The organism is Telluria sp. ZT3P39, from assembly GCF_059685935.1.
The window spans coordinates 1-54,828 of record NZ_JCASIH010000026.1 but is presented as its reverse complement, the minus strand read 5'-3'; the positions used below and the strand labels follow the sequence as shown (position 1 = coordinate 54,828).

The 54,828-nt window shown below is 65.0% G+C and carries 50 protein-coding genes, 3 tRNA genes and 1 rRNA gene; 27 read left to right on the top strand and 27 right to left on the bottom strand.

All coding sequences use genetic code 11. The annotated features are described in order from the left end of the window. The first annotated feature begins 341 nt into the window (after positions 1 to 341). From AC56LR_RS18750 to AC56LR_RS18735, 4 genes are all read left to right on the top strand, one after another. Entirely contained in the window at positions 342 to 1,274 is a 933-nt protein-coding gene (locus tag AC56LR_RS18750; protein WP_497132551.1) for a MerR family transcriptional regulator, read from the top strand. 244 nt (positions 1,275 to 1,518) lie between these two features. Beyond that, complete coding sequence (locus AC56LR_RS18745; protein ID WP_497132549.1) at positions 1,519 to 3,480, top strand: PKD domain-containing protein; 1,962 nt, start codon at positions 1,519 to 1,521, stop codon at positions 3,478 to 3,480. A gap of 91 nt (positions 3,481 to 3,571) precedes the next feature. Beyond that, on the top strand, positions 3,572 to 5,221 hold the full coding sequence (locus AC56LR_RS18740; protein WP_497132547.1) for a M28 family metallopeptidase: 1,650 nt from the start codon (positions 3,572 to 3,574) through the stop codon (positions 5,219 to 5,221). An 81-nt stretch (positions 5,222 to 5,302) separates the two neighbouring features. Continuing rightward, complete coding sequence (locus AC56LR_RS18735; protein WP_497132545.1) at positions 5,303 to 8,230, top strand: bifunctional diguanylate cyclase/phosphodiesterase; 2,928 nt, start codon at positions 5,303 to 5,305, stop codon at positions 8,228 to 8,230. Here AC56LR_RS18735 and AC56LR_RS18730 read toward each other — a convergent pair. The 3 genes from AC56LR_RS18730 to AC56LR_RS18720 all read right to left on the bottom strand — a co-directional run bounded on the left by AC56LR_RS18730 (position 8,227) and on the right by AC56LR_RS18720 (position 11,665). Beyond that, the gene (locus AC56LR_RS18730) at positions 8,227 to 8,916 is read right to left on the bottom strand and encodes a type 1 glutamine amidotransferase domain-containing protein (protein WP_497132543.1); all 690 of its coding nucleotides are present in this window, start codon (positions 8,914 to 8,916) and stop codon (positions 8,227 to 8,229) included. The two genes, AC56LR_RS18735 and AC56LR_RS18730, sit on opposite strands and share 4 nt — an antisense overlap. Before the next feature lie 136 nt (positions 8,917 to 9,052). Next, the gene (locus AC56LR_RS18725; RefSeq protein ID WP_497132541.1) at positions 9,053 to 10,039 is read right to left on the bottom strand and encodes an OmpA family protein; all 987 of its coding nucleotides are present in this window, start codon (positions 10,037 to 10,039) and stop codon (positions 9,053 to 9,055) included. Between the two features lie 225 nt (positions 10,040 to 10,264). After that, positions 10,265 to 11,665, bottom strand: a complete 1,401-nt coding sequence (locus tag AC56LR_RS18720; protein ID WP_497132539.1) for an FAD-binding oxidoreductase — start codon at positions 11,663 to 11,665, stop codon at positions 10,265 to 10,267. A gap of 291 nt (positions 11,666 to 11,956) precedes the next feature. Between AC56LR_RS18720 and AC56LR_RS18715 the strand changes: the two genes are divergently transcribed. The 3 genes from AC56LR_RS18715 (at position 11,957) to AC56LR_RS18705 (ending at position 14,668) form a co-directional block, all read left to right on the top strand. Further along, positions 11,957 to 13,072 carry a toxic anion resistance protein gene (locus AC56LR_RS18715; RefSeq protein WP_497132537.1) on the top strand — a complete coding sequence of 372 codons (1,116 nt, stop codon included), beginning with the start codon at positions 11,957 to 11,959 and terminating at the stop codon, positions 13,070 to 13,072. A 71-nt stretch (positions 13,073 to 13,143) separates the two neighbouring features. Next, positions 13,144 to 13,731 (top strand): TerD family protein, encoded by a 588-nt coding sequence (locus AC56LR_RS18710; RefSeq protein ID WP_497132534.1) that lies wholly within the window; start codon positions 13,144 to 13,146, stop codon positions 13,729 to 13,731. A 58-nt stretch (positions 13,732 to 13,789) separates the two neighbouring features. Beyond that, a complete protein-coding gene (locus tag AC56LR_RS18705) occupies positions 13,790 to 14,668 on the top strand; it encodes a hypothetical protein (protein ID WP_497132532.1) in 879 nt (292 codons plus the stop codon). A gap of 137 nt (positions 14,669 to 14,805) precedes the next feature. Here AC56LR_RS18705 and AC56LR_RS18700 read toward each other — a convergent pair whose 3' ends face one another. Beyond that, positions 14,806 to 15,264 (bottom strand): hypothetical protein, encoded by a 459-nt coding sequence (locus AC56LR_RS18700; protein WP_497132530.1) that lies wholly within the window; start codon positions 15,262 to 15,264, stop codon positions 14,806 to 14,808. Between the two features lies 1 nt (position 15,265). Between AC56LR_RS18700 and AC56LR_RS18695 the strand changes: the two genes are divergently transcribed. Together AC56LR_RS18695 and AC56LR_RS18690 are read left to right on the top strand one after the other, a co-directional pair. Next, a complete protein-coding gene (locus tag AC56LR_RS18695; protein WP_497132528.1) occupies positions 15,266 to 15,667 on the top strand; it encodes a hypothetical protein in 402 nt (133 codons plus the stop codon). 176 nt (positions 15,668 to 15,843) lie between these two features. Beyond that, the gene (locus tag AC56LR_RS18690; RefSeq protein ID WP_497132527.1) at positions 15,844 to 16,812 is read left to right on the top strand and encodes a substrate-binding periplasmic protein; all 969 of its coding nucleotides are present in this window, start codon (positions 15,844 to 15,846) and stop codon (positions 16,810 to 16,812) included. 61 nt (positions 16,813 to 16,873) lie between these two features. Here the strand turns inward: AC56LR_RS18690 and AC56LR_RS18685 are convergent, their stop codons facing one another. From AC56LR_RS18685 to AC56LR_RS18670, 4 genes are all read right to left on the bottom strand, one after another. Continuing rightward, entirely contained in the window at positions 16,874 to 17,032 is a 159-nt protein-coding gene (locus AC56LR_RS18685) for a DUF2256 domain-containing protein (protein WP_497132553.1), read from the bottom strand. A gap of 82 nt (positions 17,033 to 17,114) precedes the next feature. Next, positions 17,115 to 17,209, bottom strand: a tRNA-Cys gene (locus tag AC56LR_RS18680). Next, positions 17,169 to 17,684 (bottom strand): peptide-methionine (S)-S-oxide reductase MsrA, encoded by a 516-nt coding sequence (msrA, locus tag AC56LR_RS18675; RefSeq protein WP_497132525.1) that lies wholly within the window; start codon positions 17,682 to 17,684, stop codon positions 17,169 to 17,171. The genes AC56LR_RS18680 and msrA overlap by 41 nt, the downstream gene beginning before the upstream one ends. Before the next feature lie 33 nt (positions 17,685 to 17,717). Next, positions 17,718 to 18,593 (bottom strand): alpha/beta fold hydrolase, encoded by an 876-nt coding sequence (locus tag AC56LR_RS18670; RefSeq protein WP_497132523.1) that lies wholly within the window; start codon positions 18,591 to 18,593, stop codon positions 17,718 to 17,720. Positions 18,594 to 18,911: 318 nt separating this feature from the next. Between AC56LR_RS18670 and AC56LR_RS18665 the strand changes: the two genes are divergently transcribed. Further along, positions 18,912 to 20,027, top strand: coding sequence for a J domain-containing protein (locus tag AC56LR_RS18665; protein WP_497132521.1), 1,116 nt, complete (start codon positions 18,912 to 18,914; stop codon positions 20,025 to 20,027). Between the two features lie 111 nt (positions 20,028 to 20,138). Here the strand turns inward: AC56LR_RS18665 and AC56LR_RS18660 are convergent. The 4 genes from AC56LR_RS18660 to AC56LR_RS18645 all read right to left on the bottom strand — a co-directional run bounded on the left by AC56LR_RS18660 (position 20,139) and on the right by AC56LR_RS18645 (position 23,252). Next, a tRNA-Phe gene (locus tag AC56LR_RS18660) sits at positions 20,139 to 20,214 on the bottom strand. Between the two features lie 80 nt (positions 20,215 to 20,294). Further along, positions 20,295 to 20,843, bottom strand: a complete 549-nt coding sequence (locus tag AC56LR_RS18655) for a lipocalin family protein (RefSeq protein ID WP_497132519.1) — start codon at positions 20,841 to 20,843, stop codon at positions 20,295 to 20,297. Positions 20,844 to 20,915: 72 nt separating this feature from the next. Then, positions 20,916 to 21,401 (bottom strand): acyl-CoA thioesterase, encoded by a 486-nt coding sequence (locus AC56LR_RS18650; RefSeq protein ID WP_497132517.1) that lies wholly within the window; start codon positions 21,399 to 21,401, stop codon positions 20,916 to 20,918. Between the two features lie 105 nt (positions 21,402 to 21,506). Further along, positions 21,507 to 23,252, bottom strand: coding sequence for a methyl-accepting chemotaxis protein (locus AC56LR_RS18645; protein ID WP_497132516.1), 1,746 nt, complete (start codon positions 23,250 to 23,252; stop codon positions 21,507 to 21,509). Positions 23,253 to 23,409: 157 nt separating this feature from the next. Here AC56LR_RS18645 and epsC point away from each other — a divergent pair, with 157 nt between their 5' ends. Beyond that, positions 23,410 to 24,327, top strand: coding sequence for a serine O-acetyltransferase EpsC (gene epsC, locus AC56LR_RS18640; protein ID WP_497132514.1), 918 nt, complete (start codon positions 23,410 to 23,412; stop codon positions 24,325 to 24,327). 46 nt (positions 24,328 to 24,373) lie between these two features. Then, positions 24,374 to 25,069: an alpha/beta fold hydrolase gene (locus AC56LR_RS18635; RefSeq protein ID WP_497132512.1), complete on the top strand. Its 696-nt coding sequence runs from the start codon at positions 24,374 to 24,376 to the stop codon at positions 25,067 to 25,069. Here the strand turns inward: AC56LR_RS18635 and AC56LR_RS18630 are convergent. The 4 genes from AC56LR_RS18630 to AC56LR_RS18615 all read right to left on the bottom strand — a co-directional run bounded on the left by AC56LR_RS18630 (position 25,066) and on the right by AC56LR_RS18615 (position 29,427). Next, positions 25,066 to 25,977 carry an apurinic/apyrimidinic endonuclease family protein gene (locus tag AC56LR_RS18630; protein WP_497132510.1) on the bottom strand — a complete coding sequence of 304 codons (912 nt, stop codon included), beginning with the start codon at positions 25,975 to 25,977 and terminating at the stop codon, positions 25,066 to 25,068. The genes AC56LR_RS18635 and AC56LR_RS18630 overlap by 4 nt on opposite strands. A 92-nt stretch (positions 25,978 to 26,069) precedes the next feature. After that, entirely contained in the window at positions 26,070 to 26,981 is a 912-nt protein-coding gene (locus AC56LR_RS18625; RefSeq protein ID WP_497132509.1) for a CAP domain-containing protein, read from the bottom strand. Between the two features lie 177 nt (positions 26,982 to 27,158). Further along, positions 27,159 to 28,196: a hypothetical protein gene (locus AC56LR_RS18620; RefSeq protein WP_497132508.1), complete on the bottom strand. Its 1,038-nt coding sequence runs from the start codon at positions 28,194 to 28,196 to the stop codon at positions 27,159 to 27,161. An 892-nt stretch (positions 28,197 to 29,088) separates the two neighbouring features. Beyond that, a complete protein-coding gene (locus AC56LR_RS18615; protein ID WP_497132507.1) occupies positions 29,089 to 29,427 on the bottom strand; it encodes a zinc ribbon domain-containing protein YjdM in 339 nt (112 codons plus the stop codon). A 221-nt stretch (positions 29,428 to 29,648) separates the two neighbouring features. Between AC56LR_RS18615 and AC56LR_RS18610 the strand changes: the two genes are divergently transcribed. Further along, positions 29,649 to 30,980 (top strand): GGDEF domain-containing protein, encoded by a 1,332-nt coding sequence (locus AC56LR_RS18610; protein ID WP_497132506.1) that lies wholly within the window; start codon positions 29,649 to 29,651, stop codon positions 30,978 to 30,980. 81 nt (positions 30,981 to 31,061) lie between these two features. Here the strand turns inward: AC56LR_RS18610 and AC56LR_RS18605 are convergent, their stop codons facing one another. Beyond that, complete coding sequence (locus AC56LR_RS18605) at positions 31,062 to 31,568, bottom strand: host attachment protein (RefSeq protein WP_497132504.1); 507 nt, start codon at positions 31,566 to 31,568, stop codon at positions 31,062 to 31,064. 241 nt (positions 31,569 to 31,809) lie between these two features. Between AC56LR_RS18605 and AC56LR_RS18600 the strand changes: the two genes are divergently transcribed. Next, positions 31,810 to 32,685, top strand: coding sequence for a class I SAM-dependent methyltransferase (locus tag AC56LR_RS18600; RefSeq protein ID WP_497132503.1), 876 nt, complete (start codon positions 31,810 to 31,812; stop codon positions 32,683 to 32,685). A gap of 64 nt (positions 32,686 to 32,749) precedes the next feature. On the opposite strand, the gene AC56LR_RS18595 is transcribed toward AC56LR_RS18600, so the two are convergent. Continuing rightward, positions 32,750 to 33,202, bottom strand: a complete 453-nt coding sequence (locus AC56LR_RS18595) for a nuclear transport factor 2 family protein (RefSeq protein ID WP_497132501.1) — start codon at positions 33,200 to 33,202, stop codon at positions 32,750 to 32,752. 152 nt (positions 33,203 to 33,354) lie between these two features. On the opposite strand from AC56LR_RS18595, the gene AC56LR_RS18590 reads away from it, so the two are divergent. Next, the gene (locus AC56LR_RS18590) at positions 33,355 to 34,497 is read left to right on the top strand and encodes a branched-chain amino acid ABC transporter substrate-binding protein (protein WP_497132499.1); all 1,143 of its coding nucleotides are present in this window, start codon (positions 33,355 to 33,357) and stop codon (positions 34,495 to 34,497) included. A 78-nt stretch (positions 34,498 to 34,575) separates the two neighbouring features. Beyond that, positions 34,576 to 37,866 (top strand): DEAD/DEAH box helicase, encoded by a 3,291-nt coding sequence (locus tag AC56LR_RS18585; protein ID WP_497132497.1) that lies wholly within the window; start codon positions 34,576 to 34,578, stop codon positions 37,864 to 37,866. Positions 37,867 to 37,902: 36 nt separating this feature from the next. On the opposite strand, the gene AC56LR_RS18580 is transcribed toward AC56LR_RS18585, so the two are convergent. Continuing rightward, positions 37,903 to 38,358: a fasciclin domain-containing protein gene (locus AC56LR_RS18580; protein ID WP_497132495.1), complete on the bottom strand. Its 456-nt coding sequence runs from the start codon at positions 38,356 to 38,358 to the stop codon at positions 37,903 to 37,905. A 203-nt stretch (positions 38,359 to 38,561) separates the two neighbouring features. On the opposite strand from AC56LR_RS18580, the gene AC56LR_RS18575 reads away from it, so the two are divergent. After that, positions 38,562 to 39,107, top strand: a complete 546-nt coding sequence (locus AC56LR_RS18575; RefSeq protein WP_497132493.1) for a hypothetical protein — start codon at positions 38,562 to 38,564, stop codon at positions 39,105 to 39,107. A 280-nt stretch (positions 39,108 to 39,387) separates the two neighbouring features. On the opposite strand, the gene AC56LR_RS18570 is transcribed toward AC56LR_RS18575, so the two are convergent. After that, positions 39,388 to 39,463, bottom strand: a tRNA-Phe gene (locus tag AC56LR_RS18570). Positions 39,464 to 39,584: 121 nt separating this feature from the next. Between AC56LR_RS18570 and AC56LR_RS18565 the strand changes: the two genes are divergently transcribed. The 6 genes from AC56LR_RS18565 (at position 39,585) to AC56LR_RS18540 (ending at position 45,900) form a co-directional block, all read left to right on the top strand. Further along, entirely contained in the window at positions 39,585 to 40,802 is a 1,218-nt protein-coding gene (locus tag AC56LR_RS18565; protein WP_497132491.1) for an FAD-dependent monooxygenase, read from the top strand. Between the two features lie 28 nt (positions 40,803 to 40,830). After that, positions 40,831 to 41,553, top strand: coding sequence for a DsbC family protein (locus AC56LR_RS18560; RefSeq protein WP_497132489.1), 723 nt, complete (start codon positions 40,831 to 40,833; stop codon positions 41,551 to 41,553). A 15-nt stretch (positions 41,554 to 41,568) separates the two neighbouring features. Continuing rightward, positions 41,569 to 42,027 (top strand): (2Fe-2S)-binding protein, encoded by a 459-nt coding sequence (locus AC56LR_RS18555; protein WP_497132487.1) that lies wholly within the window; start codon positions 41,569 to 41,571, stop codon positions 42,025 to 42,027. 1 nt (position 42,028) lies between these two features. Continuing rightward, a complete protein-coding gene (locus tag AC56LR_RS18550; RefSeq protein ID WP_497132485.1) occupies positions 42,029 to 42,601 on the top strand; it encodes a nucleotidyltransferase family protein in 573 nt (190 codons plus the stop codon). 92 nt (positions 42,602 to 42,693) lie between these two features. Then, the gene (locus AC56LR_RS18545; protein WP_497132483.1) at positions 42,694 to 44,514 is read left to right on the top strand and encodes a M61 family metallopeptidase; all 1,821 of its coding nucleotides are present in this window, start codon (positions 42,694 to 42,696) and stop codon (positions 44,512 to 44,514) included. Positions 44,515 to 44,583: 69 nt separating this feature from the next. Continuing rightward, a complete protein-coding gene (locus AC56LR_RS18540; RefSeq protein WP_497132482.1) occupies positions 44,584 to 45,900 on the top strand; it encodes an amidohydrolase in 1,317 nt (438 codons plus the stop codon). A 9-nt stretch (positions 45,901 to 45,909) separates the two neighbouring features. Here AC56LR_RS18540 and trpC read toward each other — a convergent pair whose 3' ends face one another. The 6 genes from trpC to rpe form a co-directional block, all read right to left on the bottom strand. Continuing rightward, on the bottom strand, positions 45,910 to 46,710 hold the full coding sequence (gene trpC, locus AC56LR_RS18535) for an indole-3-glycerol phosphate synthase TrpC (RefSeq protein WP_497132480.1): 801 nt from the start codon (positions 46,708 to 46,710) through the stop codon (positions 45,910 to 45,912). After that, a complete protein-coding gene (gene trpD, locus AC56LR_RS18530; RefSeq protein ID WP_497132479.1) occupies positions 46,710 to 47,747 on the bottom strand; it encodes an anthranilate phosphoribosyltransferase in 1,038 nt (345 codons plus the stop codon). Before trpD ends, trpC begins: the two co-directional genes overlap by 1 nt. A gap of 48 nt (positions 47,748 to 47,795) precedes the next feature. Next, positions 47,796 to 48,359 carry an anthranilate synthase component II gene (locus tag AC56LR_RS18525; RefSeq protein WP_497132477.1) on the bottom strand — a complete coding sequence of 188 codons (564 nt, stop codon included), beginning with the start codon at positions 48,357 to 48,359 and terminating at the stop codon, positions 47,796 to 47,798. Between the two features lies 1 nt (position 48,360). Continuing rightward, positions 48,361 to 49,857 (bottom strand): anthranilate synthase component I, encoded by a 1,497-nt coding sequence (gene trpE / locus AC56LR_RS18520; RefSeq protein ID WP_497132475.1) that lies wholly within the window; start codon positions 49,855 to 49,857, stop codon positions 48,361 to 48,363. Positions 49,858 to 50,050: 193 nt separating this feature from the next. After that, a complete protein-coding gene (locus tag AC56LR_RS18515) occupies positions 50,051 to 50,749 on the bottom strand; it encodes a phosphoglycolate phosphatase (RefSeq protein WP_497132473.1) in 699 nt (232 codons plus the stop codon). A gap of 1 nt (position 50,750) precedes the next feature. Further along, positions 50,751 to 51,422: a ribulose-phosphate 3-epimerase gene (rpe, locus tag AC56LR_RS18510; RefSeq protein WP_171086617.1), complete on the bottom strand. Its 672-nt coding sequence runs from the start codon at positions 51,420 to 51,422 to the stop codon at positions 50,751 to 50,753. A gap of 178 nt (positions 51,423 to 51,600) precedes the next feature. Here rpe and apaG point away from each other — a divergent pair, with 178 nt between their 5' ends. Beyond that, the gene (gene apaG / locus AC56LR_RS18505; RefSeq protein WP_497132471.1) at positions 51,601 to 51,975 is read left to right on the top strand and encodes a Co2+/Mg2+ efflux facilitator ApaG/CorD; all 375 of its coding nucleotides are present in this window, start codon (positions 51,601 to 51,603) and stop codon (positions 51,973 to 51,975) included. Here apaG and AC56LR_RS18500 read toward each other — a convergent pair whose 3' ends face one another. After that, positions 51,976 to 52,224 carry a hypothetical protein gene (locus AC56LR_RS18500; RefSeq protein WP_497132555.1) on the bottom strand — a complete coding sequence of 83 codons (249 nt, stop codon included), beginning with the start codon at positions 52,222 to 52,224 and terminating at the stop codon, positions 51,976 to 51,978. Between AC56LR_RS18500 and mltA the strand changes: the two genes are divergently transcribed. The 3 genes from mltA to AC56LR_RS18485 all read left to right on the top strand — a co-directional run. Further along, positions 52,124 to 53,341: a murein transglycosylase A gene (gene mltA, locus AC56LR_RS18495; protein WP_497132469.1), complete on the top strand. Its 1,218-nt coding sequence runs from the start codon at positions 52,124 to 52,126 to the stop codon at positions 53,339 to 53,341. The genes AC56LR_RS18500 and mltA overlap by 101 nt on opposite strands. An 80-nt stretch (positions 53,342 to 53,421) precedes the next feature. Further along, positions 53,422 to 54,201 (top strand): enoyl-CoA hydratase, encoded by a 780-nt coding sequence (locus tag AC56LR_RS18490; RefSeq protein WP_497132467.1) that lies wholly within the window; start codon positions 53,422 to 53,424, stop codon positions 54,199 to 54,201. Between the two features lie 520 nt (positions 54,202 to 54,721). Next, positions 54,722 to 54,828: ribosomal RNA gene (locus AC56LR_RS18485) — 16S ribosomal RNA — on the top strand; the annotation flags it as partial.

Genomic DNA, 54,828 nt, shown 5'->3' with positions numbered 1-54,828 from the left:
CTACGAAAGAGAGGGCTAACACAGCCATGCATGCACCGCTTTTTTGACAGGGAAGCTAGCAGCAACCCGGCCCGCCTACAAGGAAAATATGTGGGGAAGGGTCAGGACCTGACCCCGGGTTTGAGGTTTGCGCGTCTACCGCATCCGCGACGCCACCTTCGGGTGGCTTTTTCTTTGCCTGGATGCAGCGCACGAATCATGTTTGTACTCATATTCGGCATATTTTTGCGCTACACTGCGTAATGTCTCGGGTTTGTCGCGGGACATATATTTAATTTGCGGGTTCAACGGCGGGTCAGATGATCAATAAAACGGATGAGAAGCAAGATGGACTACGGCAAGTGACGTACCGTAGCGGCGTGGCGGCGCGGCTAGCCGGCCTGCCGGTGGAAACCTTGCGGGTATGGGAACGGCGCTATGCGCTGTCGGATACCCAGCGCTCGCCGCACGGGCAACGGCTATATACGGCCGAGCAGGTGCGCCGTCTTGGCCTGCTCAAGCAGCTGGTCGACCTGGGCCACCCGATCGGCGTGCTGACCGAGCTGCCGGTGGAGCGGCTCGAGGAAATGATCGCGCCGGATGCCTCGCGGGCGGCCGGTGTCAGTGGGCCGATGCGCACCCTGGTGGTTGGCGACAGCCTGGTGCGCCGCATCGCGGCCAGCGGCCGTGACGGCCGTGCGCTCCAGGTGCAGCGCCACTGCGCCCGGCTCGAGGGCGTGGCGGCGGTGGCGGACGGCGTGGGCGTGGACGTGCTGCTGATCGAAGCGTCCGAGCTGAACGACGAGACGGTCCCGCAGATCGCGGCGGCGCGCGACCTCACGCGGGCGGCGGCAGTGGTGGTGCTGTACCGCTTCTGCGGCAGCGCCACGATCCGCGCGCTGCGCGAGCAGGGCTGCCTGGTGGCGCGCGTGCCGGCCGAGATCGGCGAGCTGGTGCTGCTGTGCCGCTCGGCGCTGGCCGGGCAGGGCTTGCCGGCGCCCGAGCAGCCTGGTGAGCAGATCGCGCCGCGCCGCTTCGACGACGAGATGCTGGCGACCATCATCGCCGCCGGCAACCGCATGTCCTGCGAATGCCCACGCCACCTGTCGGACATCCTGATGATGGTTGGCAGCTTCGAGCGCTACAGCGCCCAGTGCGCATCGCGCAACCAGGAAGACGCGCGCCTGCACCACGAGCTGGGCCTGGCCGCGGGCCGGGCGCGCATGGTGCTGGAGGGCGCGATGGAAAGGCTGGCGCTGGCTGAAGGCTTGCCGCTGCCGGGCAAGGCCGCGTAAGCCAGCCGGTAGGAACGGAAGGAAATGATGGGCCTGGCTGATGCCAGGCCTTTTCTTTTGGGCCTGTGCAATGGCTTGGTGGGAAGAAGGAAGAAACGCGTTTGATTTAAGCCACGCGCGCCTGCTTTGGCGCGCATATCTGCTTCCGTACGGCGCCGATGCGGCGCATGATCGTTGGTCGGCCCGTCGTCGTCTGCGCTGTGGCGCCGAGGCCGCTTCTTCAATCTTGACCGGTAGAGAAATCATGCGACGTCTTCATCGAACCCCGTTCCCGGGCAAGCCTGCCGCATGGCTGCCCAGCCTGTTCCTGATCCTCGTGCTGGCGCTGGCCGGCGCGGCACACGCCCGGCAGGCGGCCGCCGGCACCGAGCGCAAGCCCGTGGCCTTGCCCACGGCCTACCGTGTCGTCAACCTGGGCGCCGATCCGCTCAGCGCATTACCGAAGATTAACGCCATGGGCCAGGTGTCGTTTTCGCTGAACCCGGGCGCCGGCTCGCGCGGCTATTTCTATAACGGCTATGCCGTGCAGGATATCGGCACGCTGGGCGGCGCCGATACCCTTGCGGTCGACCTCAACAATGCCGGGCAGATCACTGGCGGCTCCACGCTGGCGTCCGGCAACGAGCATGCCTTCATCTGGACCGCCGGCGGCGGCATGCGCGACATCGGCGTGCTGCCGGGAGCAGGCAATGCGCGCGCTGCGGCGATCAACCGGCATGGGGTGGTCACCGGCACTTCCGAAGCGGTACCGTCCTTCCCGCCGCGCGCCTTCCGCTGGAGCGCGGCGGGCGGCATGGAAGACCTCGGGGCCTTCACGCCCGACTCCGGCAGCTTTTCCTCCGGCACGGCGCTGAACGATGCCGGCCTCATCACCGGCAACTCGACCACCGCCAGCCTTGACGGGCACGCCTTTGCCTGGACGCGTGGCGCAGGGCTGCTCGATATCGATACCCTGGGCGGCCTCGATTCGATCGGCGTGGCGGTCGGCGCGGCAGGGGAGGTGGCCGGCAACGTCATCCTCGACACCAGCTTCCTCTACCACGCCTTCCTGTGGACGCCGGGCGGCACGATGAAAGACCTCGGCACGGCCGGCGGCACCGAATCCTTCGTGAGCGCGATGAACCCTGGCCTGGCGATCGCCGGCATCATCAACCTGCCCGACGGCACCCAGCGCGCGATGTCCTGGACCCGCCCCGAGGGCATGCGCAGCCTCGGCACGCTGGGCGGCGCCACCTCGTTTGCGCTGGGTATCAATGGCATGGGCCAGGTCGTCGGCCTGGCCGAAAGCGGGGCCGGCGAGGCGCGCGCCTTCGCCTGGAGCGCACACGAAGGCATGGTCGACCTGAACAAGCGCCTGCGCAAGGCCCCGCCCGGGCTGGTACTGGACAACGCCATCGCCATCAACGACAGCGGCGCGATCGTGGCCAGCTCCAATGCCGGGCTGGTGCTGCTCAAGCCGGTCATGGCCAACAAGAGCGAGCATGCAGGCGGTCCCGTAGTCGGTCCGATCGTCGTGCCGGGCGTCGCCAGGGCCGGTGTGGCCCTGCAGGCGACGCTGAGCTTCGTGGACGAAGACCGGGCCGGCACGCGCAGCGTCAGCTGGTCCTGGGGCGACGGCAGCGGCGCGCAGGCGGGCAGGCTGGCCGGGGCCGACGGCACGGGCAGCGCCAGCGCCGGCCACAGCTTCGCGGCGCCGGGCATCTACCGGGTCACCGCCACCGTCACGGACGGCAGGGGACGCAGCACCACCGTGAGCCGTCGCATCGCGGTGGCCGGGCCGGCGGGCAGCATGGTGGCCGGAACCGGCGCCATCATGTCGCCGCCGGGAGCGCTCAAGCGGCGCCCCTCCCACGCGGGGCCCGTGAACTTCAGCCTGCTCGCGCCGTCCACCAATGCGGCAGGCCTGCCGGGCCGGCTGCAGTTCGACCTGCCGGGCTGGAATTTCCGCAGCGACAGCATCCGGCTGCTGGGCCGCCAGGGAACGCAGCAGGTGTTCGAGGGCAGCGGGGTGGTCGGAGGCAAGGGCGGCTACCGGTTCAGGCTGGCGACGGACCCCGGCGCCGCGGGTGGGGCCGGGCGCTTCGGGCTCAGGATCTGGCATGTCGATCCGGCCAGCAAGGCGGAGGTGGTCGATTACGACAACGGCCGTGCTCCTGCCAATGCAAGGGGCAGCCGGCTGGGCACGGGCAGCATCGTGCTGGAATAGCGGCGCGGGAAGCGATGTCGAGCGGCATGAATCCTGGCGCGGCCTGTGATAATGTGGCCTTCCTGCTATGTTCACACGATGGAGATCCAGATTGAAAAACCTTAACTTCGTGCTGTTGGGCCTGGTGGGCGCGTGCGCCCAGGCCGCTGAAACACCGGTATTCGACCCGCAACGGCTGTCGCGGGACGTCAAGGTCCTGTCCTCGGACGAGTTCGAAGGCCGCGGCCCGAACACCGCCGGCGAGACCAGGACCGTCAATTACCTGGTCGAACAATTCAAGGCGGCCGGCCTGCAACCGGGCGGCGACCTGCTTGCGGGCAAGCGCAGCTGGACCCAGGACGTGCCGCTCGGCCGTTTCGAGATCAAGGGCCCGGTCCAGCTGACCCTCGTCGACGCCAAGGGCAGCCGCAAGCTGGTCCAGGGCGAGGACATGGCCGTACGCGCATCGATGAGCGGCGCGAAACAGGTCGATTTCAAGAAGGCGCCCCTGGTCTTCGTCGGCTACGGCGTCACCGCCCCCGAGCGCAAGTGGGACGACTTCAAGGGCATGGACCTGAAGGGCAAGCTGGCCGTGGTGCTGATCAACGACCCGGACTTCGAGACCGGCCAGGGCGAGTTCGGCGGCAAGGCGATGACCTATTACGGCCGCTGGACCTACAAGTTCGAGGAAATGGCACGCCGCGGCGCGCTCGGCACGATCATCGTGCACGAGTCGGCGCCGGCATCCTACGGCTGGCCGACGGTGAAAAATTCGAACACTAACGTGATGTACGACATCGTGCGCAAGGAGCCGCGCAAGGCGCATGCCCCGATGGAAGCCTGGATCCAGCGCGACCTGGCCGCCAACATGTTCAAGGCGGCGGGCCTGGATTTCGACGCCGCCAAGAAGCAGGCGCAGGCACGCACGTTCAAGCCGGTGGAGCTCAAGGGCGTCACCCTGTCGGCCAGTTATGCGGTCGATGCGCAGGTGATCAAGTCGAAGAACGTGGTGGCAATTCGCGAAGGAAGCAAGCTGCCGAAGCAATACGTGATGTATAGCGGCCACTGGGATCACCTGGGCGTCGGCCAGCCCGACGCGAAGGGCGACAGGATCTACAACGGCGCCGTCGACAACGCGACCGGCATCGCCGCCTTGCTGGAACTGGCGCGTGCCTATGGCAAGGCGCCGGCGCCGCAGCGCAGCGTCGTGTTCCTGGCCGTGACGGCCGAAGAGAAGGGCCTGCTCGGGTCGGAATACTACGCATCGAACCCGGTCTACCCGCTGGCGACGACGGTCGGCCTCATCAACATGGATGCGCTGAATCCGCGCGGTCCTTCGCGCGACTTCAACATCTCGGGCAACGCCAAGCTGGACCTGCTCGACCAGCTGGTCGCCAAGGCCAAGGCATCGAACATCGCCTATTCGCCGGATCCGAAGCCGGAAGCGGGCTACTTCTTCCGCTCCGACCACTTCCCGTTTGCAAAACGCGGTGTGCCGGCGATTTCCTTCGGTTCCGGCAAGAACTGGATCGACGGTGGAGACAAGGCCGGCCAGGCCGCCGAGGACGACTATACGGCCAAGGCCTATCACCAGCCTGCCGATGAATTCGACCCGAGCTGGACCTTCACCGGCATGGCGCGCGACCTCGGCCTCCTGTATTCGCTGGGCCTGGACCTGGCCAATACCAAGACCTGGCCGAACTGGTCGGTCGATTCGGAGTTCCGCGCGGCGCGCGACAAGTCGGCAGCCGAGCGCAACTAACCCGGGGCACCGGAGCGGAACCAACGGCCGTGCCGCGTGTCTCACTTGTCGTTGTCCGCATTCTGTAAGGGGTTGGAGAGCATGAGCCCGGGTGTGCATGACGACACCATTTCCGCCGAACTGGAGAAATCCTGCTCCCAGGAGGCCATCCACCTCCTGGGCACAGTCCAGTCCTACGGTTTCCTCATGGTTGTGGACATCGCCAGCCGCTGCATCGTCCAGGTCTCCGCAGGAATCGTCCGCCATTGGCCGGGCTTGCACGACGCTGCAGCGCTTCTCTCCAGGCCGCTGGCCGATGTCGTCGTCGCGGCGGACGCATCCGATCCCTTCGATCTCGACACCCTGCCGCTGGCGCATCCGGTAGCCTTGCCCTGGCGGCCCCGCTTCGAGCAGGCCGGCGCCGCGCAGGCCCATCCTGCCGCCCTGGAATGGGAATGCCTGGGGCACCGGTCCGGCGCGGTGGCGCTGATCGAATGGCTGCCCATGAATGCCTGCCCGGACGAAGCAGGGCGGCAACATCAGATATTCGCCGATTTCGCCGACATCATTGCCCGCCTGCGGCGCGCCGAAGGGCTCGATGCATTCTTTCGGGTATGCGTGAAAGTGGTCCAGGAAGTCAGCGCCTTCGACCGCGTCATGCTCTACCGCTTCATGGCCGATGGCTGCGGCGAAGTCGTGGCCGAGCATACGTCCAGCGATTACCAGCAAAAATTCCTGGGATTGCGTTTTCCCGCTTCCGATATTCCCAGCCAGGCGCGCACCCTCTACCTGAGCAACAAACTGCGCCTGCTGGCCGATGTTGAAGCGTCGATGGACGTGCTGGTGCCCGAACTGCTTCCCAACGGCGACGCGCTCGACCAGAGCCACAGCATGCTGCGTGGTTTGTCCCCGGTGCACCTGTCCTACCTGCGCAACATGGGCGTGCGTGCCACGATGACCTTGTCCATCGTCTGCGACGGCAAACTGTGGGGATTGATCGCATGCCATCACCACCATCCCAGGACGCCTCCGCACCAGATCCGGGAAGGCATGCGCCAGATCGCCGAACTGCTGGCGGAGATCGCCAACATGCGGATCGAGGCCTTGTCCCACCTCGAAGCAGTACGCCACCGCCTGACCCTGGACCGTTTGCTGAACCAGTTTCACCAGGCCTTGATCCAGGATGGGGATATTCCGGTCGTCCTGGAGCTGTGGCTGCCCAAGCTCTTGCAGGCTTTTAAGGCCAGCAATTTTGGCGTGCAGATCGGCACGCTCGCCTGCATCGGCGGAGCAGGCAGGCGCCAGGGCTCGACCCACCAGATCCTCGACGAAATCGGGGCCCGGCTCGATCTCCAGAGCAGCAGCCCGGAGGTCCGCATGTGGGACAACCTGCTCACGTCCAGCCGGAATGCCTTGATGTTCCTGCCGGAAGCAGCAGGCCTGTTGCTGGCGCAGCGGCGCGAGGAAGACACCATTTTCTGCTTCATGACGCGCGGGGAAGTGGTGCAGGAAGTGCGATGGGGCGGCGAGCCCGTCAAGGATGTGCTTGCCATGCCGAATGGCCGGATTCGCCTGGAGCCGCGCCGTTCGTTCGCCGAGTGGCAGCAATCCGTCCGCGGGCATTCGGATCCCTGGGAGCAGGTCGATGCCGACGCGCTGCAGAACCTGCTGCGCATCCTGAGCGAGGTCAACAAGCTGCAAATGAACCGCAAGATGCAGGAAACCCTGCACTGGCGCGCCCATCACGACCATCTCACCGGCTTGTACAACCGCCGGGCCATGGAGGACGAGGTCTCGCGGCGCCTCGAGGACGGCCAGTACAACACGGCCCTGATGCTGCTCGACCTGGACCACTTTAAAAAAATCAACGACACCTATGGCCACGAAACCGGGGACCAGGTGCTGCAGCAATTGAGCCTGCGGCTGAAGGCGGTGATGCGGGAATTCGACCTGCTGGCGCGTCTGGGCGGGGACGAATTCATGCTGCTGCTGCAGATCCCGCACCCGAATGCCGCCACCGCCCTGACCTTTGCCGAGCGCCTGCACCAGGCCATGGCCTCCCCGTTCGACATCAATGGACAACAATTTCGCCTGGGAATTTCGGTCGGTATCGCGATCCCGCCCGGCCATGGACGGTCGGTCAGCGAATTGCTGCGGCACGCCGACCTGGCCCTGTACCAGGCCAAATCCGAGGGCCGCAGCCGCAGCGTGGTGTTCGAGCTGGCGATGGCGGCGGACCAACTCGAGCACTACCTGCTCGAGCGCGACCTCGACGAGGCGGTCGAGCGCAACCAGCTATCCCTGGTGTTCCAGCCCAAGGTGGACCTCATCACCCGCAAGGTCGTCGGCCTGGAAGCGCTGGTGCGATGGAACCACCCGACTCGCGGGCAAAACAGCCCTGCCGCCTTCATCCCCATCGCCGAGCACAGCGACCAGATCATCCGGATCGACCGCTGGGTCATGCGCAGCGCGATCGCGGAACAGGCCCGGTGGCGTAGCCAGGGCCAGTTGACGCTGCCGATTTCGATCAACCTGTCGATCGCGGATATCCTCTCGCCCAACCTGGTCGGGTACCTGACCGGCCTGCTGGAGGAATACAAGGTGCCGCCCTCGGCCCTGGAAATCGAGGTGACCGAATCGTGCTTCATGCGCCAGCTCAACGAGACCCAGGACGTCCTGCGCTCGCTCAACGAGAACGGCATGATCACTGCGCTGGATGATTTCGGCACAGGCTTTTCTTCCTTGAGCTACCTGCGCCAGTTGCCGCTGCAGTGCCTGAAGATCGATCAATCCTTTACCCGCACCATGCTGCAGGATCCAAACGCCGAGAAGCTGACCCAGGCCATCGTTGCCATGGGGATTGCGCTGAAGATGACCATCGTGGCCGAAGGAGTCGAAACCAGGGAGCAGATGAACTGGCTGCTCGCCCATGGCTGCCACGTTGGCCAGGGATATTTCTTCAGCCCGCCAGTACCACCCGCCGACGTGCAGCAGGTCGTCGAGCGCATCGAAGTGTGCCTGTCCGGTTAAACGACAAGGCTATTCAGCAGCTTGAGCAGTGCCTTGGCCGCGGCTTCCGACGAAGCCGGGTTCTGCCCGGTCACCAGCAGGCCGTCGGTGACGGCATAGGCTTGCCAGTCTCCCAGCTTGCTGTAGATGCCGCCGTTTTGCTTGAGCATGTCTTCCACCAGGAAGGGCACGATGCGGGTCAGGCCGACCGCTTCTTCTTCGGTATTGGTGAAGCCGGTGACCTTCTTTCCCTCCACCAGCGGCTTGCCGTCCGGGCCCTTGGCGTGGCGCAGGACACCTGGCGCATGGCATACGGCCGCCACCGGTTTTCCCGCCGCGATCATCTGTTCGATCAGTGCAATGGACGAGCGGTCTTCCGCCAGGTCCCACAGCGGGCCGTGGCCTCCTGGATAGTATACGGCATCGAAATCGTTGGCCGACACCTCGGCCAACTTGCCGGTAGAGGCCAGCACTGCCTGCGCTTGTGGATCCGCCTTGAAGCGCCTGGTCGCTTCCGTCTGCGCATCCGGTTCGTCGCTTTTCGGATCGAGAGGTGGTTGGCCGCCCAGGGGCGACACGACCGTGAGGGTGGCGCCGGCTTCCTGCAGCGCATAGTAGGGGGCGGCGAATTCTTCCAGCCAGAAGCCGGTTTTCTTGCCGGTGTCGCCGAGTTGCGCGTGCGAGGTCAAAACCATCAGGATGTTCATGGTGCTCCTTATGCGTGATTGATGAAGGCGTGAACGGCAGGCAAGCCGCCTGCGGGTACGTGATGAAGCGCGTACCGGGCAGGCAGCCTGGCACGCGCGGCGAAGGGCCGCGCGATGATGGAAATGCGCCAGGGGCTTAGCGCATCATGACTTCCACCCGGCGCGATGCCGCATTGGTCGGCGCCGTGCCGGTCGTCTCGGCCGGCTTTTCGAGCACGGTGCGTTCCTTCGCGATGCCGGCGGCGACAAGCTTCTGCTGCACCGCTTCGGCGCGGGCTTTCGCCAGTTTGGCATTGGCAGCCGCGTTACCCGTCGGGTCGCTGAAACCCGAAATGACCGCCGTCTTGTCGGGGTTGGCGTTCATGTAGGCGATGACTGCCGCGGACTTGTCCTGGAACTCGTTCGATATCTCGGTTTTCGCCGTATCGAAATACACCTTCAGCATCGGCATGCCGTTGGCCTCGGCGGCGACGACGGCAGCGCCTTCCGGCTCGACCACCACGACATCCGGGACAGGGGCCGGCGCTTGCGCGGTGGCCGCGGGAGGCGTGACGACCACCGGCGCCGGCGCCGCATCGACCGGTTCGCTGCGTTTTTGCGTGCTGCAGTAACCGAGCGTGAGCAGGGCGATCAACGCCACCGCAGCCCAGGGCAGCCAGTTCCTGACGGGCGCCTGCACGGCCCCCGCCTGGGACGCCGCTATGGGAGCTGCCGACGCCCATGCACCACGGTTGCCGATGAAGGTCTCGGCCTCGGCCGGCAGGGCGGCCGGCATCACGCCGCCCCTGGCCACGCGCGACACGATGGCCGGGATCGCGTAGCCGAGCGCCGCGCTCACCTTGGTCCGGTCGATGCCGAACCGCGACGCCATGTCCGACACCAGGTTGGTGTCGCCGACTGCGCGCTCGAGCTCGGGAACGGAGACTGGCGCGGCGGCGTTCGGCGACGTGCTCCATGTATCCACCGTCGGCCCCATGCCGCCGTCGCGCAGGCGCTGGATGAATCCGGCGAAACCGCCGTGCTTGGGATCGCTGATTTTCGCAAGCAGCATTTGTACGAACGACCGGGCATGCGTTCCCAGTCCAAATTTCTGCTCCAGCGTAGGGATGATGTCGTCAAACATGGCGCTTCCTTCCAGACAGTTGAAAAATAGTCGGAGTTGCTATCGCCATGAACCGCGGACCGATGAGCATCGATCAGTTCAGGCCATGAACCTTCGTTCGCAGGCGGGAGGATGCGGGTCGCAGGTACGCGAGCAAGATTCTCCTTATCTGAAGAGTAGCCTACACCGATCGTGCGATCTGCTGCACACCTTTGCAATCGACGCCGTTTCGCAGCTCCAGCCCCGTCAGGCGGTGGCGCCGCTGGCGGGGCGGATGTTCTGGTTGGCGCGGAACAGGTTGTCGGGATCGTATTGCTGCTTGATCTGTGCCAGCCGCTCGTAGTTCGCGCCGTAGGCGTCGGGCGTGCGCTCGCTTTCATCCTGGGGCATGAAATTGACGTACACGCCCCCGCTCGCGAACGGCGCGGCATCCTTGAAGAAATCGCGGGCCCAGGCAATGCAGCGCGTGTCGTCGGCCGCGTCGTCCCAGCGTGTGTGCACGTTCATCACATACAAGGCGTCGCGGTGTGGATAGGCCGTCGCTTGCGGCGCCGGCACGCTCGCTTGCGCGCCCAGCAATCCGAGGAAGATCTCACACTGCGGTGTGGGCAAATTGGCGGCATAGCGCAGGACCACCTCGATGGCCTGGTCGCTCAGCCGGGCGAAATTATGCGATTTCCAGTAGTTGCGCGCACCCGGCGTGAGCAAGGGGTCGAAGATCTGCTGCCAGGCCGCATATGGCATGGGGCCGGCATGCATGCCCAGAGGTTCGCCCCACTGGCTGATGCGTTCGATGGCCGCATTCGCGGCCGCGGCCGGCCCTGGCGAGAACACCGGCAGCACCAGCACCTCCTGCCCATGCACCTGCGGCGCCAGGAAGGGCAGGGGAGGCGCCTTGCGCAGCACGGCCCAGACCGTCAGGTCGGCAGGCATGGCATCGACGGCATCGCGGTAGTGCGTCAAGACCGCCCGGGCCTGGTCGAACGGGAACACGATCAGCCCGGCGGTAATCTCGGGACCGACCGGGTGCAGCTGGAATTCGAAGCGGGTGACCACGCCGAAATTGCCGCCGCCTCCACGGATGGCCCAGAACAGGTCGGGGTGGTCCGCCGCGCTCACCTGCAGGCGCTGCGCGTCGGCCGTGACCATCTCGGCCGACAGCAGGTTGTCGGCCGCCAGGCCCAGCGTGCGGCTGAGCCAGCCGAAACCCCCGCCCAGCGTCAGCCCCGCCACGCCGGTGGTGGAATTGATGCCCAGGGGCGTGGCCAGCCCGTAGGCCTGCGCTTCGTGGTCGAAGTCGTGCAAGGTGGCCCCGCCTTCGACCCAGGCGCGGCGGCCTTGTGGATCGACCTGGACCGATTTCATGCCCGACAAGTCGATGACAAGCCCGTCGTCGCACAGCGCGCTGCCGGCGATGTTGTGGCCGCCGCCGCGTACGGCAAGGGGCAGCTGGTGGTCGCGCGCATAGGCCACGGCGGCGCGCACGTCCGCCGTGCCGGCACAGCGCACGATGATGGCCGGGCGCCGGTCGATCATCGCGTTCCAGACGGTGCGGGCCGCGTCATAGCCCGGATCCTGCGCTTGCAGGATCGTTCCTCGGATGACGCTTTTCAGCGTATCGAATTGCCCATTCGCCAGCGTATTCATCGCACACCTCCAGTATGGTTGGTGGAGAGCCTCTCTTCATCATAGGGAGGCGAGGCCCACATGCAAGCAGAGAGGGTGCGGACGGATCATGCGCGGGGTGCGGGAGCGCCGGCGGGCCGGGGCTTGCCGGCCAGGGCCTTGCTCCTGGCGGCACTGCAGGTTCACATGAAATGCGGTGTGTGGATTGGTTATACTGAACGAACGGCCGATGGCGCGCAAGAGCGATACTCGCGCAGCCGGATTGTCCAGTGGTAAGCTATTCATGTTGTCACTTCAACCTGAAGGAAAGTTATGAAACCGCTGTTCTCCTCCGACGAAGAAGCGAACGCAGCACCCGCGGCGCCTGCGCCCGTCCTGGCGCCCCTGCTCACTCCTGCCGGCATGACTGATGCACTGCCTGCATTGCGTCCAGAGGCGAACGCAGCTCCACTGGTCCGTGTCGATATCTCCGGCATCGACGACAAGGCCATCGAGGCCCTGGGCGGCAATACGGGCGCCGGTGTGGCCAAGGTGTCGGCCAAGCTGCTCGGCACCGTGCGCGCGTCGGATGCGGACGTGTTCGGCACGCAGCTGAACGAACTGATCGCCACTTCCAAGGGCCTGGACCCGGCCAAGCTGCGCTCCGGCGGCTTGCTGTCGCGGGTCACGAACATGTTCGGCTCGGTCAAGGAGAAAATGCTGTCGCAGTACCAGGTGGTCGAGTCGCGCATGGACACCCTGGTGTCGGAAATGACGCGCCATGCCAACGTGCACCGGGGCCGCATCCAGGATTTCGACGAGATGTATAAAGGCCTGGAAATGTACTACCAGGGCCTCGATGCCGACGTGAAGAAGGGCGAAGCCTGGGCCGGGCAACTGAGGCAGGCGGTGGCGCAGCAGGCCGCGCCGGCCAACGCCTTCGAGGCGCAGCAGGCCACCGAGCTCAAGCGCCGTCTCGAGCGCCTGGAAAAGCGCATCGACGATTTGCGCCGCGCCATGCTGATGGCCACGCAAATGGTGCCGCAGATCCGCCTGTCGCAAGACAACGCCCGCGCCCTGACGGATACCTTCACGGACATCGTCAACGTGTCGATCCCGGCCTGGCGCAACGTGTTCTCGCTGTATTTGCTGCAACTCGAGGCCAAGCAGAGCGCGGCGGTTGCCAACGCGGCCTACGACGCCACCGACGCGGCTTTCCGCGCCCAGGCCGACATGCTGCTGGAGAATACCGAAACGGTGGCCCGCGCCAAGCAGCGTTCCCTGGTCAGCCTGGAAACCGCCCAGCACGTCCAGACCCAGCTGATTACTGCTTTCGACAAGCTCGAACAGATCTCGAACGAAGGCCAGCAGCGCCGCAGGGACGAGCTGCCGAAACTGCAGCAACTCGAGCGCGAGCTGATCGAACGCTTTTCGCCAGGCGGGGCCTGAGCAGGGACAGCGCCCGTTGCTGCGGGCGCGCATTCCAGCGAAAATAGTATTTTCACCATGAAGGAAACACCATGTCGACGACGCTCGAAACTGGCCACCGCATCAATCTCGAAAAATCTGCCCCGGGCTTGAAGCGTGTTCGTATCGGACTCGGATGGAAGGTCAACGCGGCCGAAGGCCAGGCCTTCGACCTCGACTCGTCGGTATTCCTGTGCAAGAAAGACGCGAGCGACCACCCGGTCATGCTCAGCAACGCCCACTTCGTCTACTACAACCACACCAGCTCGCCGGATGGCGCGGTGGTGCACTCGGGCGACAACCGCACGGGCGACAAGGACGGCGACGATGAGGTCATCACCGTCGACCTGGGCAAGGTCGACGCGGCCGTCATGGAAATGCCGATCGTGGTCACCATCCACGAGGCCGAGGCGCGCAAGCAGACTTTCGGCCGCGTCACCGACGCCTACGTCAAGGTGTACAACGACGAGACCGGCGAAGTGCTGGCCGAATACGACCTCGACGAAGACTATTCGGACAAGACCGCGCTGCAGTTCGGCTCGCTGTACCGCAAGGATGGCGAATGGCGCTTCCATGCCGTCGGCGCCGGCTTCAAGCTGAACCTGGCGACTTTCATCCGCAAGCTCGGCGGCACCGTCTGAGGACGGCCGGGCGCCCCTGCCTTCCAGTCGAAGCGCTGCCCACGATGGCAAGGTGCCGATGACCCACCAGACGCCCAAGGCCTTCGATTTCGGTGAGGAGCCGGAGCCTTCCCCGGCGCCGGCCAAGCTGGATACCGTGCCGCGCTCCTTCGACTTCGGCGAGGAGCCTGCTGCGCCTGCTCCCATCAGCCCGCCGAGGGCGCTGTCCTTCGACGAGCTGCCCGCGGCGCCGACGCCTTCCGGCGCCATGCCGAAGGCCGTGGCCAAGGCCCTGTTCGACAGCGAAGACCATCCCGCGGTGCGCGATGCCCTGGCGCTTGGCTGGGCCGACTACCCTGGCTTGTTCGAGCACGCGGAGCAGCGCATGGCGGCCCTGTTCCGCCGCATCCTGCCGGTGCGTTTGAAGCTGGTCACGGAGTGGGCGGAGGGGCCGCTGATGGAGCAGGCCGCGCAGCTCCAGCCCATCACGGAACTGGTGCTGACATTCGCGCAGATGGCCGTGCCCGCGCAGCTGGAGGCCGCGCTGGCAAGCACGAGGGCCACGCCCGGTGTGTTCGGCAAGCTGTTCCGCCGCCCGATGACGCCCGCTCAGTACAAGCCTGCCTTGACTGCGTCCCGCGAGCAGCTGGTGCAGCTCCTGGCCGACAGCGAGGTCGCCACGCGCAACCTGGAGGAGTCGGCCCACAACCTTGCCCTGCACGGGGCCGTGCTGGCCGTGGTGGCCAAGCTCGCCGGCGGCGCGGTCGATGCGGCGCTGGAAGATGCGCTCACACAGCGCCGCACCCTGATCCAGCTGGCGGTGCGCCAGGCGGAACTGTCGATCCTGCAGATGGGACAGGTGCGCCAGCAGGCCGCCGACCTGATCGGGCAGGTGTCCTCGTTCCTGACGGTCACCCTGCCTGCGCTGGAGATGGCGCAGGCGCAGGGCGGTAACTAGGTTCCTCTTGATTGGCCCGGAAACAAAAACGCCAACCTGCATGGGTTGGCGTGTTGGTCGGTCAATCAACCGTGGGCATTGTGTGGACGAGATCGACCATCTTGGCGGATCGAATGTAAGGAAGGTATGCACTATTTTTAGGCAAACTTCCGGCTCGTGGTGTAATCTGAAGATTGAAACAGGCCTCGTAAGCCATCAACATTTCGGGAGGCGCTATGCCCTGCGTTGATCATGACTACAAGAATTGTCCCGCCTACATGGAATTGAAATTCGGCGAGCAATGCAAACAAGCTGGATGCCAGCGCAAGAAGGCACCCTTCCAGACTTCCTCCGCCTTGTTCCAGCATGAGCATGATGATCTGGAGAGCGTCGTCATTCCGGGCAAGACCGGTGGCAGGCAGGGGACGATCTAGACGCCGCGTCATCCGGATCCTTGAGCGGCCCTGACAGGAGAGTGCTGTTAGAATTTGCGACAGCCTTCCGGCGTCCATTTGCAGGAGTACACACATCCTCGGTTTTTTAGTCAGGGCGGCGCTACGTGCGCCAAAGCTAACGCTCGCTGCTGCGTTATTACTGCTGGCAGCCTTGGCCAGCACGATGACCTACACCGGTTTCCTTGTCGTCGGCGTCCTGGCGGATTATCTCGGCACGGGCCGGGTCATCGCAGGACTGCTGCTTGGCGGTCTTTTTGCAAGATTTCCCTGGATAAGCAAAGGTAAGCTGCGCATTGTTGGCCTGTTACCTCGACCTGCCCGTAGACCACTGATCGTGAGCATACTCGCGCTCTGCTTGTTGCACTTCCTGTCGCAAAGCGACTATGTGCCAGCGGTGTTCACTGGTTTCGTGACGGCCTTTGTTCTCTTTTACCCTTGGTTGAGGCGCGTGGTATTCGATCGAATGCTGGCGTCGGTGTATAGATTCACTGGACGCACCCCTTCCGGACGCATCGACGAGACGGTGATCGATGCTGAATTCAGGGAAAGAAAGAATGAGGGTTGACACGACGACTTCGGGTTCCAGCCACTCCCAACAAGAAATACCACCAAGCCGGGTGATGGTTGCTTTTTAGCAACACATCAGCGGACGCCGCCGTATCCCTGGGTGAGCCCGTGCTAGCATGCAGTTTGTCAATACCGGTGTCAGACCCCTGGCACGCCCGCCTATTTTCGCCGAACATGCCCCGACTTGCCTCAATGCTGCTGTCGAGCGTCCTTTGCCTGTGCACGCTGCCCGGCGGCGCCGCGACCTACACCTACTTGCGTCCGGAATGGGCCGATACCGGGCGCGATCCGTATGGCGTCGCGCTGCTGAAACTGGCGTTCGCAAAAGCCGGGGTCTGCCATACCCTGATTTATAGCGGGCAAAGCATGAAACAGGCGCGGGCGGTGTCCGAACTCGAGCGCGATTCCGGCAAGCTCGACATCATGATCACGATGACCTCGCCCGAGCGCGAAGCTGCCCTGCTGGGCGTGCCGGTGCCGCTCACCAAGGGCATGCTCGGCTGGCGCATCGCGCTGGTGCGCAAGGAGCGATTGCACCAGTTCGCCGCCGTACGTGAAGCCGGGCAGTTGAAGAAGTTCGTGGCGGGGCAGGGACACGACTGGCCGGACACGGCGATCCTGCGCGCCAACGGCTTGCCGGTCGAGGTCTCATCGACCTACGCGGGCATGTTCAAGATGCTCGAGGCGGGGCGGATCGACTACTACCCGCGCGCCGTCCAGCAGGTATTCGCCGAACATAAAGAGCATCCTGCCCTGGCGCTCGAACCGCATATCGTGCTGCGCTACCCGACCGATGCCTATTTTTTCGTCAACCGCCGCAATACGCGCCTGGCCGCGGACGTGCGGCGCGGCCTGGAGCGCGCCGTGGCCGACGGTTCCTTCGACCAGCTTTTCTATAGTTATTTCGCCGCGCAGATCGCCGCCGCCGGCCTGGCGGGACGCCGTATCATCGATCTGCCGAATGTCGCACGCGCTCCCTCCTTGCCGGTCGAACGCAGCAAGCTGTGGTTCTCGCTGGCGGACTTGCGCAAGCCGGCCTTCATCGAAGCCGCGAGCGGACGCGCCCGGCCACCTGTCGCCGCACATGCCTGCCCGGCTGCCCAGGGGCCGGCCATCCAGGCCGGGACGCGCCGGCGCGATTGAGGGCACGTGTTTCCAGAAACGACAATGCCAACCCGAGGGTTGGCATCTTTCCGGCGTTCTATCAACCGCCTGCCACGTCCTTTGCCGGCCGGGCGCTGCGCCGGCAGCGTTCGGAGCAATACCTGACCTGGCCCCAGTCCCGTTCCCATTTCTTGCGCCAGCTGAAGGGAAGGGCGCATTGGGCGCAGGCCTTCACCGGCAGCTCGGATTTCTTACGCATTTTCATGGGGACGATTGTAGCGCCGGCGGCCTTGCACTGGCTGTTCACCCGAAGGTGGCGTTTTGCATTACGGCCGAATTCCTGGTGGCCCCGGGGCGGAATCGAACCACCGGCACAAGGATGTGCAATCCTCGGCTTACGCAGATTCCGGCCGGACTGGGAGTTTCCAGCCCGGCCGGATGAAATGACAGGTGTACCCGCTTGGATTGCGTTGCAGATAGTCCTGGTGTTCCGGCTCAGCCTCCCAGAATGGCCCCGCCGCGGCGATCTCGGTGACGGCCTTGCCGGGCCAGAGGCCGGAGGCGTCGACGTCGGCGATGGTCTGCTCGGCCATGCGCTTCTGTGCGTCGTCGCGATAATAGATGCCGGAACGATAGCTCATCCCCCGATCATTGCCTTGACGGTTCGCCGTGGTCGGATCGTGGATCTGGAAGAAAAATTCGAGGATCTGTCGATAGCTGATCTGGCCCGGATCGAACATCACTTCGAGCGCTTCCGCATGGGTGCCATGGTTGCGGTAGGTGGCGTTGGGCACATCGCCGCCGGTGTAGCCGACGCGCGTCGACAGCACGCCGGGAACACGTCGCAGCAGTTCCTCCATGCCCCAGAAGCAGCCGCCGGCCAGGATGGCGGTTTCAGTTTGCATTGTCATTGATTTCCTTTGCTCGAATGGAGGCTGTCACGGTCAGCCGGTGAATTGTGGCTGCTGCAGGCTGGAGGATTGTTCAGGAAGGTCGCCATGGCGCTCGTGTGAAAGCCCGACTGCAGCATTGGCGCGCGCACCGGCAAGTGTACTCAGGATCAGCCGTGCGGTCTCCGCCGGCGCATCCCAGTGCGGAAAATGGCCACAGCGATCGAACCAGTGCAGTCGAGCATCCGGGAACAAGTCCAGCGCGCGCTTGGCTTGACGCGGAAAGCAGACCCGGTCACGCCGTCCCCAGCCGATGACGAGCGGATGGGCGATGCTGTTGCGCGGAGCCCCTTGTTGCTCCTCACCGTAGGCGAGCTGGGCCAGCAGTTCGTCAAAAGCCGGCGAGGCCACATAGCTGCACAACTCATCGCTCACGGTGTTTGCCGCCAGCTTTGTCGGCCGGGCAGAAAATTGTGCCAGCAACAAAGCGCGACCCAGCGGGTGGGCGCAGACAGCCGGCAATACCGGGCGCAGCAGCCGCAGCAGCCGGATCGACAGGTAGATCGAGCTGAAGAACGCGTGACGCTCCCATCCCTGCCAGAAACCGCCGGGATTGAGCGCCACCACGCCGCCGACGACCCCACCGCGTCGCGCCAGCTCCAGCACCAGCCGCGCACCCATCGAGCTGCCGACCGCATCTATGCCACTCAAGCCGTGGGCATGGAGGAAGGCGGCGGTCTCATTGGCCAGGGTGTGGATCGAGGTTTCGCCGGCCAGCCTTGGCGTTTGGCCAAAGCCAGGCAGGTCCACCGCGATGACTTCGCGCCGCGTCGCGAGATCGGCCAGAATCGGCTTCCAGCTCTGCCAATGGCCGCCAAGGCCATGAATGAGTAGCAAAGGCTTGCCGGTGCCGCAACGAATGTGATGCATTGTCGATCCTCCCATCGCACGGGCGTGCGTATGCTGCAAGCGTACCGCAGCGGGCGCAACGACTGCGTCCGTTAGGATCGAAGGAGGAAGGCCCGGAATGAACCAGACATCAGGACTTCACAAACGACAACGCCAACCGGTAGGGGTTGGCGTTCGCGAAGACTAATCATGGTGGCCCGGGGCGGAATCGAACCACCGACACAAGGATTTTCAATCTGCTCTTCCGGGCTAGGCTGCCGGTCAACCGAGCCTGTTATGCTATCGCGTCCGCCTTGTCCGCGCCTGAACCTGCCTTCACAACGCAACTTTTACCTCCGTATGAAATCAAATCCGCAGCACGCCCTTCGTTTGACTCATCCCGCCACGGGTCCCGTTTCGCGGGCGCGAAAACAGTTCAATACGCTCATCAAAAAACTGGAAGCGGCACGTTCCCTGCTGGCCGCGTGGAAGGAGACGCTCCCCATCGTCGTGAGCAAGGCCGACCGCGAATATCGGCCCCTCATGGAAACCCACTGTGAGCGCCTCAAACAATTTGTGTTGCTGCTGGACGAAATGCACGGCCACAAATTACTGGGCAAGCGCGAGCGCGACAAGCTCAGCAAGTTTGTTTCGTCTACGGTGCTCGACCTGTTATCCGAGGCCGATGACGAGGTTCTCAAGGATATCTACAACCGCCATGGCGGGGCTGATTTCGATGCTCAGGAAGAGGAAAGCAAGGATGAGATCAGGCAGATGATGGAAGCGTTGCTGGGTGCCGAGTTCAATGGTGATATCGACGTACGCTCTCCTGAGGCGATGCTCAAGGCATTCCAGGCCCAGCTGGATGAGCAGGGCAGTGAAGCCGACCCGAATCAGCATCAGGGCGGGCCACGCCCAAAGCGTGCGGCCGATCTGGCGCGTGAGCGCCGCCAAGCTGCCGAAGCGCAGCGGATGCAGCTTTCCATGCGCGACATTTTCCGCAAGCTAGCAAGCCAGTTGCACCCTGATCGCGAAACCAATGATGCGGAACGACAGCGTAAAACAGCGCTAATGCAGCGGGTAAATATAGCCTATGCCGCCAATGACATGCTCGGACTGCTGGAACTTCAGCTCGAAGTCGAGCAGATCGATCAGGCAAGTCTGGCCAATCTGAGCGACGAACGAATCAAGCAATACAACAAGGTGCTAACAGAGCAGCTGACCGAACTCGAGAATGAGATTGCAGGCCTGGAACAGGTGGCATCGATTGAAATGGGGGCGGATATCTTCGACGAGGTGACGCCGGCCGCCATGATGCGCACACTCGACAGCGACATCGCCGATCTGCGCATCACGATCGCGATGATTGACGAGGATTTACAGTCCTTGCGTGACGTGAAAATGCTGAAGGCCTGGCTGAAGGCCCTACCGAAATCGACATCGAAACCGCAGCGGGATGACGATCTGTTCTGGTAGGCCTGTCGTTTCACTGAAGAGAAGCTTGGGCACGGACTCCATCACAAGCGCCAGCGCAAGCCGCCAACAAAAACGCCAACCTGCGGGGGTTGGCGTTTTCGCTTTGAATCTTGGTGGCCCGGGGCGGAATCGAACCACCGACACAAGGATTTTCAATCCTCTGCTCTACCAACTGAGCTACCAGGCCAAGGGCTCGCATTCTAGCATACCCGCAAACGCGGCGGTAGCAGCCCCGCCAAAATGGGCGCGTCAAGAGCGAAGAAGGTGTCAATCCGCCTGCTTCGTCGACTCCAGCCACTTCATGTCCAGCCCCTGGGCTGCCAGCCTTCCCAGCAGCGCATCGTAGGCGGCCGGGTCGACCTTGGGTGTGCGCGACAGGATCCACAGGTATTCACGCTTGGGCTCGCTGACCGCGGCGAGCTGGTAGTTCGCGTCCAGGTCGATCACCCAGTAGTCGCCCCAGACCATCGGCAGGAACGAGAGAATGGCCGGTGCGAAGCGCACTTCCAGCTTCGGCGAAGTGGGGCCGCCGGGCTGGCGGGCGACGCCGGTCGCCACATTGTCCTTGCCGTCCGCGAGGCGGCAGCGGTTGACCACATCGACCCGCCCGTCGGCGCGTGCGCTATACGTCGCGCTCGTGAAACCGATGCATTTTTTCTGGAACGCGTTCGGGAATTTGGCGATTTCGTACCAGGTTCCCATGTAGCGCTGGACGTCGAGCGAGCCTATGGTGGCGAGCGGCCTGGCATCCGCGCCGGCAGCCTGGGCCTGGAGGGCGAACAGCAATGCCAGCGGTGCGAGAAGGGCAGCTTTCATATCGTTTCCTGGAATGGTTGAGCGCCTATGGTAGCCGCCCATGCCGTACCTGGCCGCACGCCATGCAAGGGACTAGGTGCGCGCGGCGGCGCGCGCGGCGTGCTGGCGTTCGAGCTCCAGGCGCGCTTCCTTGCGGCCACTGGCTTCCTCGAAGCGGCGCTCTTCCTCCGGCGTCGAGGGCGTCAGCTGCGGCACCGCCACCGGCTTGCGGTCGTCGCCGACGGCCACCATCGTGAAGAAGCAGCTGTTCACATGGCGCACCGCCTGCGAACGGATGTCTTCGGCGATCACCTTGATGCCGATCTCCATCGAGCTGCGGCCGGCGTAGTTCACCGAGGCCAGGAAGGTCACCAGCTCGCCGACGTGGATCGGCTGGCGGAAGCTCACCTGGTCGACGCTCATCGTCACCACGTAGCGGCCGGCGTAGCGGCTGGCGCAGGCATAGGCCACCTGGTCGAGCAGCTTGAGGATGGTGCCGCCGTGGACGTTACCGGAAAAATTCGCCGTGTCCGGCGTCATCAGGACCGTCATCGACAGCTGGTGGGAAGGCAGGTTCATGCGCGACTCGCTTCAAGGCAAAGTCCTATGTTGCTTCAGAACTGCGCGGCAGGCAATGCCGGTGAACGGGAAGGGCAGGGCCGCCCGGCGCGGCCCCTTGTGAGATCAGAACTCTTCCCATGCCTCTTCGGCACTGGACGTGCCGGCGGCAGCGGCCGAGGCACGGCGCCCGGCGGTGTTGACGCGTTTGGCTGGCGCAGCGGGCATGTCGGGTTTCGCAGCCCGGGCCGCCTTGGGCTTGGCATCTACCTTGGCAGGGACGGGCGCCTTCAGGCGCGCCGCACCCCGTACCGGCTTGTCCGCCAGCCGGAACACCGAGACCAGCTGGGCCAGGCCCGCGGCCTGCTCCTTCATGGATTCGGTGGCGGCGGCCGATTCTTCCACCAGGGTGGCGTTCTGCTGGGTGACGCTGTCCATGTCCGCCACCGCGCCGTGCACCTGCTGGATCCCGCTGGCCTGTTCGTGGCTCGAGTGGACGATCTCGCCCATGATCGCGGTCACGCGCCCGATGCTCTCGACGATGCCGGTCATGGTGGTGCCGGCGCGGCCGGCCAGGTCGGCGCCGCTCGAGACGCGCCGGGTCGAGTCGTCGATCAGTTCCTTGATTTCCTTGGCCGCGGCCGCCGAGCGCTGCGCCAGCGAGCGCACTTCGCCGGCCACCACGGCAAAGCCGCGCCCCTGCTCGCCGGCGCGGGCCGCCTCCACCGCGGCGTTGAGCGCCAGGATATTGGTCTGGAAGGCGATGCCGTCGATGACGCCGATAATGTCGACGATGCGCGCCGAGGATTCGTTGATCGCGCCCATGGTGTCGACCAGTTGCCCCACCATGTCGCCGCCTTGCTGCGCCACTTTCGAGGCCGCCAGCGCCAGCCCGTTGGCTTCTTCGGCATTCGCGGCGCTGTGCTGGACCGCATGCGCCAGCTCGTTCATCGACGAGGCGGTCTGTTCCAGCGCGGCGGCCTGGCTCTCGGTACGGCGCGACAGGTCTTGCGCCTCGCTGGCCATCGCGTCCACCGACGAGGCGATGGTGACCGTGCCTTCGCGCACCTTGCCGACGATGTCGGCCAGGCTGTCGCGCATGCGCTGCAGGGCGTGCAGCAGGCTGCTGTCATCCCCCTGGCGCAGCGCGACCCGCACGTTCAGGTTGCCGGCGGCGATTTCGTTGGCAATGCGCGCCGCCTCAGCCGGCTCGCCGCCCAGGCGGCGGAACAGGGACCGCGAGAACAGGGCGGAGGCGCCCAGGCTGCCCGCCAGGCTCAAGCCGCACAGCAGCACCAGCATGCTGGTGCTGTCGCCGGCGCTGGCCAGCACGTCGCGGGTCGCGGTATCGATGCTGCGGTGCTGCAGGGCCTGCAGCTCGGTCACCTTGTCCAGGTATTGCCGGGTACTGGGCAGGAACTCGCGCTCGTACACCGTCATCGCCTGCTCGGCGCTGCCGCCGGACTTGAGCTGCATCACGCGGTCGCGGCTGGCAATGTAACGGCTCCTGGCCTCGACGGCGGCATCGAACAAGGCCTTTTCCGCCGGGGTGGCGAGCAGCGCGCCCACCTTCTCCTGCAAGCCGTTGGTGCGCTGGCTCGATTCGGTGCTCTCCTGCGCAAAGACCCTGGCCAGCTCCGGGTCGGTGGAACGCGCCACCGCCGAGGTGCGCTTGGCCGACACCGACAGGTTGAGCAGCCACTGCGAGATCAGGCGCTCCTTCACCAGCGGGCGCTGGGTCAGCGCTTCGGTTTCCTGCGCCAGCACCTGCAGGCGCCAGATCGCGACGGCAGTGGACAGGAAGGAGATGACGATCACGAAGGCGAATGCGATGCGCAGTTGGGCACGGACATGGGACGCTGCTTTGAACACGGTGGCTCCTGGGTCAAAACTATTAACGTAGAGCAAAATGCGGACAGGGGACCAGCGACTGGATCAAACCGAGGGTGAATGCCTTATGACGATTTACATATATCCAAGTGTGATCTGAATCGTTCCCCTGTCCCGGCGGATCGGTTAGGCTCGGCACATGAACAGCGATCTCCCTCTCTCCAGCGGCTCCGTGCAATGGCACCTGGGCCCGATCATCGACGCACTGCGCACCTCGCGCGAGTCGACCCACAACATCCGCCACCAGGGGCGCGTGCGCGAGCTGCCCTCGCGCGAAGTCCTGACGCAGGTGGTGAACGGCGTCTCGGCGGCGCTGTTCCCGACCCATTACGGGCGGCCCGACCTGAATGACGAGAGCATCGATTATTTTGTCGGCGACACGCTCAACGTAACGCTCGACCGGCTGGTCGAGCAGGTGCGGCGGGCGCTGCGTTTCTCGCCCCAGTTCGACGACGACGACGAGGCGCTGCTGGCAAACCGGGCGCGCGCCATCACGCACGAATTCGCGGCCAGCCTGCCGGCGATCCGCGCGCTGCTGGTGTCGGACGTACAGGCTGCCCTGGCCGGCGACCCGGCCGCCAGCTCGGTGGCCGAAATCATGCTGTGCTATCCGGGCACCATCGCGATCCTGTACCACCGCCTGGCGCACTGCCTCTACCTTCTCGGCGTGCCTTTCCTGGCGCGCCTGATCGCGGACATCGGGCATTCGCTGACCGGCATCGACATCCATCCGGCGGCCACCATCGGCGGCAGCTTCTTCATCGACCATGGCACCGGCGTCGTCATCGGCGAGACCGCGATCCTCGGCGAGCGCGTGCGCCTGTACCAGGCGGTGACGCTGGGCGCCAAGCGCTTCCCGGTCGACGCCAGTGGCGCGCTGGTCAAGGGCGCGCCGCGCCACCCGATCGTGGAAGACGACGTCGTCATCTATGCCGGCGCCACCATCCTGGGGCGCATCACGGTGGGCGCCGGCTCGACCATCGGCGGCAACGTCTGGCTGACCCAGAGCGTCCCGCCGGGCAGCAACGTCTCGCAGGCCCAGTCGCGCAATACCTGACAGTTCGCGCGGCCGCCCGCTACGCGCGCTTTGCTATCATGGCGCGATGTCACTCCTCCTCGTTCCCGGCTACATGCTCGACGAGACGCTCTGGGACGACGTCGCCAGGGGGCTCGACAAGTTCGGGCCGCTGGTGCACGCCGACCTGCGTCACGATGCCACCATCGAAGCCATGGCCAGCCGCGCGCTCGCCAGTGCGCCCTGCAATTTCATCCTGATCGGCTTTTCGATGGGCGGCTATGTCGCCCGCGAGATCGTCCGCATGGCGCCCCACCGCGTGCAGGCGCTGGTGCTCATCGCCACGTCGACCCGTCCGGATTCGCCGGCGCTGCGCCAAAGCCGCGGCAGGGTCGGCGCCGCAGCCCAATCGGTGTCGTTCTCGGGACTGAGCCGCACGGCGATCGCCACCTCGCTGCACCAGAAGGAGCGCGACAACGAGGCGCTGATCGAACGTGTGCGCGCGATGGGTGCGCGCCTGGGCGGCGAGGTGTTCCGCCGCCAGTCGGCCCTGGAGCGCGCGGGCGACCGCGACCGCCTGCACGAGATCGGCTGTCCGACCCTGGTCATCGCGGCGGGGCAGGACCGGCTGCGGTCGCGCGAAGAATCCGAAGAACTGCACACCGGGATACCGGGCGCAGACTACGTGGTGATCGAAGAGAGCGGGCACATGCTGCCGCTGGAGGCGCCGGACGCGCTCCTGGGGGCGGTGCTGCCGTGGCTGGAGCGGGTCGCGCCCGCCTAGAGTGGCGCAGCGGTCACGACGCCTGGCTTGGTTACCGACCAGGAGCGCAGGCCGCGGATCGCTTCTTCCTTGAGCTTGGCCTCGACCTCGATATACGGCGCGCTGAGGTAGGACGAGGGCATGACCGCGATCAGGTCGGAATGCTGGCGGTCATTGAAGCCTTCGCGGCCGTTCGAGATGTGAACCAGCTGGTGAGCCGGATTGGCCCAGGTTTCGCGCGCCTTGAGCAGCATGGCGCCGACGCTGGGATCTTCATAGCTGGACAGCTTGTCGTGCACGATGTGGTGGTGGGCGTCGAATACCATCGGCACGCCGCTTCTCATGCAGATGGCGTGGATCTCCCCGGCGCCGTAGGCGTACTCGTCGTTTTCCAGGCCGAGGCGGCAGCGGATGCCGTCGGGCAGGGTGGCGATGCGTTCCACCAGCGCGTCGGCCCGGTTGCCCTTGCCGCCATGCACCTCGAGCAGGGCCCACGGCGAGCGCGGCTGTCCGAGCAAGTCCATGATCTCGGCGTGCATCTGCAGGATCTTGATGCTGTTCGCTACCACGCCTTCCGAATCCGAACTGAGCACGACGAACTGGTCCGGGTGCATCACCAGGCGGATGCCGAGATCAAGCGCGCGCCGGCCCGAACGTCCGAGGGTGGCGGCAAACGGCGCCAGCACCTCGCGCCCGATGTCTTCATCGGCGAAGGGAAAGATCGAGGAGGGAATGCGGTAGAGCCCGATGTCTTCGGCCAGGCAATATGCCATGGCCTTGTCGAAGGTCTGGATATTGTCGCGGTAGATGTCTTCCAGGATGCGGCGCTGGCCCTCGTCGGATTGCTCGAGCAGGCGCTTGCGCGTCACGGTGCGGTAGCGGACGTCTTTCGAGGCGGTGATGCAGACGAGGCCTAAATGAGGTGGCATGGTAGCTGGAGTCGACTGGTTGAGCGGCGTGTGCGTCTATCTTAAGCGACCAACCCCGGCGGCACGAATGGCGTCCCGGATTCGTCCCGGCATTAACCCCGGCGGCCGAATACCTGCGTCCAGTAGATGATGCCGGCGCGGTGTCCGTTGGCCAGGGCGTAGGCTGCGCCCATCCCGGTGAAAGCCGGGTTCATGATGTTGGCACAATGGCCGGGGCTGTCCAGCCAGCCGGCAACGGCTTCCTCGGGCGTGCGCTGGCCGAACGCGATGTTCTCGCCCACTCGCTGCCACTGGTAGCCGGCGCGCCGGGCACGCTCGGCGGCGGTGCTGCCATCCTTGGCCTTGTGGCTGAAATAGCGGCGCGCCGCCATGTCCAGACTATGCGCCAGGGCGGCCTGGCCCAGCTCCGGGTCCCAGCTCAGCGGCGGCGCCGGCGGATAGGCCTGGGTGCCGCAGGTGCGCCCGCTGGCGCGCGCCATATTGACCCCGGCCAGGATCACCTGGCCGGCATCGCGCCAGTCCGGATAGACGGTGGAGGGCAGCGGCGGCGACGGGCGGGCGAGCACGACCGTCCACACATTGCCGTCGCGGTAGCTGCCGACCGCGGAGAAGCGCGGGCTGAGCAGCGTCTTGCAGTATTTTTCCTGAATCACCGTCATCGCATCGATCGCACTCAGCGGGCCGGTGACGCTGATCGTTTCGGCATGGTCGGCGTCATAGCCGGCACGTTCCAGGGCCGTCTCGATGAAGGTGGCCGGCCCGATGCGCACGCGCGCCAGCGCCGGGTGCGCCGTGAGCGCCTCCACCGGGTTCGCGGCGCGGCCGTCGCAGCTGCCCGGCGCGGCGCGGTAGGCATTGACCAGGGCGGTCAAGCTGGTTGCGCCGTCGCCGGGTGGCAGGGCGGCGACGGCCTGGGCGGGCCAGGACGCCGCGAGTGCGACCACGAGCGCGCCGTGCCGAAAGGGGAAGGAAGCAGAAGCCAGGGTCGGGATGGTTGGGTACAAGATGGTTCCTCGTCGCGCCAAAGCTGAATTGACAGGAAATAAACTCGGGCAAGAATGCAAAAACGCCGACTTGGGAAGTCAGCGTTTTCATGGCCGGGCAGGTGCAGAACACCGCGCGGCAAATCCCACTATAGCAGCAGCACCGGCGCCGCGAAAGCGCCGGTCTGTAACAAGGCGCTACAGGCGCGCCAACGGCGGCCCGCCCGGTTCACCCAGCCAGGTCGTCTCGAAACGCTTCTGCGCCGCAGCCAGCGCGGGCGCGTCGCCGCGTTTCCGGTAGACCTCGATCAGGCCGCGCAAGGCCCAGCCATTGCTCGGGATGCGGGCCAGCGAATCGCGGAACACTTGCTCGGCGGCGTCGAGCTGGCCGGTGCGCAGCAGCGCCGCGCCCAGCGACTGGCGCACCGGGTAGTACCAGTGGGGCGGCTCCATATACGGCAGCTGGTCTTGTACGGCAATGGCTTCGCGGTAGGCGGCGATGGCCTCCGGCCGCTTGCCGCCCGCATCGGCCAGCCGGCCGCGCGCGACGGCGCGGGCCGTCTGCACGACTTCGCGCGCGGGGATGCCCCAGTCGGCGATGGGCTTGAAGTCGGCGGTTTTTTCGATCCGGTCCAGGGCCGCGACTTCGCGCTGGCTTTCGACCAGCATGCCCTTGCGCGCGAAGCCGACGGCGCGCGCGTAATGCCACATGGCCTTGACCAGCACGAAATCGGGGCCCGGGTCGGGCAGGGCCACCAGCACCTCGGGCGAGCTGAACTGCACGTGCGAGAAATAGGGCGCCGCTTTCACCGGCTGCAGGCTGGCGAATTCCTTGAGCACGTCGGCGGGGATCGCCTTGTCCAGCTTGCCGGCGGCCTCGAGCGCCGTGCGGCCATCGCCGCCCATCAGGGCCGACACCATCACGAAGTGGATGTTGTGGGGATAGTAGGCGCCGCGGTAGACCGGGTCGCTGGGGGAGCGGCCGAAATATTGCTCGTCGACGGCGATGGCGTCGAGGTTGGACTGCAGCGCGTCGCGGTACATGCCCAGCCGGTAATAGATATGCGAGGGCATGTGGACGATATGGCCCGCGCCGGGAATCTGCCGGGCCAGCACCCTGGCCGCCGGCAGCGCCCGTTCCGGATGGGTGGAGGCTTCCATGGCATGGATGTAATAGTGGGCCGCACCCGGATGGGTCGGATTGCGCTCGAGTACCCGCTCCAGTGCGGCAAGCATCGGCGCTGCGGTTTTTCGGCTGGGCGCCACCTGGCTGCCAGTAATCCCAGGGCGACAGGTCCATGAGCGATTCCGCGAACAGCACCTGGATGGTGTCGTGGGTCGGGAAGGCGCGCGCGGCGTCCGCCATGGCGTCGGCATAGGCCTGGTCGAGCGGGGCGCGGTCTGGCGGCGGCTCTGCCAGGTATCGCCTGGCCACGGCGCGGATCACGGCCTGCTCGTGCGGCGTGGTCTTGCCGGCCAGCGAAACGGCCTTGGCTGCCGCCGCTGCGGCCGGCGCCGCGGCAGTGGGGAACATGGGCGCATTGATGTTCGGCCCCAGCACCAGCGCCTCGCCCCAGTAGCACATGGCGCAGCCGGGATCAAAAGTTTGCGCCGCGCGGAAGGCGCGCGCGGCCTCGGCGTGGTTGAAGGCGAAGGTCAGGCGCATGCCCTGATTGAAATAGGCCTGCGCTTTTGGGTTGCTGGTGGTGATCGGGACGTGCAGGGCGCCGAGGTTGTCGTACAGCGGCGGCATGGCGCTGTCGCTTGCGGCCGGCTTTTGCTGTCCCGGCTTGAACGGCGCCGTCTCGGCCTGGGCCAGCACCAGGCGCTCGAGCAGGGGCGGGCTCCCGCCGCGCGCCGGCGTGCAGTTCGCGCCGCCGGCGAAGAGGGGATCGAAGGCGGGTTGCGCTGTTGCTTTGGGTGCGACTTGCGCCGACGAGACCGCGGCCACCGTAGCCGCGGCGGCCAGCGCCAGGGCGCCGATCGCCGTAAAGAACCGTACTGTTTTCATCGCTCTCCTCCCACATGCTGCTGCATGCCAGGCATCCGGATTGGAGTCGATGCAGGGAAGGGAAGTTCGGCAGGGCAGGCGAGCTGGCGCGCCCTTCGGATACTGCCTTGAGCTGGATCAGACTTTCCTGACAAATTCCGTTTTCAGGCTCATGGCGCCGAAGCCTTCGATCTTGCAGTCGATGTCGTGGTCGCTGTCGACCAGCCGGATGTTCTTGACCTTGGTGCCTTGCTTGATGACGCCGCCAGAGCCCTTCGGCTTGAGGTCCTTGATGACGGTCACGGTGTCGCCGTCCTGCAAGATGGTGCCGGAGGCATCGCGGTAGACCCGCGCGCTCTCCGCCGGGGCGCCTGCGACCGGCCATTCATGGGCGCATTCGGGGCAGACGTACTGGCCCGAGCCGTCCTCGTAGGTATAGGTGGACTGGCATTGCGGGCAGGGAGGCAGGGCGCTCATGGTGATCGTGGACTGGAGGGAAACGGGGATTGTCGCACCCCGCTCCCGCCCCAGCAAGGACGGGGTCTCCCGGACGGCCCTGGTGCGCGGCAGGACCGGCAGCACCGGGCCCGGGTTTTTCGCAACAGGCCCTCCAGAATTGCACATGGAACAGCAATTCTTGTGTATGGTTGATGTTGCAGACCGGTATTTACCGCAACCATGACGCTGACGAGAACATGATGAGCGACGTGCCACTCTATAAGAACAAGGTACTGTTCCTGTCTCAAAACTTTTTCATCAAGGACAACCAGTCCGAGCTCCTGCTGTGCGCGCATAAATATGATTTCGATATTCTCTTCTTCAGCGAAGTCAGCGATTTCGTCGCGGCCGTGGAGCAGGACGGGTGCAACAGCCTGTACGTGATCGACCTGGACGCCCTGCACAACATGCAGGCGGACATGCAGGACAGCCGCAAGACCCTGATGCTGGGCGAACTGCTGCAGCGCCTGCCGTGCGAGCACAGCTATGTCTACCTGCAGAGTGCGCGCCAGGGCAGCCGCTTCCTGCTCCAGCAGCGCCTGGTGGACAGCAATTGCCTGGCCTATGCGGAAAAACCCATCGCCAACGACGTGCTGGTCGACAAGCTGTTCAACCTGTTCGTCCAGCAAAAACGCGGCGACCTGGTGCGGCTGATCTACCTCGGCGAGCTGGCAGGGCTGGACCCGGCGGCCTTGCTGGACCAGCGCATCGAGCTGACCCAGCACCTCGACGCCCAGACCCTGCACTTGCGCGTCAAGGAGCTGCAGCCCGACATCGTCTTCATTACCGACGCCGAATACGCGCGCACCGAGTCGCTGGTGCGGGTGCTCAAGAAGAACATGGAAGCCGACCCGGTGCGCGAAATCGCGCTGCTGCAGCGCCAGCCGGACCCGGCCCTGACCCGGCGCGCCCTGGCCAGCGGCTTCGATGCGATCGTGCCGGTGATGGATGCCGATTTGCTGGCGGCCCAGCTGGTCAACCGGGCCAGCAAGATCCGCATCGGCCGCGACCTGATCGGCAAGGACCGCGCCACCGGCCTGCTCAACAAGGTCGGCCTGCAGAAGAAAGCCCAGGACCTGATCCGGCGCGCCGGGCTGGAAGATTGCCCGCTGGCCTTCGGCGTCATCGACATCGACAAGTTCAAGACCATCAACGATACCTGGGGACATTATTTCGGCGATATCGTGATCAAGCGCCTCTCCCTGACGCTGGCCGCGCAGGTGGGCGAATCGGACCTGCTCAGCCGTTTCGGCGGCGAGGAATTCGTGGTCGTGTTCTGGGATTGCACGCTCGAGCAGGGGCAGGTCAGGTTGGACGCGATGCGCCAGGCTTTCTGCGCCATCCCGTTCGAAGTCGGCGCCGGCGACATCCGCCATTTTTCGTTCAGCGGCGGGGTCGCGGCCTATCCGGAGTACAAGAGCGAGAACGAACTGTTCCTGCGCGCGGACGCGATGCTGTACGAGGCCAAAGAGGGCGGACGCAACCAGGTCTGCGCGGAGCCGTCGCGCCAGCGGCGCAGCGTGGCGCATTGAGGCGAGGAGGCCGAAATTTTGCCGGGAGTAAAAAAAACGCCAACCGGACCGGTTGGCGCTCGGTGACGATGCGATACAGGCTTACTCGGCCTTCGCCGCCTGTGCGTGCAATTGCTCGCGCAGCTGCTGCGCGTTGGAATGGGTATAGTCCTTGTTGAACTCGGACTTGATCAGCCCCTTCACTTGCGGATCCAGGTGCTGGCGCAGGGTTCCCAGGAACTCAGGCGAAGCGGCGATGATCAGCTGCTGGTAGCGCCCGTCCTGATGGCCCTTCAGCAAATACTCCGAGACGTCCCTCGCGAACAGTTCGGCCTGGTGCTGGGCAGGCGTTTGCGCCGGCTGGTACAGCTTGTTCGGCGCCCCGGCCTTGGCATTGTGGGCCATGCCGGCGCCCTCGTTGCCGCCGATGCTGTGGCGGCTGCCCGATGCGGCCATGGGGCTGAGCTTATCGGTTTCGGTGTCTTCGGTGCGCAGTTGCGCTCCCGAGCTGACCATGTCTTCGATTTCCTGCAACGGCTTGGCCGAATCGGACTCGGAGAAGAATCGTGCACGGCCTGCATTGGCCGAGAGAATCCAGGTTGTTGTCATGCTTCCCCCTGTCAGTATGTGAATGGTTGGTGTGATCGTCCCCCATTGGCCCCTTGACAGGGGCCAGGATCTTGTCGATCAGGCTAGGCCCGAGTATAGCCCCGCTTCCAGAACCCCGGCGCACCGACGCCGCGCTAACGTGCGCATGCATCGGCAGGGCGCCGCCGAACCGGCGAACTTTTCCGCTTTCCAGGGGTCTAATTCTGGTTTCAACTGCCGGGACTTTCCGAGGAGACCTGTCATGAGCCAAGCCACCCCCTCCACCCCGGCGCCGGAGCAGGCGCCCAATCTTTCCACGCCCGACTTCGCAGCCATCAAGCAGCGCCAGCAGGCTACCTGGGCCAGCGGCGACTTCGCCATCATCGGCGTCACGCTGCAGATCGTCGGCGAGTCGCTCGCCGAGGCGGTCGACATCCGCGCCGGCGAGCGCGTGATCGACATCGCCGCGGGCAACGGCAATGCGACCCTGGCCGCGGCGCGCCGCTTCGCCCACGTGACCTCGACCGACTACGTTCCCGCGCTGCTGGAAAAAGGCCGCGCCCGGGCCGCCGCCGAGGGCCTGGCGGTCGATTTCCACGAGGCCGACGCGGAAGCGCTGCCTTTCCACGACGGCAGTTTCGACGTCGCGCTCTCGACCTTCGGCATCATGTTTGCGCCCGACCACGCGCGTGCGGCCAGCGAGATGATGCGGGTGGTGCGCCCGGGCGGGCGCATCGGCATCGCCAACTGGACCCCGGACGGCTTCATCGGCAACCTGTTCAAGACGGTCGGCAAGTTCGTGCCGCCGCCTGCCGGCTTGCCCCCACCGCCGCGCTGGGGCCTTGAGGACTACCTGCGCCAGCTGTTCGGCAACAATGCGGCCAGCATCCGCGCCGAGCGCAAGATGTTCAACATGCGCTATGGTTCCACCGCCCACTGGCTGCAGGTGTTCCGCGATTACTACGGGCCGGTGCACAAGGCCTTCAATGCGCTCGACCCGGCCGGGCAACAGGCGCTGCAGGGCGAAATCCTCGCCTTGCTCGAGCGCTTCAATGTCTCGGGCGACGATTCGCTGGTGGTGCCGGCCGAATACCTCGAAGCGGTGATCGTCAAGCGTCCGCCCGACGTGCTGCACTAGCATGAAAGGACAAGGCCGGGCAGGGCAAACTGTCCCGTCCGGCCCTGCAGGCAGCTTGCGCGTTTCAATGAGGAAGCTGCGTCCCCTGCTCGCTGGATACCGGCTGGCCGCCCATGTCGGCGCCGAATGCCCTTTCCGCCGTCGTGTTGTCATAGATGGTTTCGAAGCTTGCCACCTTGCCGTCACGTAGCGTGATGACGTGGGTCCACGGTATGTCGTAGCTGCGCCCGGTCGCCTTGACCAGCCAGCTTGCCTCCCCGATGACGACCACCTTGTCGCCCTCGGCGATGCAATCCCTGACCTCGAAGCGGGTGGCCTGCGAGGTCTCGCCCAGCGTCTGGAAGAATTGCGCGATGCCGGCCCTGCCGTGGTAGTTGCCGGAGAAGGGCACGATGTCCGAATCGGGGCCGATCCACTCGGCGTCGTCGCGATAGCGCTCCAGCAGGGCGGGAATGTCCCCTTTCTTGAACAGCTCGTATGCTTCCATGACGAGGCGCTTGTTTTCCTGGATAGTCATGACATCTCCTCGATGAGTCGGCGGCAAGCACCAGGCCGGTGGTCGTGGCGCTGCACGCCGATGTCTTCAGCCTAGTGCCGGGCGCGTGGAAATCAAGCGGAGTCCGGCGGCGGAAGTACAATCGAACGCATCCATTCGAGAAAAGGCTGCCCATGCGTTCGTTCGTCGTGATTCCCGCCATCGTCCTCGCGCTCGCCGCCTCCAGCGCGCATGCCCAAACCGAAGTGAAAATCGGCACCGCCTCGCCGCTCTCCGGTCCCGGCGCCCATCAGGGCAAGGACATCGAATACGGCGCCCGCATGGCCATCGACGAGCTCAACGCGAAAGGCGTGGCGATCGGCGGGCGCAAGCTCAAGTGGGTGCTGCAGGCCGAAGACGATGCCGCCGATCCGAAAACCGGCACGGCAGTGGCGCAGAAGCTGGTCGATGCCCACGTCGCGGGCGTGGTCGGACACCTCAACTCGGGCACCACCGTGCCGGCGTCCAAGATCTACGCCAGCGCCGGCATCCCGCAGATTTCGCCGGCCGCCACGACGCCGCTGTACACCCGGCAGGGCTACAAGACCGCCTTCCGGGTCGTGGCCAACGACAACCTGATCGGCCGCACGCTGGCGGCCTATTCCATCAATACGCTCAAGGCGAAAAAGATCGCCGTGATCGACGACCGCACCGCCTTCGGCCAGGGCCTGGCCGACCAGTTCGCGAAGGAAGTGCGGCGCCTCGGCACCGCTACCGTCGTCAGCCGCCAGTTCACCAACGACAAGGCCACCGATTTCAACGCCATCCTGACCCAGATCCGCGCCCACAAGCCGGACGTGATCTTCTATGGCGGCATGGACGCCGTGGCCGGACCCATGCTCAAGCAGATGAAGACCCTGGGCCTGCAGGCCAGGTTCGTCGCGGGCGACGGCGTGTGTTCGGAAAAGCTGCCGCTGCTGGCGGGCGATGCGCTCGGCGACGACAAGGTGTTCTGCGTGGTGGCGGGCGGCGTCACCGGCGCGCAGGAAGCCGGCTACACCGCCTTCACCGAACGCTTCCGCGAGCGCTTCAAGCTGCCGGTGGAGACCTACGCACCGTATGCCTACGACGCGGTGATGGTATTCGCCGCCGCCATGCAGAAGGCGCAATCGATCGATCCGGCAAAGTTCCTGCCGGTGCTGGCCGGTATCAGGCACGAGGGCGTGACCGGCACCATCGCTTTCGATCCGAAGGGCGACCTGCGCGATGCCGCGATGACGCTGTACACCTACCGCAAGGGCAAGAAGGCCAGGTTGCAGGTGGTGCGCGGGAAGTAAGGTCTAGCTGGCGCCGCAGGTGCGCGTGGAAGCTGGGCGATAATCCGGTATCGAGGCAAAGAGGTTTATTTCCATCCCATGCATTTCACTTTCGAAGACATCCAGCGCCAGTTCGATCCTGCTTTCTTCGCGCGCGGCCTGGCATATGCCCGGGAAGGCGCAGTCCTGTCTGTCTGGCGGGACGGCGCGTCGATCGAAGGCGTCGTCACTGGAAGCGCCGGAAGGGTCTATGAGCAAGTGATCAGAGCCAGGACCGATCGCGGTGGCGTCAAGTTCGCCGGCGACTGCACCTGCCCTATGAACCATAACTGCAAGCATGTCGTGGCGGTACTGCTGGCCAGCCTGGAACAGCCTGACGAGGACCCCGAATCGGACTTGCCTGCAGCCGCCGAGCACTGGCTCCAGCAGCTCGAGCTGCTGCAGTTCGCCATGCAGCCTGCCGCAGCGCCGCCATCCAGCCCGGAATTTCGCATCGCCTATGTGCTGGTGCCTGACCAGCGCGACGGCTCGCTGCGCCTGCAACTGTGCAAGGCGCGGCTGCGCAAGGATGGCAGCATCGGCGGGGCAACCATCATTCAGGAGATGTACAGTTTGCTCGCGTCGCCTCCGGGGTATGTCGAGCGCCGCGACGAAGAGCCGATCCGCCTGATCAATGCTCTGCAAGCAGGTAGCAAGTATGTCGAAACATGCCGGCCGGCCGGTAGCATCGGCTGGCGCCTGCTGACGCAATTGCGCGCGGAAGGCCGGCTGCTGTGGGCCGAATCGCTTGCCGGCCTGAAGCAAGGAAATGTCTTTCCAGTTGCCGCGGGACCTGTACGGTCTGTATCGCTCGCATGGCGGGCTGACGCCGGCAATGCCGAATCGGTGAGGCTGGCCTGGTGCTTCGAGGATGCCGCGCCGGTGGGCCATGTGCTGGCAACCGAGCCGATGTGCTACCTGGACCAGGGCGTGCTGGGCGAACTGGCGCTGCCCGAACCGCTCGCCGCGATGGCGCCGCGCACCTTGCTCCATCTGGTGGAACAGGCACCCCGGCTGGAACCGGAAGAGCGCACCACCATGGCATTGCGCCTGGCCGAGGCTGGCCTGGACCGCTTCATGCCTGCGCCACGACAATTGCAGACGCGGCATCGGCATGACATCGTACCGACGCCGCAGTTGCTGCTGGACTGCGCAGCGGTTACGGTCCGCGGCGAGCTGCACTGGCATGACTACGCGCTGCTGAATTTCGACTATGACGGCATCGGGACCGAGGAGGTCGACGAGCCGGTGCTGCGCAGGATAGTGGACAATACCGTGGAACTGATCGAGCGCGACGCTGGCGCCGAGCGTGCGGCGGCCGATCTTCTTGCAGGGCTCGGGTTTGTCGCGCCGCCGTCCGGCTCTCCGGTGGAGGGATGGCCGGACGCCTTGCAGTTGCCGACACCGGCTGACTGGGTGAGGTTTGCGCGCGATGAGTTGCCGCGTCTGCACGCCGCCGGCTGGGAGATCGAGCTGAACGGCAATTACCGCTACGACTTTGCCGAAGTGCAGGACTGGTATGCCGAGCTGAACGAGGAAGGGGAGGGGGCGAACGCCTGGTTCGCACTCGAACTCGGCATCCTCGTCGACAACCGGCGACATTCGCTGCTGCCTTTGTTGCTGGAAATGATACGCAAGGCGCCCCAGCATTTCAATGCCGCCGCCCTTGCCCTGCGCGACGACAGGGACGACTTCATCGTGGACCTGCCCGATACGACGCGCGTTGCCTTGCCATGGAGCCGCGTCAAGCCGATTCTTGCTACCGTGATGGAGCTCTATTCCGGCCAACGGATGGGCGGCGCAATGCGGCTGCCCGTCACCGACGCCGCACGCCTGGCCGAACTGGAGGAAGCGGCGCAGCTGCGCTGGATGGGCGGCGAGCGCTTGCGCGAACTGGGCAGGAAGCTGGCAGGGTTCGATGGCATCCGGGATGTCCCGGCGCCGGCCGGCCTGCAGGCGACGCTGCGGACTTACCAGCAGGCTGGACTGGCATGGATGCAGTTCCTGCGCGAATACGCATTTGGCGGCATCCTGGCCGACGACATGGGACTGGGCAAGACGATCCAGACCCTGGCGCATATCCTGGTCGAAAAAGAGGCCGGCCGGCTCGACGCGCCCGCGCTGGTCGTCGCGCCGACCAGCCTGATGGGGAACTGGCAAGCCGAGGCTGCCCGCTTCGCCCCTGGCTTGCGTGTCCTGGTGTTGCATGGAAAAGAGCGGGCAGCGCTATTCGACGGAATTGCCGGCGCCGATCTGGTGCTGACGACTTACGCCTTGCTCGGCCGCGACGAGGCGGCGCTGCGAAAGCATCGCTACCACCTGCTGATCCTCGATGAAGCGCAGTACATCAAGAATAGTCGCTCCAGGGCGGCCCAGGTGGCCTGCCTGCTCGAGACCAGGCACCGCTTGTGCCTGACGGGCACGCCGGTACAAAACCACCTCGGCGAGTTGTGGTCGCAATTCCATTTCCTCATGCCGGGATTGTTGGGCGAGGAAAAGGCATTCAACACCGGCTTCCGCAAGCCGATCGAGCAGCACGGCGATAGCGTGCGCAGGGACTTGCTGGCGCGGCGGGTGAAGCCGTTCATGCTCAGGCGTACCAAGGACAAGGTGGCGACCGAATTGCCGCCCAAGACGGAAGTCGTGCTTCCGGTCGAATTCGGCGCCGTCCAGCGCGACCTGTATGAGACCGTGCGCTTGGCGATGGACCGCAAGGTGCGCGACGAGATCGACCGCAAGGGGCTGGCGCGCAGCCAGATCGTGATCCTCGACGCCTTGCTCAAGCTGCGCCAGGTATGTTGCGATCCGCGTCTCCTGCGTCCGGCCAGCGAAGCGAGCTCGGCGAAGCTGGTCGCCTTGCTGGACCTGCTGGAAACCTTGCTGAGCGAAGGGCGCAAGGTGCTGGTGTTTTCGCAATTCACCAGCATGCTGGCACTGATCGAGAAGGAACTGCGCGACCGTAGCGTCGATTTCGCCTTGCTGACGGGTGATACGGTCGACCGCGCCGGGCAGGTGGCGGCGTTCCAGCAGGGCCAGGTTGGGGTATTCCTGATCAGCCTGAAGGCCGGCGGAGTAGGGCTCAACCTGACCGCGGCCGACACCGTCATTCATTACGATCCATGGTGGAATCCCGCCAGCGAAAACCAGGCCACCGACCGCGCCTGGCGCCTTGGCCAGGACAAACCGGTGTTCGTCTACAAGCTGATCGCACGGGGTACGCTCGAGGAAAAAATCCAGGACATGCAGCGCCGCAAGGGTGAATTGGCTAATGCCTTGCTCGATGCCGAAGGCGGGCTGGCGCCCGCGATCGGACCGGACGACCTGGATGCTATTTTCTCTGCAAGCTCCTAGTAAGGCATCCCGGTCGCCTCGCCTTGTGCCCGCTGCTTATTTCGGCATGATCACCGAGTCGATCACGTGGATGACGCCGTTGTCGGCTTCCACATCGGTCTTGACGACCTTGGCCTTGTCGACCATGACGTTCTTGCCTTTCATGCTCACCATCAGGCTGCTGCCCTCGACCGTCGCGACCGCGCCCGGCTTGACGCTGGCGGCCATCACCTTGCCCGGCACCACATGGTAGGTCAGGATCTTGGCCAGTGCCGCCTTGTCCTTCAGCAGCGCATCGAGCTTGGCTTTCGGGATCTTGGCGAAGGCTTCGTCTGTCGGTGCGAACACGGTGAACGGGCCCGGGCCCTTGAGCGTGTCGACCAGGCCCGCCGCCTGGACAGCCGCGACCAGGGTGTTGAAGCTGCCTGCCGATTTCGCGGTGTCGACGATGTCGGCAGCGTTTGCGGCGGAGAGGGAAAACGCCATCACGGCGCCGAGTACCAGTTTCTTCATCTTGAGCTCCTTGGGGGTGGGTTTGTATCGCTGTTGTATTAGAATTTATTCCAGCACATGAAGAAAGTCGAGTCACGAACCGTATTGTGCGCGCAATAAGCGGTTCAAAAGAGCGTCAACGGGATGTGTTGAACCGGTATCCGGATGCGAATGGATGCCTTGGGCATGCTACCCTTGCTGCTCATCCATTCTGTTCCAGCGCCATGAAACCTGTTCTTGCCCCGCTTTTTGCCGCGCTCGTGCTTGCCGGCTGCGCCACCGTGCCCGTCGACCCGCGTGATGCCTTCATGGCGACGCTGCAGGGCATGTGCGGCCAACGCTTCGAAGGCGGCCTGGCCTATGCCATCGACCCGAACAGCGAATTCCGCGGCCAGAAGATCTCGACCGAAGTCCTGTGCACGCCGGCCGGCGTGCGCATGCCGGTGCTGGTCGGCGAGGACCGTTCGCGCACCTGGATCGTCACCCGTCCGGCGGCGGGACTGGAACTGCGGCACGATCACCGCCACGCGGACGGCAGCCCCGATGCGGTCACCATGTACGGCGGCATGGCGAAAGAGGGCGGTACGGCGCGCGCGCAATCCTTCCTCGCCGATGCCCACACCGCCAGGATGGTTCCCGGCGCCGAGACCAATATCTGGACCCTCAGCCTCAGCGAGGACGGGAAGGTACTGAGCTATCGCCTGGAACGGCATGCGCAGCCGCGTGCGGAATTCGTCATGACGCGGGTGGCGGGACCGGGCATGCAGTGATCCGCTGCGATGGCGGCACGCTTGCGCAAATGAAAAACGCCACCCGAGGGTGGCGTTTGCCATGCTGAAATAGTGATGGCCCCGGGCTCCCGGCAGCTCAATCCATCGCGATCCGTGCGACCGCCGCAGCTGGCCGTGCCAGTTCCTGCCCCTCGCCGAGCCGGAAGATGCTGGCCACTTCCGCCAGGCCCATGGCGGGTTCGACATCCCAGGCGAGTTTACGGCTCCCGGAAACGACAACGCCCACTTGCATGAGTGGGCGTTGCGTGAAACGAATTCTTGGTGGCCCGGGGCGGAATCGAACCACCGACACAAGGATTTTCAATCCTCTGCTCTACCAACTGAGCTACCAGGCCAAGAGAGGCATGATTATAGCCAGCGTTTTTCATCTGCGCAAGCCCCTGAGTTCACGGAACCATTGCCGCGCACTCCGAAGCGCCCGGGGCGCGCTGTTGACATCTCGCTATAATGTCTCGTATGACTACGACCACCGCCCAGCACCGCAGCGACGTCTGCATCGTCGGCAATGGCGCCATCGCCAAGACCGCCGCCCTTGGTTTCGCCCAGTCGGGATACAGCGTCACCCTCCTGGTGCCGCCAGCCCGCCCGGCGCCGGAAAAACCGGCCGTCTCGAGCGCCGACAAGCCGTGGGACGCGCGTGTCTATGCCCTGAACCACACGGCGCATGACCTGCTGGCCTCGCTCAAGGTCTGGGGCGCCCTCGACCTGGCGCGGGTGCAGGCGGTCGATGCGATGGACATCCACGGTGACGGCAAGCAGGGCGGCAACCTCGGCTTCGACGCCTTCGGCGCCCATGTCGGCACGCTGGCCTGGATCGTCGAGGACAGCAACCTGAACGCGGCGCTCGATGCGGCGCTCAAGTTCTCCGCCAACGTCCAGCGGGTATCCGGTTGCGCCAGCAGGCTTACCTGCAGCGAATCGGGCGCGGGTGTGCAGCTCGAAGACGGCACGGCCATCGCCTGCGAACTGGTGGTTGGCGCCGACGGCCGCGAATCCTGGGTGCGCGGGCAGTGCGACATCGGGGTCGATTACCGCATGTACCACCAGCGCGCCATCGTCACCAATTTTGCCTGCGACAAGCCGCACCACGGCGTGGCCTACCAGTGGTTCACCTGCGCCGACGGCGTGATTGCGCTGCTGCCGCTGCCGGGCAACCGGGTGTCGCTGGTGTGGTCGGCCCCGGAAACCCTGGCCGAAACGCTCATGGACGAGTCGCTGGGCGAAATGGCGATCCGCCTTGGCGAATACGCCGACGACAAGCTCGGCGTGCTGCGTCCTTTGCTGCCGGAAGACGTCAAGTCGGTGCCGCTGGCGCTGGTGCGCCCGCATGCGATCGTCGCGCCGCGTGTGGCGCTGGTGGGCGACGCCGCCCACGCGGTGCATCCGCTGGCCGGCCATGGCATGAACCTGGGTTTCGGCGACATCGTCGACCTGCTCGCCGTGTTGCGCGAGCGCGAAGACCGGCGCGGCATCGCCGACGAGCGCGTGCTCGCCCGCTATGCCCGCAAGCGCAAGGAAGACGTGCTCTTGATGCAATGGGCAACTGACGGGCTGGAGCGCTTGTTCGGCGCCAACCTCGAACCAGTGCGCGTGCTACGCAATTTCGGATTAAACTTGCTCGATAAATTGCCGGGTGTAAAGCGCCGCCTGATGGCGCATGCGATGGGCAAGTAATCCGCAAGTAACTATTTAAGGAAATACCATGTTGAAAACGAAGGTTGCCGTCCTGCTGGCGACGGGCCTGCTGGCATCCTGCGTCGAGGCGCAGAACACGACCGAAGCCGGCATTAGGAAGGCGCTCGAACCGCGCCTGGGCGGCGCCAAGATCGAATCGATCCGCGAGACGCCGTATGGCGGCCTGTATGAAGTGCGCGTGGCCGGCGACATCCTGTACACCGACAAGAAGGGCGACTACCTGTTCATCGGCCGTGTCTACGACACCAAGACCTCGACCGATCTCACCACCGCCCGGATCGAAGAGATCAACAAGATCAAGTTCTCCGACCTGCCGCTGGAGATGGCCCTCAAGCAGGTCAAGGGCAACGGCAAGCGCACCATCGCCGTGTTCGAAGACCCGAATTGCGGCTACTGCAAGCGCCTGCGCCAGACCACGCTCAAGGAAATCGACAACGTCACGATCTACACCTTCATGTACAACATCCTGTCCGAGGATTCGTTCGTGAAGTCGAAGAACATCTGGTGCGCCTCCGACCGCGTGAAGGCCTGGGACGACTGGATGATCAACGGCAAGCTGCCGCCGACGGCGCCCGCCGCCTGCGAGTCGCCCAACGACAAGGTCGCCGCTCTCGGCCAGAAACTCAAGATCCAGGGCACGCCGGCCATCTTCTTCACCGACGGCAGCCGCATCCCGGGCGCGGTCGACCTGAAGTCGCTGGAAGCGAAGCTGCAGTCGCTGAGCAAGTAAGCAGGAAGCGCCCACGTGGTCACCTTGCACATCAACGGGCGCGCCCTGGAGGTCGACGCCGATCCCGCCACGCCCATCCTGTGGGCGCTGCGCGACAACCTGAACATGACCGGCACCAAGTTCGGCTGCGGCGCGGCGCTGTGCGGCGCCTGCACCTTGCACCTGGACGGCCAGCCGGTTCGTTCCTGCATCACGCCGATCGCGAGCGCACAGGGCTTGAGAATCACGACCATCGAAGCGATGCACGCCGATACGGTCGGCAAGGCGGTGCAGGACGCCTGGATCAGGCACGACGTTCCCCAGTGCGGCTACTGCCAGAGCGGGCAGGTGATGAGCGCCGTGGTCCTGCTGCGCACCAACAAGCGCCCGAGCGACGCCGACATCGACAGCGCGATGAGCGGCAACATCTGCCGCTGCGGCACCTACCAACGCATTCGCGCAGCCATCAAGGATGCCGCCGGCACCCTCGCCTGACATGTCCTTGGCCGGCATCCTGCTTGCCGCCGGACGCGGGCGCCGTTTCGATCCTTCCGGATCACGCAACAAGCTGCTGCAGCGCCTTCCCGGCGGCGATTTCGTGGTCGTGGCCAGCGCGCGCCGGCTGCTGTCCTGCGTTTCGCGCGTGGTGGCGGTCGTGCCGCCAGGCGACGGCGGCGTGGCCGATGCCCTGCGCGCGCTCGGCTGCGAAGTCACCGTCTGTACGGAAGCCGATACCGGCATGGGCGCCTCGTTAGTGCATGCTATCCGCCATTCGCTGCCCGCCGCCGGCTGGCTGGTGGCGCTGGGCGACATGCCCTTCGTGCAGGACGCCACGCTGGCGCTGCTGCGCGACGCGCTGCAAGACGGCGCCGGCATTGCCGTTCCGGTGAGCGGCGGGCAACGCGGCAACCCGGTGGCCTTCGGCGCCCGCCATCTCGACGCGCTGCTGGCCCTGGGTGGCGACCAGGGCGCGCGCCGCCTGCTGCTTGGCCATCCGGTGGTCGAGATCGAGGTCGACGACCCCGGCATCCTGCGCGATATCGACACAGCATCCGACCTCCCCATATGACATATGCATGCCATTGTTTCCCGCAGTGATCGAATCCGATTACACTAGGAGAACAACAACTATAAGCCCGGCCGGACGACCACGATCCCATCATGAAAAAACCTTCCCCGAAAAAGCAGCCCGCCATCCAGTACACCATCGTGCCGAAGGATCTGGCCGGCCACCTGTTCCACGTGACCCTTACGGTTGCCGACCCGGACCCGGAAGGCCAGGTGTTCGCGCTGCCGGCCTGGATCCCGGGCAGCTACATGATCCGTGAGTTCGCCCGCAACATCGTGCGCATCCGCGCCGAGAGCGGCGGGGCGGACGTGGCGCTGGTCAAACTGGACAAGCATTCGTGGCGCGCCGCGCGCACGGCCGGCCCGTTGACCCTGCACTACGAGGTCTATGCCTGGGACCTGTCGGTGCGCGCCGCCCACCTCGACCAGACCCACGGTTTCTTCAATGGCACCAGCGTGTTCCTGCGCGTGGCCGGCCAGGAAGGTTTGGCGCACCAGGTCGATATCCAGCGTCCCCTTGATCCGGCCGCGAAAGGCTGGCGCGTCGCCACCGCCATGAAGGAACTCGGCGCGAAACGCTACGGCTTCGGCACCTATGTCGCCGGCGACTACGACGAGCTGATCGACCACCCGGTGGAGATGGGCGAGTTCGAGCTGTCCACCTTCACCGCCTATGGCATCCCGCACGACATCGTCATCACCGGCCGCGTGCCCAACCTCGACATGGCGCGCCTGCAGGCCGACCTGAAGGCGATCTGCGAAACCCAGATCGCCTTCTTCGATCCGCAGACCAGGCGCGCGCCGATGGAACGCTATGTGTTCATGACGATGGCGGTCGGCGACGGCTACGGCGGCCTGGAACACCGCGCCTCGACCGCCCTGATCTGCGCCCGCGCCGACCTGCCGTGCACGGCCAGCGCCAAGAGCGCCGAGCCGGGCGAGGGCTATCTGCGCTTCCTGGGCCTGTGCAGCCACGAGTACTTCCACACCTGGAACGTCAAGCGCATCAAGCCGGCCGTGTTCGCGCCCTACGACCTGCAGACCGAGAACTACACGCCGCTGCTCTGGCTGTTCGAGGGCTTCACCAGTTATTACGACGACCTGATGCTGGTGCGCGCCGGGATCATCGGCGAGGCCACCTACCTGAAGCTGCAGGCCAAGACCATCGGCGGCGTCCTGCGCGGCAGCGGCCGCACCAAGCAGAGCGTGGCCGATTCGAGCTTCGACGCCTGGAGCAAGTACTACCGCCAGGACGAGAATTCGCCGAACGCCATCATCAGCTATTACACCAAGGGCTCGCTCATTGCGCTGGCCTTCGACCTGACCATCCGCGCCAGGACGGGCGGCCTCAAATCGCTCGACAACGTGATGCTGGCGCTGTGGGAGCGCTTCGGGCGCGATTTCTATGCCGGGGCAGGGCGCGGCGTGACGGAAGCCGAAGTCGAGGCGATCTTCGACGAAGTCTGCGGCGCCAGGCTGCGCAGCTTGTTCGAGCGCTGGGTGCGCGGCCTGGAAGACCTGCCGCTGGCCAAGCTGTACGCCCCCTTCGGCGTCAAGCTGGTGGACGAGCGCAAGAACGCCAAGGCCTCGCTCGACGCCGGCGTCGGCCGCGACCCGGCGGGCGCCAAGCTGACCCAGGTCCATGAAGGCGGCGCCGCGCACAAGGCCGGCCTGTCGGCGCAGGACATCGTCATCGCGATCGACGGCCTGCGCGTCAACGGCAATCCGTCGAACGTCGACGCGCTGGTGGCGCGCTACCGTGTCGGCGACAAGGTGGTGGTGCATGCCTTCCGCCGCGACGAGCTGATGGCTTTCGACGTCACGCTGCAGGGCGACCGCGTGCCGTGCATCACCCTGACGCAGGCAGTCGCCGGCAAGAAGTCGTCGGCGCTAAAACGCCCCAGCGCCATCTGAGGGCATCGCCACGTAGGGTGGGCGGCTACGCCGCCCGCGCGTTCAAATACAATTTGCCACGAGGTCCGCGTGAAAACTGCTGTAAATTGCATTGCTGCCGCCGTTCTTTCCCTCGCCATCGCCCCCGCGTTCGGGCAACTCCCGGCCCCCCTGAAATCCGACGTCACCACCCGCGTCAACGCCATGTACCCCTGGCTCGACACGGTCTACAAAGACCTGCACGCCCATCCCGAGATCGCCTTCCAGGAAGCCCGCACCGCCGGCAAGCTGGCCGCCGAGATGCGCAAGCTCGGCTTCGAGGTCACCGAAAAGGTGGGAAAGACCGGCATGGTCGCGGTCCTGAAGAATGGCGCCGGCCCGACGGTGCTGGTGCGCACCGAGATGGACGGCCTGCCGATGGAAGAAAAAACCGGCCTGCCGTATGCCAGCCGCGCCCGCGCCATGAGCGACGGCCGCGAAAGCTTCGTCACCCACAGCTGCGGCCACGACGTGCACATGGCGAGCTGGCTCGGCAGCGCACGGACCCTGGTCGAACTCAGGTCGCAATGGAAGGGCACCCTGGTCTTCATCGCCCAGCCGGCGGAAGAAGTGGGCGCCGGGGCGCGGGCGATGCTCGACGACGGCCTGTTCAAGCGCTTCCCCAAGCCGGACTACGCGTTCGCACTGCATTCCTGGCCGCTGGCGCACGGGACGATCGGTTTCAATTCCGGCGCGGTCTCGTCCAATTCGGACACCATCGAATTCGTGTTCAAGGGCCGCGGCGGGCATGGCTCGGCGCCGGACAAGTCGGTCGACCCGATTGCCATCGCCGCCCGTTTCGTGGTGGACGTACAGACCGTCATCAGCCGCGAGAAGGACCCGAAGGAATTCGGCGTGGTGACGATCGGCGCCATCCAGGGCGGCACGGTCGGCAACATCATCCCGGACAGCGTCCTGGTGCGCGGCACCATCCGCTCGTACAGCCCGGCCGTGCGCGCCAAGCTGCTGGAGGGCGTGCGCCGGGTCGCGAATGCCTCCGCCGCCATGGCCGGCGCACCCGCGCCGGACTTGAAGTTCATCAGCGGCGGCGCGGCCATCGTCAACAGCGAGGCGCTGGTGGCCAGGACCGAGGCGGTATTCAAGGATGCCTTCGGCACGGAAAATGCGCAGCGCATGCCTGCGATGACGGCCAGCGAAGACTTTTCGGCCTATGTCAACGAAGGCGTGCCCTCGATGTTCTTCTTTACGGGTATTTACGATCCGAAGGCCGTGCTCGAGGCCGAGCGCGAGGGCGGCAAGCCGATCGCCTTCAACCACTCGCCGTTCTATGCGCCGGTGCCGGAGCCGTCGATCAAGACCGCGGCACAGGCGATGAGTTTCGCGGTGTTGAATGTGTTGGGGCGCTAACGCGGCCATTCACCCAAACAGCCGCTGCAACTCCACTCCCGGTTCCGGCGCCCGCATGAACGCCTCCCCAACCAGGAAGGCATGCACGTCCGCCGCGCGCATGCGCTCGACGTCCGCCGGCCCCATGATTCCGGATTCCGTCACCACCATGCGCTCCGGCGGAATCCGCGGCAGCAGCCCCAGCGTGGTCTCGAGCGACACCTCGAAGCTGCGCAGGTTGCGGTTGTTGATGCCCACGAGCCGCGTCTGCAGCTTGAGCGCCGCGGTCAGCTCGTCGCCATCGTGCACCTCGACCAGCACGTCCATGCCCAGTTCGTGGGCGCAGGCTTCCAGTTCCGCCATCAGCCCATGGTCGAGCGCCGACACGATCAGGAGGATCGCATCCGCGCCCATCGCACGCGCTTCGTAGACCTGGTACAGGTCGATCATGAAGTCCTTGCGGATGACCGGCAAGGCGCAGGCGGACCTAGCCTGGCGCAGGTAATCCACCGAGCCCTGGAAGAACTGCACGTCGGTCAGCACCGACAGGCAGGCCGCGCCGTGCTCCGCATAGCTCTGCGCGATCGCCGCCGGCTGGAAGTCCGGCCGCAGCACGCCTTTCGAGGGCGAGGCCTTCTTCACTTCCGCGATGATGCCGGCGTGGCCCGCCGCGATCTTGCCACGCAGGCTGTTCTCGAAGCCGCGGATGCCACGGCGCGCTTCGGCGTCGCTTTCCACCTCGCGGCGCAGGCTGAACAGGTCGCGGTGCTTCTTCGCCGCGGCGACTTCGTCGGCCTTGACGGCCAGGATCTTGTTGAGGATATCGGACATCAGCGGCTCCCCGCCAGCTGCCGGGTCACCTGCACGAACTGCTCGAGCTTCGCCGTGGCCGCACCCGAGGCGATCGTGGCGCGCGCCGTCGCCAATCCTTCCTCGATCGACGAAGACACCCCGGCTGCATACAGCGCGGTGCCGGCATTGAGGGCCACGATGTCGGTCGCCGGCCCCGGTTCGCCGCGCAGGGCTTCCAGCACGCGCAACTTCGATTCGGCCGTATCGGCCACTTTCAGGTTGCGGCTCGAGATCATCGACATGCCGAAGTCTTCCGGATGGATCTCGTATTCGCGGATCTCGCCGTTGACCAGTTCACCGACCAGGGTGCCGGCGCCGAGCGAGACCTCGTCCATGTTGTCGCGGCCCCAGACCACCATCGCATGCTGGGCGCCGAGGCGCTGCAGCACGCGCACCTGGATGCCGACCAGGTCGGGGTGGAATACTCCCATGAGTATGTTCGGCGCGCCGGCCGGGTTGGTCAGCGGACCGAGGATATTGAAGATGCTGCGCACGCCCAGCTCGCGGCGCACCGGCGCCACGTGCTTCATGGCCGCGTGGTGGTTGGGCGCGAACATGAAGCCGATGCCGGTCTGGGCGATCGACTGGGCGATCTGCTCGGGTTTCAGGTCGATGCAGGCGCCCAATGCTTCGATCACGTCGGCGCTGCCGCTCGAGGAGGACACGCTGCGCCCGCCGTGCTTGGCCACGCGCGCACCGGCCGCTGCCGCCACGAACATCGAGGCGCTCGAGATATTGAAGGTGTTGGCGCCGTCCCCGCCGGTGCCGACGATGTCGAGCAGCTTGGTGGTGTCGGCCATCGGCACCTTGGTCGAGAATTCGCGCATGACCTGGGCGGCGGCGGTGATCTCGCCGATGGTTTCCTTCTTCACGCGCAGGCCCATGGTCAGCGCCGCCACCATGGTCGGCGACATCTCGCCCGACATGATTTGGCGGAACAGGTGCAGCATCTCGTCGTGGAAGATTTCGCGGTGTTCGATACAGCGCAGAAGGGCTTCTTGTGGGGTGATCGGCATGGCGGGTCCAGTTCAATAAAAGCGGTGTCGGCGGGAGCCGGCTGTATCTCAGCGCACCAGAAAATTCTTCAACAGCGCATGCCCATGCTCCGACAGGATCGACTCCGGATGGAACTGCACACCCTCGATGTCGTATTCCTTGTGGCGCACGCCCATGATCTCGCCGTCGTCGGTCCAGGCGGTCACTTCCAGGCAGTCGGGCAGCGATGCGCGCTCGATCGCCAGCGAGTGGTAGCGGATCACGGTGAAGGGGCTGGGCAAGCCCTTGAACACGCCTTCGCCGGTGTGGGCGATCAGCGAGGTCTTGCCGTGCATGACCTGCTTGGCGCGGATCACCTTGCCCCCAAAAGCTTCGCCGATCGCCTGGTGCCCCAGGCACACGCCCAGGATCGGCAGCTTGCCCTTGAATTCGCGCAGGATGTCGAGCGAGATGCCGGCATCCTTCGGCGCCTTCGGGCCCGGCGAAATGCAGATGCGCTCGGGCGCCATCGTCTCGATCTGCTCGAGCGTGATCTGGTCGTTGCGCACGGTGTGGACAATCTCGCCCAGCTCGCCCAGGTACTGGACGATGTTATAGGTGAACGAGTCGTAGTTATCGATCATCAAGAGCATGTCAGAACTCCCCATCCAGGCCGTCTTGCACTTGCTCGGCCGCGCGCAGCACGGCGCGCGCCTTGTTTTCGGTTTCCTGCCATTCCATTTCGGGGATCGAATCGGCCACGATGCCCGCCGCGGCCTGCACGTACAGGTTGCCGTCCTTGATCACGCCGGTACGGATCGCGATCGCCACGTCCATCTCGCCCCCGAAACTCAGGTAGCCGCAGGCGCCGCCGTAGATGCCGCGCTTGACCGGCTCGAGTTCGTCGATCACTTCCATCGCGCGCACTTTCGGCGCACCGGTCAGGGTGCCGGCCGGGAAGGTGGCGCGCAGCACGTCCAGGTTCGACATGCCGTCTTTGAGCTTGCCCTCGACATTCGAGACGATGTGCTGCACATGCGAGTATTTTTCGATGACCATGCGGTCGGTCACCTTCACGCTGCCGGTGTCGGCGATGCGGCCGATGTCGTTGCGCGCCAGGTCGATCAGCATCACGTGCTCGGCGACTTCCTTCGGGTCCGACAGCAGCTCGGCGGCCAGCTCGGTATCGCGTTCCGGTGTCGCGCCGCGCGGGCGGGTGCCGGCGATCGGACGCAGCGTGACCTTCTTGCCGCCCTCCGGCAAGGCTTCGTTACGCACCAAAATCTCGGGCGAGGAGCCGACGATCTGCATGTCGCCGAAATTGTAGTAGTACATGTAGGGCGAGGGGTTCATCGAGCGCAGCGAACGGTAGAGCGACAGCGGCGAGTCGACATAGGGCTTGCGGATGCGCTGGCCGATCTGCACCTGCATCAGGTCACCCGCCATCACGTAGTCGTGAGCCCTGGCCACCGCCGCGAGGTAGTCTTCCTTGCTGAATTCGCGCACAGCTTCGGTACGGACGGAACTCGAGGTCACCGGCGCATCCACGCTCCGGCGCAGCATCATGCGCAGGTCCTTCAGGCGCTGGCGCGCCCTGGTATACGACTCGGGCTGGCCCGGGTCGGCGTACACGATCAGGTACAGCTTGCCCGAGAGGTTGTCGATCACCGCCAGCTCTTCGGTCAGCATCAGCTGGATGTCGGGCAGCCCGAGCGCGTCCGGCGGGGCGGTCTCGAGCAGCTTGGGCTCGATGTGGCGCACGGTGTCGTAGCCGAAGTAGCCGGCCAGGCCGCCGCAAAAGCGTGGCAGGCCGGGACGCAGCGCGACGCGGAAGCGCGCCTGGTAGGCTTCGATGAAGTCGAGCGGGTTGCCCTCGTGCGTCTCCACGATTTCGCCCTGCTTGAGGATCTCGGTCAGGTTGCCGGAGCTGCGCAGCAGCGTCGATGCCGGCAGGCCGATGAAGGAATAGCGGCCGAAGCGCTCGCCACCGACGACCGACTCGAGCAGGAAGGTGTTCTTGCCGGCTCCCTGCGACTGGGCCAGCTTGAGGTAGAGCGTGAGCGGGGTCTCCAGATCGGCGAAGGCTTCCGCGATCAATGGGATGCGGTTATAGCCCTGGTTGGCCAGCGACTTGAATTCGAGTTCGGTCATGCTTTTCTCCAGTCCGCCCAGGCAAGGGTAGGGCGGTGGTTCAGTTCAAAAAACCTGCCGGAGGACGAATGCGTCCGGCAGCAATCAACGCGGGTCAGTTAGCCCAGGATTGCCAGCGTCGCCACAGCCAGGCCTCGAGGGCGCCGGTCTGGTTGACAGTGTGTTTTTTGGTGAAAAACATGGTTGGATAAGTTCAGGTTGTCGTGCGGTTGTGGGCAGCGATCAGGTGTGCCGCGTCGAGCAGCGAATCAACTATACCATCGGATTTAATCTCTTGTACAGGCCGTCCGTGGTTATAACCATATGGCACGGTGAGCACATAACAGCCGGCCGCGCGCGCGGCGTCCGCATCGTTCGACGAGTCGCCGATGGCCACCACTTGGGAGGGCGGCAGGTCGAAGGCGCTGCACACGCCCAGCAGCGGCATCGGGTCCGGTTTCTTCTTCGGGAAGGAGTCGCCGCCATACACCAGCTCGAAATACCCGGCCAGGCCCTTCTGCGCGAGCAGCGGGGTGGTGAACGCCATCGGCTTGTTGGTGACGCAGGCCAGCCGCAGGCCGAGCGCCTTCAAAGCGGCCAGGCCTTCGAGCACGCCGTCGAACAGCACGCTGTGGTCGCCGTTGATGGCGAGGTAGTGGCGCTGGTAGCCGGCGCGCGCCTCGTCAAACGCCGCGTCGACACGCTCAGGCGCCCAGTCCAGCAGCAGCGCATCGCGCACCAGCTTTTCCGAGCCCTTGCCGATCAGCGGCTTGATGATGTCCTGCGTGACCGGCGCCAGCCCGAAGTCGGCGCGCATGCCGTTCAGGGCCGCCTCGAAATCGGGCACCGTGTCGAGCATGGTGCCGTCCAGGTCGATGATGGCGGCCCGGATGCCTGCCTCGCCGGCCTGCATCTTATTTGCCGACCTTGGCCAGCTGGGCGCGCATCTCGTCGATGACGGCCTTGTAGTCCGGCTTGCCGAAGATGGCCGAGCCGGCGACAAACGTATCGGCGCCCGCGGCTGCGGCTTCGGCGATATTGTCGGCCTTGATGCCGCCGTCGACTTCCAGCAGGATGTCGCGGCCCGACTCGTCGATCATGCGGCGGGCGATCGCGATTTTCTTGAGCGCCTGCGGAATGAAGGACTGGCCGCCGAAGCCCGGATTGACCGACATGATCAGGATCATGTCGATCTTGTCCATCACGTGGTCGAGGTAATGCATCGGCGTGTGCGGGTTGAACACCAGGCCGGCCTTGCAGCCGTTATCGCGGATCAGCTGCAGCGTGCGGTCGATGTGGTCCGAGGCTTCCGGGTGGAAGGTGATGATGTTGGCGCCGGCCTTGGCGAAATCGGGAATGATGCGGTCGACCGGCTTGACCATGAGGTGCACGTCGATCGGCACCTGCACGTGCGGACGGATCGCCTGGCATACGAGCGGGCCGATGGTCAGGTTCGGGACGTAGTGGTTGTCCATGACATCGAAGTGGATGATGTCGGCGCCGGCGGCGACGACATTGCGCACTTCTTCGCCCAGGCGGGCGAAATCGGCGGACAGGATGCTGGGAGCGATGCGGTAGGTAGTCATGGGCGGGAGTGCAGGTAAAGTGAAGCCGCTATTCTACGCCGATGAGGGAGGCAGGTGCTGTGGGAGGACGCGGGTCAGGGGCCGCGCGGAGTATCATTGTCGTTTGCGCCACATGGCGCACCGGCTCAGTAGCCGCGCATTTTCAACAATCGTATTGACGATCACGCAAGGAAATATCATGTCCGCCTACGAATTCGCTGTCACCGTCAGGACCCAGCACCTGCCGGAACAGTCCAAACCGGACCGGGACCAGTTCGTGTTCAGCTACACCATCACCATCAAGAACACGGGCAGCGTCCCCGCCCAGCTGATCTCGCGCCACTGGGTCATCCTTGATGCCAACAACACCGTGCAGGAAGTGCGCGGCCTGGGCGTGGTCGGGCACCAGCCGCTGCTCAAGCCGGGCGAAGAGTTCGAGTACACCAGCGGCACGCAGATGGCGACGGCCCAGGGCTCGATGTATGGGGAATACTTCTGCGTGGCGGAAGACGGCCACCGCTTCGAAGTGCCGATCCCGGAATTCGTGCTGACGCTGCCGCACGCGCTGCACTGATTACTGCCGTCCCCCGGCATCCCGGTCGTCCTGCGCCTCGTCTTCCGGCACATCCTTGCGGCCGGCGAACATCGTCCACCAGACGATAAAGACGAGCAGGAACAGCGCCACGCCGGCTTCCACCATCAAGATCCACATATCGTTCCTTATGCTTTCGACACGCCGCAGTGTAACCGCTTCGCTTGCCCTCGTCGCCTTTTTGGCGGCCTGCTCGTCCACGCCGCCGAAGCCCGCCGAGCCGGTGCGCATGCCGCCGCCCGTCGGGCCGGTGTATGTGCCCGAACAGCCGCCGCCGGCCCAGCCGACCCCGCCGCCGGCGCCTGCTCCCTTGTTCACCCCGACGAGCTTCAGCGCCCTGCCGGGCTGGGAGCAGGACGACTTGCGCCAGGCCTGGCCGGCCTTCATGCAATCGTGCCGGGCGCTCATCAACAAGGCGGAGTGGAAGAGCACCTGCGCCGCCGTGCGCGCCGTCGATGCAGGCGACGCGGCAGCGGTGCGCCGCTTCTTCGAGGCCTGGTTCGTGCCCAATCTGGTGCGCAGCAGCGATGGGGCGGACACGGGGCTCATCACCGGCTATTACGAGGCCATGCTGTACGGTTCGCGCAAGCGCGGCGGCGCGTTCCAGACACCGCTCTACCGCGTGCCGCCCGACCTGCTCACCGTGGACCTGGGCAGCGTCTACCCGCAACTGAAGGGCATGCGCCTGCGTGGGCGCTTGTCCGGCAAGACCGTGGTGCCCTACAGTACCCGCGCCGAGATTGCGCGCGCGCCGCTGGCAGGCAAGGAGCTGCTGTGGGTGAACGATCCGGTGGAATCCTTCTTCCTCGAAGTGCAGGGTTCGGGCCGCGTGCAACTCGACACCGGCGAAACCGTGCGCGTCGCCTACGCCGACCAGAACGGCCATCCGTATAAAACCATCGGCCGCTGGCTGGTGGAGCAGGGCGAGCTGACCGCCGAGCAGTCGACGGCCCAGGGCATCCGCGCCTGGATCGCCGCCAATCCAGGGCGCCGCCAGGAGCTGTTCAATGTGAACCCCAGCACTATCTTCTTCCGCGAAGAGAAGCTGCCGGATCCCTCGCTTGGCCCGAAGGGCGCACTCGGCGTGCCACTCACCCCGAGCCGTTCGGTGGCGATCGACCCGTCCTTCCTGCCGCTGGGCGCGCCGCTATTCCTGGCGACGACCGAGGCGGGCAGCGAGGCGCCGATGCAGCGCCTGATGATGGCCCAGGATACCGGCGGCGCGATTCGTGGCGCGGTGCGTGCCGACTTCTTCTACGGCTTCGGTCCCGATGCGATGGACAGGGCGGGCAAGATGAAGCAGCGCGGGATGATCTGGGTGCTGCTGCCGCGTCCAGCTTCTCCGTGAAGCTGCTTACCCGCTGTTCAAGACGTTACAATCGCGCGTCTACGCTCTAATCCGTCTAATTTCAAAAAAGGGGATGTCATATGGAATATGCAGATCTGCTCATCGAACACCACGGTAAAGTCGTCGTGATCCGCCTGAACCGTCCGAAGGCAATGAACGCGCTGAACGACAACATGATGAACGAGCTGGGCGACGCACTGCACCGCTTCGATGCCGATCCGGCCGTCAATGTCATCGTCCTGACCGGTAGCGACAAGGCATTCGCGGCAGGGGCCGACATCGCCGCAATGGCGAATTACACCTACACGGCAGACACCTATCCAGGCAACTATATCGGCCGCAACTGGGAACACATCCTGAATATCCGCAAGCCGGTGGTCGGCGTGGTGTCGGGCTATTGCCTGGGTGGTGGCTGCGAACTGGCCATGATGTGCGATTTCCTGATCGCCGCGGACAGCGCCAAGTTCGGCCAGCCTGAAATCAAGGTCGGCGTGACCCCGGGCGCCGGCGGCACCCAGCGCCTGCCGCGGGCGATCTCGAAATCAAAGGCCATGGACATGCTCCTGACCACGCGCATGATCGACGCCGCCGAAGCCGAGCGCACCGGGCTGGTGTCGCGCGTATATCCGGCCGAAACTGTCATGGAAGAATCGCTGAAGGTTGCCCAGAGCATCGCCGAGATGCCGGTATCGGTCGCCATGCAGATCAAGGACTGCGTCAACCAGGCCTACCAGATGCCCCTGAACGAAGGCGTGCGCTATGAGCGCCGCTATTTCCACGCGGGCTTCGGTACCCCGGCGCAGAAAGAGGGCATGTCCGCCTTCCTCGAGAAGCGCAAGCCGAATTTCGACGGGCTCTGAGTTTCTATATAGAAGGGGCGCAAGCCCCGCCGCCAGGCGCCGGCACGGCGCCTGGCGGCGAAAATACAACAGATGAATTGCCTCTTGCGTAAGCCCCGGCCGGTTGCTATAGTTCGCCTCCGCTTCGGGACACTCAGCAGTAAATTCTGATGTGACACCTGAAAATGTTAACGTAATCAAGTGGTTACGGCGACAATGGTCCGCAGAGAAATCTGCAGCGAAGCGAACGAGGGGTTGACGAGTTAAGCGAAACACTGCATAATCTCATTCCTCTGCTGCTGACGAACACAACGCTTCGACAGAACACAGCAAGGCAGCACCGAATACAGTTCTTTAACAATTTACAGTCGATAAGTGTGGGCGTTTGATGAAGGTGCCAAGGACTTCGGTTCTTGATTACTTAAATTATCAAATGTTCACAAAAAAGAAATACGTTGCTCAGCAATGAGTAACGGTCAGTATTTTGAGTGAGCGACCCGTCCGCAAGGACGGAGACAGAAATGTCTATTAAACAGAGATTAAACTGAAGAGTTTGATCCTGGCTCAGATTGAACGCTGGCGGCATGCTTTACACATGCAAGTCGAACGGCAGCGCGGGGCAACCTGGCGGCGAGTGGCGAACGGGTG

Bases quoted from the DNA above. Each gene is read 5' to 3' on its own strand.
- trpE (WP_497132475.1), bottom strand. From the start codon at position 49,857: ATGACCGAACTCGAATTCAAGTCGCTGGCCAACCAGGGCTATAACCGC.
- AC56LR_RS18610 (WP_497132506.1), top strand. From the start codon at position 29,649: ATGAGCGACGTGCCACTCTATAAGAACAAGGTACTGTTCCTGTCTCAA.
- AC56LR_RS18695 (WP_497132528.1), top strand. From the start codon at position 15,266: ATGACCTACACCGGTTTCCTTGTCGTCGGCGTCCTGGCGGATTATCTC.
- mltA (WP_497132469.1), top strand. From the start codon at position 52,124: ATGCTTTCGACACGCCGCAGTGTAACCGCTTCGCTTGCCCTCGTCGCC.
- AC56LR_RS18490 (WP_497132467.1), top strand. From the start codon at position 53,422: ATGGAATATGCAGATCTGCTCATCGAACACCACGGTAAAGTCGTCGTG.
- AC56LR_RS18600 (WP_497132503.1), top strand. From the start codon at position 31,810: ATGAGCCAAGCCACCCCCTCCACCCCGGCGCCGGAGCAGGCGCCCAAT.
- AC56LR_RS18655 (WP_497132519.1), bottom strand. From the start codon at position 20,843: ATGAAAGCTGCCCTTCTCGCACCGCTGGCATTGCTGTTCGCCCTCCAG.
- AC56LR_RS18705 (WP_497132532.1), top strand. From the start codon at position 13,790: ATGACCCACCAGACGCCCAAGGCCTTCGATTTCGGTGAGGAGCCGGAG.
- epsC (WP_497132514.1), top strand. From the start codon at position 23,410: ATGAACAGCGATCTCCCTCTCTCCAGCGGCTCCGTGCAATGGCACCTG.
- trpD (WP_497132479.1), bottom strand. From the start codon at position 47,747: ATGCCGATCACCCCACAAGAAGCCCTTCTGCGCTGTATCGAACACCGC.
- AC56LR_RS18590 (WP_497132499.1), top strand. From the start codon at position 33,355: ATGCGTTCGTTCGTCGTGATTCCCGCCATCGTCCTCGCGCTCGCCGCC.
- AC56LR_RS18720 (WP_497132539.1), bottom strand. From the start codon at position 11,665: ATGAATACGCTGGCGAATGGGCAATTCGATACGCTGAAAAGCGTCATC.
- AC56LR_RS18595 (WP_497132501.1), bottom strand. From the start codon at position 33,202: ATGACTATCCAGGAAAACAAGCGCCTCGTCATGGAAGCATACGAGCTG.
- AC56LR_RS18515 (WP_497132473.1), bottom strand. From the start codon at position 50,749: ATGCAGGCCGGCGAGGCAGGCATCCGGGCCGCCATCATCGACCTGGAC.
- trpC (WP_497132480.1), bottom strand. From the start codon at position 46,710: ATGTCCGATATCCTCAACAAGATCCTGGCCGTCAAGGCCGACGAAGTC.
- AC56LR_RS18525 (WP_497132477.1), bottom strand. From the start codon at position 48,359: ATGCTCTTGATGATCGATAACTACGACTCGTTCACCTATAACATCGTC.
- AC56LR_RS18605 (WP_497132504.1), bottom strand. From the start codon at position 31,568: ATGACAACAACCTGGATTCTCTCGGCCAATGCAGGCCGTGCACGATTC.
- AC56LR_RS18725 (WP_497132541.1), bottom strand. From the start codon at position 10,039: ATGTTTGACGACATCATCCCTACGCTGGAGCAGAAATTTGGACTGGGA.
- msrA (WP_497132525.1), bottom strand. From the start codon at position 17,684: ATGACAATGCAAACTGAAACCGCCATCCTGGCCGGCGGCTGCTTCTGG.
- AC56LR_RS18670 (WP_497132523.1), bottom strand. From the start codon at position 18,593: ATGCATCACATTCGTTGCGGCACCGGCAAGCCTTTGCTACTCATTCAT.
- AC56LR_RS18545 (WP_497132483.1), top strand. From the start codon at position 42,694: ATGAAAAAACCTTCCCCGAAAAAGCAGCCCGCCATCCAGTACACCATC.
- AC56LR_RS18745 (WP_497132549.1), top strand. From the start codon at position 1,519: ATGCGACGTCTTCATCGAACCCCGTTCCCGGGCAAGCCTGCCGCATGG.
- AC56LR_RS18635 (WP_497132512.1), top strand. From the start codon at position 24,374: ATGTCACTCCTCCTCGTTCCCGGCTACATGCTCGACGAGACGCTCTGG.
- rpe (WP_171086617.1), bottom strand. From the start codon at position 51,422: ATGACTACCTACCGCATCGCTCCCAGCATCCTGTCCGCCGATTTCGCC.
- AC56LR_RS18665 (WP_497132521.1), top strand. From the start codon at position 18,912: ATGAAATCAAATCCGCAGCACGCCCTTCGTTTGACTCATCCCGCCACG.
- AC56LR_RS18710 (WP_497132534.1), top strand. From the start codon at position 13,144: ATGTCGACGACGCTCGAAACTGGCCACCGCATCAATCTCGAAAAATCT.
- AC56LR_RS18730 (WP_497132543.1), bottom strand. From the start codon at position 8,916: ATGAACATCCTGATGGTTTTGACCTCGCACGCGCAACTCGGCGACACC.
- AC56LR_RS18575 (WP_497132493.1), top strand. From the start codon at position 38,562: ATGAAACCTGTTCTTGCCCCGCTTTTTGCCGCGCTCGTGCTTGCCGGC.
- AC56LR_RS18735 (WP_497132545.1), top strand. From the start codon at position 5,303: ATGAGCCCGGGTGTGCATGACGACACCATTTCCGCCGAACTGGAGAAA.
- AC56LR_RS18685 (WP_497132553.1), bottom strand. From the start codon at position 17,032: ATGCGTAAGAAATCCGAGCTGCCGGTGAAGGCCTGCGCCCAATGCGCC.
- AC56LR_RS18620 (WP_497132508.1), bottom strand. From the start codon at position 28,196: ATGCTTGCCGCACTGGAGCGGGTACTCGAGCGCAATCCGACCCATCCG.
- AC56LR_RS18650 (WP_497132517.1), bottom strand. From the start codon at position 21,401: ATGAACCTGCCTTCCCACCAGCTGTCGATGACGGTCCTGATGACGCCG.
- AC56LR_RS18615 (WP_497132507.1), bottom strand. From the start codon at position 29,427: ATGAGCGCCCTGCCTCCCTGCCCGCAATGCCAGTCCACCTATACCTAC.
- AC56LR_RS18560 (WP_497132489.1), top strand. From the start codon at position 40,831: ATGTTGAAAACGAAGGTTGCCGTCCTGCTGGCGACGGGCCTGCTGGCA.
- AC56LR_RS18500 (WP_497132555.1), bottom strand. From the start codon at position 52,224: ATGCGCACCGGCTCGGCGGGCTTCGGCGGCGTGGACGAGCAGGCCGCC.
- AC56LR_RS18580 (WP_497132495.1), bottom strand. From the start codon at position 38,358: ATGAAGAAACTGGTACTCGGCGCCGTGATGGCGTTTTCCCTCTCCGCC.
- apaG (WP_497132471.1), top strand. From the start codon at position 51,601: ATGTCCGCCTACGAATTCGCTGTCACCGTCAGGACCCAGCACCTGCCG.
- AC56LR_RS18585 (WP_497132497.1), top strand. From the start codon at position 34,576: ATGCATTTCACTTTCGAAGACATCCAGCGCCAGTTCGATCCTGCTTTC.
- AC56LR_RS18565 (WP_497132491.1), top strand. From the start codon at position 39,585: ATGACTACGACCACCGCCCAGCACCGCAGCGACGTCTGCATCGTCGGC.
- AC56LR_RS18715 (WP_497132537.1), top strand. From the start codon at position 11,957: ATGAAACCGCTGTTCTCCTCCGACGAAGAAGCGAACGCAGCACCCGCG.
- AC56LR_RS18550 (WP_497132485.1), top strand. From the start codon at position 42,029: ATGTCCTTGGCCGGCATCCTGCTTGCCGCCGGACGCGGGCGCCGTTTC.
- AC56LR_RS18630 (WP_497132510.1), bottom strand. From the start codon at position 25,977: ATGCCACCTCATTTAGGCCTCGTCTGCATCACCGCCTCGAAAGACGTC.
- AC56LR_RS18690 (WP_497132527.1), top strand. From the start codon at position 15,844: ATGCCCCGACTTGCCTCAATGCTGCTGTCGAGCGTCCTTTGCCTGTGC.